Source organism: Kitasatospora sp. NPDC085895, assembly GCF_040702125.1.
GTDB classification, from domain to species: Bacteria; Actinomycetota; Actinomycetes; order Streptomycetales; family Streptomycetaceae; genus Kitasatospora; species Kitasatospora arboriphila.
Window position 1 is genome coordinate 1 of sequence record NZ_JBFBJY010000057.1, and the last position, 56,394, is coordinate 56,394.

Genomic DNA, 56,394 nt, shown 5'->3' on the forward strand with positions numbered 1-56,394 from the left:
GTGCAGGTCGCGCAGCCGAGCCAGTTGGCCGTCCACTTGGCGGAGTCGACCGAGGTGCCGTTGAAGTCGTCGGCGAAGACCTGGCGCCAGCTGCCCGCGATGCCCAGCGGGCCGCCGGTGCCGGACGCGGTGGTCGCGGACGCCGAGGCGCTCGCGCTTGGGGTGGTGGTGCTCGGGGCCGCGCTCGCGGTCGGCGTCTGCGTGGCGCTCGCGGAGGTGCTGGGCGCGGCGGGCGTGGTCGGTGCGGTGCTCGCCGGGGCGGAGCTGCTCGCGGCGGCCGTCGGGGTCGGCGAGGCCGAGGTGGCCGGTGCGGACTGCGTCGGGCTGGGGCTCGTGGTCACCGTGCTGCCGGTGGAGGTGAACGCCTTCTTCGGCGCCAGGTTGTGCCAGACGTTGTTCGCCTTGTAGGCGACGAACACGGTGTAAGCGCCAGCCGGGAACGTCCGGCTCTTGGGTACGAAGGTCTGCTGCGCCGAGGTCAGCGTGGTCGGGATCGCGCCGGCGAAGTCGTAGTTGGCGCCGCTCGAGGAGCGGACCGCGACGGTCAGCGCCTGGACGGCGGTCCGCTGGGTGGCGTGCACCTTGGCGGTGGCCGTCACCGTGGCGCCGGCGGAGGGTGTGGCGGGGGTGAGCGTCAGCGAGTCGACGACGACGGGGTCGGACGAGCCGCCCGGGGCGGCCCAGGCTGCGGCGCCGGTTCCGACGGCGGCGACGGCGAGCCCGAGGGCGGCGGCCCGGCGGGCGGTGAGTCGCGTGGTGCGGCGGTGCTTCGAGTTTCTGGGCATGGGGTGGGGGAACCTTTCGTACCCCCCTGCGGACGTGGCCCGCCCTTCCGAGCGGACGTGGCCCGCCCTTCCGAGACCGGAGAGGCGGACCGCTCAGCGCCAGAGCCTGCGCGACGGCCCGTCGGCGATGCAAGCCCGCTGCACCGGCCGTACGGCGTCTCGATCGCGTGTGCACGCCCAAAATCCCAGGTGGGGCGGCATGGTCGGGCGGTTGCTGTGATCTCGGGCACAGGAGGTTTATGTCCGAATTAATATGAGTTGCTAGGGAATTGGGTGGTATCGGAGGCGCTCGCGGAGCGTCCCTGACGGCGCCTCACCCGTGCCGCGCCCCCGCTGTGCCGGGCCCGCGCTCCCGTGCTCCGCTCCCTGCGCCTGGCCCGCGGGCCGCCGTATGCCGTCCCCTTGAGGGGCGCCCGGGGGCGGTGCGGACCACCCGCCTCCCGGGCGACCAGGCACCGCCCCGGGCGCCGCACGGGACACCCGTCCTGGACGGGCTCACGCCAGCAGGTTCACCCCGGCCTCGAAGACCCGCGGCAGTCGGGCCGCGAGCGGCACGATCCGCGGGGCCAGCACCGGCCGCTGCCGCGCCCACAGCAGCGCACCGGTCAGCATCCGGTAGCTGCGCGAGGCGCGCCGCCACGCCCGTTCGTACGCCTCCGGCCGGCCCGTCCGCACGCAACGCACCAGCTCGTCCGCGCAGGCCAGGGCCACCGACAGGCCCTCCCCGGTGAGCGCGTCCAGGTAGCCCGCCGCGTCGCCCACCAGCAGCGCCCGCCCGGCGACCCGCGCCCGGACCCGCTGGTGCAGCGGCCCCGCGCCGCGCACCGCCGTGCCCGCCCCGGCCGGCAGCCGCGCCGCCAGCAGCGGGAACCGTGCCAACTGCTCGTCGAACGGTGCCCGGTCGCAGGTCAACAGCGCCACACCCACCAGCTCCGGGCCGAGCGGCGTGACGTACGCCTCCGCCCGCGCCGACCAGTGCACCTCCACCGACCCGGACCACGGCGCCACCGGGTAGTGCCGGCGCAGCCCGTACCGGACGGCGCGGCCCGGCGGCGGCGGCCGGTGCAGGCCGAGGGCGCGCCGGACGGGGGAGTGCAGTCCGTCCGCGGCGACCAGGTGCCGGGCCGTCAGTCCGGCCGCCCGCACCGCGTGCGGGCCGACGTCCACCGCGCCGACCCGCAGCGGCAGTACCCGCACGCCGAGCTCCGCGGCCCGCGTTGCCAGCGCCGCGTGCAGCACCGTGCGCCGCACCCCGAGACCGTGCCCCGTGCGGAACCGTGCCTCGGCGGCCCGCGTCCCGGTCGCCTCCAGGTAGCGGATGCCGTGGAAGGCGTGGCCCTCCGGCGCCACGCCGAGCCCGGCCAGCGCCCGGACGGCGGCCGGCATCAGACCCTCCCCGCAGGCCTTGTCCACCGGAGTCCGACGCGGCTCGGCCACCACCACCTCCAAGCCCGCGAGCGCCCCGTGCACGGCGGTGGCCAGCCCGGCCGGGCCGCCGCCCACCACCAGCAGGTCGATCACCGGGCGACCGCCGGCGCCACCCCGCCGAGCGCCGCCTCCTCGCAGCGGATGCGCACCCCGAGCAGCCACAGGTTCAGCGCCGTGAAGGCGCCCGCCGTCAGCCACGCCGAGTGCACCAGCGGCAGCGCCGCCCCCTCCACCACCACCGCCAGGTAGTTCGGGTGCCGCAGCCACCGGTACGGGCCGCGGGTGACCAGCGGCAGGCCCGGCACCACGATCACCCGGGTGTTCCAGCGCGGCCCGAGCGAGGCGATGCACCACCAGCGCAGCCCCTGCGCGGCGAGCACCAGCAGCAGCATCGGCACACCCAGCGCGGGAACGAACGGCCTTGCCAGCAGCGCCGGTTCGAGGAGGCAGCCGGCCAGCAGCGCCTTGTGCAGCAGCACCATCGGCGGGTAGTGGCCGCGGCCGTGCTCGGTGCCGCCGCGGGCGATGCTCCAGGCGGCGTTGCGGCGGGCGACCACGAGTTCGACGAGCCGCTCGGCGGCGACCAGCAGGACGAGCAGGGAGTACCAGGACATCGGACCTCGATCACCAGCGAAGCAGGACGAGTTCGGAGGAGAAGCCGGGCCCCAGGGCTAGCACCAGGCCGGCGGAGCCGGGCGGCGGGGGGTCGTCCGCCTGGACGTCGCGCAGGATGTGCAGCACCGAGGCGGAGGACAGGTTGCCCACCCGGGCCAGCGAGCGGCGGCTCGGCGCGAGCGCGGACTCCGGCAGGCCCAGCGCCTCCCCGAGGGCGTCCAGCACCTTCGGCCCACCCGGGTGGCAGATCCAGGCGGCCACCTCGTCCGGCTTCAGGTCGTGCTCGGCGAGGAACGCCTCGACCTCCTCGGCCACGTGCAGCCCGGCCAGCTCCGGCAGCGCTCCGCCGAGGACGATCCGGAACCCGCGGTCGCCGATGTCCCACCCCAGCAGGTGTCCGGTGCCGGGGTACAGGCGGCTGCGGGTTGCCACCACCCGCGGACCTGGGGAGTCGTGGAAGTGCGGATGTTCCGGCCCGACCGCCAGCAGCGCGCCCGCACCGTCCCCGAACAGCGCCGAGGCCACCAGGTTGGCGGTGGAGGCGTCCGAGCGCTGCAGGGTCAGTGAGCAGAGCTCGGTGGAGAGCAGCAGCGCGGCATGACCGGGCCGGCCCGCCAGGTAGTCGTGCAGCCGGGCCAGTCCGGCCGCGCCCGCCGCACAGCCCAGCCCGAAGACGGGGAGCCGGCGGACGTCCTGCCGCAGCCCGAGCGGGCCGGCCAGTCGGGCTTCCAGCGAAGGTGCCGCGATCCCGGTGACCGAGGTCGACACCACCAGCTCGATCTCCTCGGCGGCCAGCCCGGACTCCGTCAGCACCGTTCGCGCGGCCCGCTCGCCGAGCTCCAGGGCGGCGGCGATGAACGCGTCGTTGGCCTGCCCGAAGCCGTTGATGCCCGCGTACCGCTCCAGCGGCAGCGCCAGATGACGGGTCGCCACCCCGGCCCCGGCGTGCAGCCGCTCCAGCACCGCCCGGTCCGCGTCCGGCGGCAGGCAGAGCGCCGCCAGCGACTCGGTGATCTCCTCCTGCCGGTAGCGGTGGACCGGCAGCACCCCGCTCACCGCCACAATTCGGGTCATCGGCTCAGCATAGGGAGGATTCGGTCTTATGTGGCGAAAGGGGGACTCTTGGGCGCGCCCGATTCGCTGTTCGGAGGTTGTGTCGCGTAGGTGATGCCGTGTCACTGCCGGGAGGGGGCGTTGGGCGGTGTGTGCCACGCTCTGGCGTTCGGGAGTCGCCGTTGCGGGAGCGATGGGGTGTAACCGTTGCTGATGTGATGCTGTGTAACCGGAGCGATGGGGTTCCTGCGGTGCGGCCCGCTGTCACGCCGGGGCGGCCGGTTGCTCTTGTGATGGTGTGTAACCGAGTGGAGAGCCTCTCGACGCGGCGTGCCTCCGGCACCCGTCCACCACCCGTAGCCACCGTGATGGCGTGTAACCGGAGGAACGGCCTGTCCGCCCCGCAAGCCCGATTTCCTCAGGCTACGACCACCGCGGCGCGCCCGGCCCGGCTTGGCCCGGCCCGGCTTGGCCCGACCCCACCCCGCTCCCGTGTGCCGTTGCGGGGCGAACCGTCGGCGAGGCCCTAACCTGACGGCATGTCCAGTGGGATGGACGCGGCGGCGGCCGGGCGGTGGATCCGCCGGCCGGTCCTGTTGCTGGCCGCGTGCCACCCGGCCCCGGCCGCCGCCGTCACCGTCTTCGCCGCGGGGCTCGCCGCCGCCGCGGGCCGTGGCAGGGATGCCGTCCTGCTCACCGCAGCCGCCACGGCGGCCGGCCAGCTGTCCATCGGCTGGTCCAACGACTGCATCGACTCCGCCCGGGACGCCGCCGCCGGACGCGCCGACAAGCCGCTCGCCCGCGGAGCCCTCACCCCCGGTGCCCTCACTCCCAGGACGGTCGGCACCGCGGCGGCCGCCGCCCTCGCCGTCGCCGTTCCGCTCTCGCTCGCCTGCGGCACCCGGGCCGGGGCAGCCCACCTCACCGGCGTCGCCGCCGGCTGGGCCTACAACCTCCGGCTGAAGCGGACCGCCGCCTCCTGGCTGCCGTATGCGGTGGCCTTCGGCGCGCTGCCGGCCTTCGCCACGGCAGACGTCCCGCCCTGGTGGGTGACGGGCGCGGCGGCGCTGCTCGGCTGCGGGGCGCACTTCGCCAACGTCCTCCCCGACATTCCGGCGGACCGTGCCGCCGGCGTCCTCGGACTGCCCCAGCGGCTGGGCCGCCGCCCGTCCGCCGCGGTCGCAGCCGCAGCGACCTCGGCCGCCACCGCCGTCCTCGTCCTCGGCCCGGGACGGCCCGTCCCCCCGGTGGAGGGCGTCGCGCTGGCCGTCGCCGTCGCCGCCGCCCTGCTGGCCCCGGTCGCGCCCGGCCGGATCCCCTTCCTCGCCACCATCGCCGTCGCGGGCCTGGACGTCGCTCTCCTGCTCGCCCGCGGCCCGGCCGCCACCTGACCGCCCGCCTGGCCGTCCACGCGACCGCCCGCCGATCCGCACGCTGCCCTGCTGTGCTGCCCAGCGCCGCCCCGCCCAGCGCCCGCCGCTCCGCGCATCACCCGGGAAACCGTCCGGCCCGCGGTCCGACCGTCCGGCCCGCGGTCCGACCGTCCGGCCCGCGGTCCGACCGTCCGGCCCGCGGTCCGACCGTCCGGTCGCTCGGTACGGTGGACGGTGATCGTGCACCTCCTTCCCGCTGGTCATTGAGAGGCTCCCCATGGAAAAGCGTGTCCTCGGCCGGACCGGCCGTCCCGTCTCCGTCGTCGGCCTCGGTACCTGGCAGTTGGGTGCGGACTGGGGCGACGTCCGCGAGCAGGACGCCCTTGCCGTGCTGGACGCCGCGGTCGAGAGCGGTGTCACCCTGTTCGACACCGCCGACGTCTACGGCGACGGCCGGAGCGAGCAGCTGATCGGACGCCACCTGAAGGAGCGTCCGGACGCGGGGGTGTTCGTCGCCACCAAGTTCGGCCGCCGGGTCGAGCAGCGGCCGGAGCACTACAACCTCGCCAACTTCCGTGCCTGGGCGGACCGTTCCCGGACCAACCTGGGCGTGGACCGGCTCGACCTGGTGCAGCTGCACTGCCCGCCGACCCCGGTGTACTCCTCGGACGAGGTCTTCGACGCCCTGGACACGCTGGTGGCGGAGGAGCGGATCGCCGCGTACGGCGTCAGCGTCGAGACGTGCGCCGAGGCGCTGACGGCGATCGCCCGGCCGGGCGTGGCCAGCGTGCAGATCATCCTCAACGCGTTCCGGCTGAAGCCGCTGGAGCAGGTGCTGCCGGCCGCCACCGAAGCGGGCGTCGGCATCCTCGCCCGGGTGCCGCTCGCCTCCGGTCTGCTCTCCGGCCGTTACACCCGGGACACCGTCTTCCCGGCGGACGACCACCGCACCTACAACCGGCACGGCGAGGCGTTCGACCAGGGCGAGACCTTCTCCGGGGTGGACTTCGCGACGGGCGTCGAGGCGGCCGTCGAGTTCTCGGCGCTCGCCCCGGAGGGTGCCACCCCGGCCGGGACGGCGCTGCGCTGGATCGTCCAGCAGCCGGGCGTGACCACGGTGATCCCGGGTGCCCGCAACCCCGAGCAGGCCCGCGCCAATGCGGCGGCCGCCGCGCTGCCGCCGCTCTCCGACGCCACCCTGACGGCCGTCCGCGACCTCTACGACCGCCGGATCCGCCCGCAGGTCCACGACCGCTGGTGAGCCACCGCGGCCGCCCGGTCGGCACGCTCGCGCGTCAGAGCGCCACGACCGGGCGGCCGAGCAGGTCGTCGCACCAGCCGTCGTCGTCGAGCAGCTCCGCGAGCTCCGGGTCGCGGTACGCGGTCGCCAGCGGCAGCCAGGCCAGGAACGAGCCGTAGCCGCCGCAGGTCGCGGACCCGCCGTCCCCGCCGCACATCACGCCCGGATCCGCGGTGACCTCCGGCCGGTACGGGTCCTGGGCGATGCGCAGCCCGAAGGCGTTCGGCCGGTGTTGCGGGCCGTCCGGGGCGCTGAACGGGTCGTCGGTGTCCGGGTGGGTGGCGCCCCAGCGGAAGAGCGTCGGCGCACCCGCCCCGCAGGCGTACTCCCACTCGTCGGGGGTGGGCAGCCGCCAGCCGTGTTCCTCGAAGTCCACCTCCCCGGCGTCGACCGCCTCGACGCCCACCAGCAGCGTCGGCAGCCGCACCGTCCGGACGGGGCTCAGCACCGCGCCCAGGTGCGTGCGCAGCTCCGCCGGGAAGCCGAAGCCGCGGCAGCTCTCCGCGTACGAGGAGGCCTGCTCCGGCGTCGCCTCGAAGACGGCGGCGTCGAAGCCCAGCCGCGCCTCGCCGCCGGGCACCAGCGCGAATTCCCGCCCGTGCAGCACCACGGTCGCGGTCCCGTCCGGCGTCACCGCCCAGCCGTCCGCCGCCAGCCGTTCCGCGGCCGTCCGAAGCACCCGGCCCCGCCACTCGTCCGTGCCGCCCCGCCACGCCCGCAGAGTCAGGTCCCCGATCTCCGTGCTCTCCACCCCTGCCACCCCCGCCGTGCCTGCCATGCCCGCCATGCCCGGGATCCTGCCATCCGCCCCCGACACCGAGGTGCCCCCGGTACGACCACCGTGCGCCCCGAGGACACCCCTAGGCTGGAGGAAGGACCCGCCACCGTCGGAGGGAGTGGCCGCCATGACCGAGCCGACCGCCGGGCGCCCGCACATGCCCGGGTACGGCATCCGGCCCGCGGACGAGGGCACCGGTCTGCTCCGCTGGGAGTGGGCCGAGAAGCGTCTGACCGGGTCGCACGACTACTGGGTGTGCTCGGTGCGCCCCGACGGCCGTCCGCACACCATGCCGGTCTGGGGCGTGTGGCTGGACGGCGCGTTCTGGTTCTCCAGCAGCGTCTCCTCCCGCAAGATGCGCAATCTCGCGGAGCGGCCGGACTGCGTGGTCACCACCGAGGACCCGCGGGACCCGGTGGTGCTGGAGGGCCGGGCCGAGCCGACCGCCGACCGGGCCGAGATCGCGGGCTTCCTGGCGGCACTGAACGCCAAGTACTCGGTGGCGTACGGCATCGACTTCCTCGACCCGGCGGTCAACGCCACCGTGCGGGTCCGCCCGGCGCAGGCCATCGGCCTGTTGCACACCGACTTTCGCGGCTCGCCGACCCGCTGGCGCTTCACCGACGGCGAGGACTGACCACGACGAGCGCCGACGACGACGAGGAACGACGCTGACGAGCGGTGCCGGGCCTCAGGGCGCGGTGGCCGGGTCCGCCGCCTCCTTGGGCACGTCCGGCCGGTGGAACCAGGTGCCCTGCACGGCCCACTGCACGAGCATCAGGATCACGCCCAGCACCAGCGCGCCGATGCCGATGACCGTCACACCGCCGGTCTTGCCGAAGATCGGCAGGTCGATCGAGGTGGAGCCGTAGTCCGGGTCGGCGTAGACGTCGAAGGCGCCGTAGCAGAAGAAGTACAGCAGCATCAGGCCGCCGAGCAGCGGGGCGACGCCCTTGAGGACGAAGTCCTTGACGCTGCGGGTCAGCACCTTGCGGTAGTACCAGACGCAGGCGAAGCCGGTCAGGCCGTAGTAGAAGGCGATGCCGAGGCCGACGGATGCGATCGAGTCGGCGAGGACGTTGCCGCTGATCGCGGTGAGCAGGACGTAGAAGGCGATCGAGGCGATGCCCATGCCGATGGTCGACCAGGTCGGTGTGAGGTGACGCGGATGCACCCGGCCGAAGTGCGAGGGCAGCGCCTTGTGAGCGGCCATCGAGAAGCTGGTGCGCGCGGTCGGCAGGATGGTCGTCTGGGTGGACGCCGCCGACGAGGTCAGCACCATGAAGATCATCAGCTTGCTGAGGAACCCGCCGAAGCCGGTGGTGCCGAACACGGCGTCACCCAGCCCCGACAGCACGTCCCCCGAGTTGTCCTCGTTGCCGAGCCCGATGCCCTCCGTACCGACGCCCGCGAAGGCCATCGCCGCGGTCGACACCAGGGCGTAGATGAGCAGCAGTAGGACGGTCGAGATGACGGCGGCCCGGCCCGGCGTGCGGGCGGCGTCCGCCGTCTCCTCGTTGACCGACACCGCGGTGTCCCAGCCCCAGTAGATGAAGACCGCGGAGAGGATGCCCGCGGTGAACGCCGTCGACGAGGACACCTCGAACGGGTTGAACCAGGAGGCGTCCACCGTGATGGCGGTGGACGGCGGGTTCGAGCCGTACACCTTGACCAGCGCCGTCACCGAGAGCAGGACCAGCATCACGACCTCGATGCACAGCAGCCATCGTTGCAGCGCCGCGGACAGCTCGATGCCGATGTAGCAGATCCAGGTCATGACGACGATCCAGACGACGCCGGCGACGGTCGTCCAGGTCGTCGAGTTCGCCAGCGAGTCCAGGCCGAACAGTTGGAAGCCGTAAACGCCCGCGATCTGCGCCAGGTTCGCCATCACGATGATGTCGGCGACGATGATGCCCCAGCCGCCCATCCAGCCCGTGCGCGGGCCGAACGCCCGCGCCGCCCAGGTGAACGTCGTCCCGCAGTCCGGGTCGGAGGCGTTCAACTCCTTGTAGGAGAAGGCGATCAGCAGCATGGGGATGAACGCCAGGATGGTGATGATCGGCGCCTGCAGGCCGACCCCGACGACGATGATGCCCAGCGTTGCCGCGAGGCTGTAGGCGGGGGCGGTGGAGGCCAGGCCGATGGCGACGGACGACACCAGGCCGAGCGCGCCGGTCTTCAGACCCTTCTCGCCGGCACCCGAGCCGGTCGAACGGGGTGCGGTGGAAGGAGTCTGATTGCCGGGAGGCATCGACACCGGACCCACCCCCTCTCTCCAGCCCGGAGGCTGTGACGGGGCCGCAAGGGCAGGAACTGGGCACCATCGTACGCCCGTACGCTCCACCGCTCTCGGCGTCCACACCGCCTGTGACCTGCGCAGACGTCAAATTCACCCGGTGGGCCCAGCCTCCGTGGTGCCCTCCCGGGCGATGGCGCGCAGCCGCGCGGGGGCCACCAGGAGGAAGGCGTCGAGCACCAGGTCCTCGACCTGCCGCCAGTCGACCTCGACGTCCAGGTACACCCCGATCCAGCCGCGGCCGCCCACGTACGGCGGGCGGAAGTACCGGTCCGGATCGGCCGCCACCAGGTGCTCCTGCACCCCGGCGGCGGCCGCCGCCCAGAAGCCCGTCCGGTCGTCGTGGTGCCGGTCCGAGGTCATGGCGGACATCGGCCGGCCCGCGAACCAGGCCGCCTCCCCGTGGCTCGGCCGCTCCTCGGCACCGGGCAGCGCCAGGCACAGCCCGCGCAGCCGCTCCAACGCCGCCCGCAGCACCGCCCCGTCCCGGCCCGCAGCCTCGCCCGCCGCCCCGTTCCGGCCCACAGCCCCGTTCCGGCCCGCAGCCTCGCCCGCTGCCTCCCCCTCGCCCGCCGTCTCAGTCGCGGCCGCGCGGCTCGCCGCGGTACGTGCCGAAGTACCAGCGGTTGCCCTCCGGGTCGCGGGCGGCGAAGTCCCGCGAGCCGTAGTCCGTCCCGTGCAGGGCGTCCACGATCCCGGCGCCCGCGGCGACCGCCCGCGCGTGCACCGCGTCCGGGTCCGCCGTCACCACGTACGCCCCGAAGCTGCCCGGCGGGGTCGGACCGCTGCCCTGCGCGCCGTCGACACCGTCAGGGTCCTCGCGGACCGAGCCCAGCATCACCCCGCCGCCCTCCGGCCAGCTCAGCTGCGCGTGGTGCACCACGGAGCCCTCCCCGTACACCACCGTCTCCTCGAAGCCGAACGCCTCCACCAGGAAGGCGATCAGCTTGCGGGCGTCGTGCGACCGCAGCGTCGGCCACACCTGCGGTGCGGGCGCCCCGTCCGGGACCTGTGCCGTACCCATCACTCCACCTCCGTGCCGCGTCGGCCGGTGCCGGTCGCACCCGGGGCCGTCGCGCACCCCGTGCCGTCACACCCCAGCCTGTACCGCGGCCGGCACCCCGGCTTGGACGAATCGGAACTCCTCCGCCAGCCACACGCTCGGCGCGACGCCGGCCAGCGCACGGAACTCCCTGGCCAGGTGCGCCTGGTCGAAGTACCCGCACCGAGCCGCGAGTTCGGCCAACCGGCCACCGTTCGACGCGGCCATCCGGCGGGCCCGGTCGAAGCGCACCACCCGGGCCGCGGCCTTCGGCGACAGCCCCGTCTCCAGCCGGAACCGCGCCGCGAGGTGCCGCTCGCTCCAGCCGACCTCCGCCGCCAGCGCCGACACCGGCAGCCGCCCGCCGCTGCGCCGCAGCAGCGCCCACACCCGCCGCACCTCCGGCGCCGCCTCGCCGTACGGCTCCGCGAGGCGCGGCAGCAGCGCGTCCAGCACCGCGAACCGCTCCGGCCAGCCGGGCGCGGCGAGCAGCCGATCCCGGACCTCCCCGGCGAGCGGGCCCAGCAGGTCCTCGGCGGGCAGGTCCAGACCCGCCAGCTCGCCCGCCGGCAGGCCCAGCAGCGGGCGCGCAGCCAGCGGGTCCAGCGCCACCTGGATGCCGGACTGCCGGCCGGGGTGGGTGATCAGCGCGGGCGTGGTGTGCAGCCCGCCCAGCAGCGCCGTGTAGTCCTGCGGCCCACGGCCGGGTTCGGGATGCACCGCCACCGTCAGCGGGTCGTCCAGCGTGAAGATCAGCGTCAGCCACGGCGAGGGCAGGCCCCGGTGCCGGCCCGGCGGCAGACCGGCCTGTCGGTACCCGGAGTACCGGGCCGCGTACCGCGCCATCGCCCCGGTCGGCCACACCCGGTGACCTTCGTCCACCACCGCCTCGTCCACCCCGCCAGTATCGGCCCGCCGGGCGCCGTGCGGGGTGGCCGGGTGAGACCCGGGTCACATCCGGCGGGGTGGATGTCACACCCGGGCCCCCTGTGCTGCTCTCGATCGGTGACCGCACACGGGAGGCACACCATGACCGGCACCGCAGCGACCGGCAGCACGGACGACGGCGACGGGACGACACAGGACTTCGTCGACCACCGCGACCTGCTCTTCTCGATCGTCTACAGCATGCTCGGCACCGTCGCCGACACCGAGGACGTGCTGCAGGAGACCTGGCTCGCCTGGTCCGGCCGAGGCGCCGAGCGGATCGACAACACCCGCGCCTACCTGGTGCGGATCGCCGTCAACAAGGCGCTCGCCCGCCGCGCCGCGGTCACCCGCCGCCGCGAGACCTACTTCGGCCCCTGGCTGCCCGAACCGCTCGTCGCCCCCGCCGGTGCAGAACCGCCCGCCGGCACCGCCGAGGAGGCCGAACGGGCCGAATCCGTCTCGATGGCCCTGATGGTCGTCCTGGAGACGCTCTCGCCGCTGGAGCGGGCCGTCTTCGTGCTGCACGAGGTCTTCGGCTACCAGCACACCGAGATCGCCGACCTGCTCGGCCGCACCCCCGCCGCCGTCCGCCAGACCGCCCACCGCGCCCGCGAGCACGTGCACGCCCGGCGTCCCCGCTACCGCACCGACGCCGCGCTGCGCCGCCGCGTCACCGAGCGGTTCGCCGCGGCCGTCGGCGGCGGCGACCTGCACGCCCTGCTCGACCTGCTCGCCCCGGACGTCACCCTGTGGGCCGACGGCGGCGGCCGCGCCCCGGCCGCCGGGCGGCTGCCCGTGCACGGCCGCGACCAGGTCGCCCGGACGCTGATGGCCGGCGCGGCCCGGAACGCCGCCACCCTGCACGTCCGCTGGGCGCGCGCCAACGGCGACCCCTCGGCCGTCCTGTTCGCCGGTGAGGAGCCGTTCGCCGTGCTGGTCGTCGAGCCGACGGCCGACGGCGACCACGTCCGCGACATCTACTTCGTGACCAACCCCGAGAAGCTCACCCGCATCCCGTGAGGCCCAGGGCCCCACGGACCCGACCCGACCCGACCGGACCCGACCGGACCAGGGAGACCACCGTGAAGATCACCGTCGTCGCCGCCACCGGCGGCATCGGCCGCCACCTCCTCGACCAGGCGCTGGCCGCCGGCCACCAGGCCACCGTGCTCGTCCGCAACCCCGACCGGCTGACCCCCGAGCAACGGGCGTCCGACCGGATACGGGTCGTCACCACCGACCTCGCCGACCCCGACCCGGCCGCCGTGGAGCGCGCCGTCGCCGGTGCCGACGCCGTGCTCTCCGGACTCGGCGCCCGCTCCAACGCCGAGGCGGGCGTCGCCGAGCGCGGCACCCGCGCCCTCGTCCGCGCGATGCGCAGCACCGGCACCCGGCGGATCGTCGTGGTCAGCGCCGCACCCGTCGGCACCGTGCCCTCGCCCGGCCGCCCCACCCCGCCCCGGTACGACCCCGGCGACGGCTTCCTGATGCGCCACCTCTTCGGACCCGCCGTCAAGGCCGCGCTCCGGCCGCACTACGCCGACCTCGCCCGGATGGAGGACGAACTGCGGAGCAGCGGACTGGACTGGACGGTCGTCCGCCCGCCCCGACTGACCGACGGACCGGCCACCGGCACCTCCCGGACGGCCCTCGGGCAGAACGTGCGCGGCGGCTGGACCGTCCCGCGGGCCGAGGTCGCCCGGCGGATGCTGCGGCTGCTCGACGACCCGCAGACCGTCCGCGAGGTGATCGCGGTGGCCCGCTGAGCCGTCGCTGGCGCTGTCGCCGTCGGCACCCGCCTTCGGCGTGCCGCGTTCAGGCGGCGGCCGGCAGCCGGTCGGCCGTGTGTCGGACACCTTCGACGGGAGCCGCCGGGGCGGGCAGCAGCGGGGTGCCGAACACCGCCGCCTGCGCCGCCGCGGCCAGCTCGCGGCGGCCAGCCGCACCCGCCGGGACCGGCGCACGGAACTCGACCTCCGCCACCAGCCCGCGGGCGGCGATCACCCGGCGCAGCGAGGCGAGCAGCCCGTCCTCGCCGACGAACGCCGCAACGGTCGCCGTCCGCCCGTCCGCGAGCCGGTAGCGCAGCGCCATCGGCTGGACGGTCGCGCCGGCCCGCACGGCCGCCTCGAACAGCGCCGGCCGGAACCGTCCGCCGCGCCGCCCGCACCAGGTGCTGCCCTCGGGGAAGACCGCCACCCGCTCGCCGCGGCGCAGCGCCGCCGCGATCCCGTCCACGGTGGCCGGCAGCGCGCGCAGCCGGTCCCGGTCCAGGAACAGGGTGCCCGCCCAGGCCGCCAGTGGGCCGAGCAGCGGCCAGGCCCGTACCTCCGTCTTCGCCAGCATCCGGGCCGGCCGGACGGCCGCCACCAGCAGGATGTCCAGCCACGACACGTGGTTGGCCACCACCAGCACGCCGCCGTCCGTCCGCGGGGCCGGGCCCGCCCGCAGCTCCACGCCGAACGCGGTGAGCAGCAGCCGTGCCCAGCGCTGCACCAGCCGCTCGCGCAGCGCCGGCCCGCAGCATCCGCGGACCACCGGTGCCAGCGCCACCCCGGCCAGCAGCAGACCCGCGCAGGCCCCGGCGCGCAGCAGCTGCCGCCCCGGGCCGACCACCGGGTCGGGGGCGGCCACGCAGTCCTCCGGCGTGCAGGGCGCCGTCGGCAGCCAGGCGCTCACAAGGCGGGCCCGGCGGACAGGAAGTGCCGCAGGTAGCGCGGGTCGGTCCGCTCCAGCGACAGCAGCACGTACAGGTCGGCGACGCCGAAGTCCGGGTCGTGCGCGGGCTCGCCGCACACCCAGGCGCCCAGCCGCAGGTAGCCGCGGAGCAGCGGCGGGATCGCGGCGCGGGCCGGCCGGGTGACGCCCTCGTGGTCCCAGGGGCGCAGCGGTGACACCCGGTACTCCTCCGGGGCGAGGTGCTTGGCGAGGACGGCGTCCCGGACGCCAGCGGCCTCCGTGCCGCCGTCCGCCAGCGGGACGGAGCAGCAGCCCGCGACCCAGGTGTTGCCGGTCGTCGTCAGGTAGCGGGCGATGCCGCCCCACATCAGGTTGATGACGGCTCCGCTGCCCCGGTGGTCCGGGTGGATGCAGGAGCGGCCGACCTCCACCAGGCCGTCCCGCAACCCGGCCAGCCGGGACAGGTCGAACTCGGTGTCGGAGTACAGCCGGCCGGCCCGGCGCGCCGCCTCCGGGCGCAGCAGCCGGTAGGTGCCGACCACCTCGTTGGTGCCGTTCTCGCGGACCAGCAGGTGGTCGCAGTGGTCGTCGAAGGCGTCGACGTCCAGGCCGGGCAGCGGGCTGTCCAGGACGGCGCCCATCTCCTCGGCGAACACCCGGTGGCGCAGCCGCTGCGCGGCCCGCACGTCGCCCTCGTCCTGGGCCAGCGCGACGCTGTAGCCGACGGGCACGGGAGCCTGCGGGGTCCGGGCGGCGGCCTGGGGAGCGGCGGCCCGGTCGGGGACGGACGGTGTGAGGACGGGGGCGGTGGTCATCTCGGCTCTCCCTGCTCGTGGACGGGACTGGACGCACTGCGCTCCGGACCGGCCCTTGTCCCGTCACGCTCATGACGGGCGGGTCACCCGTATGTCTCCCGTGGCAGGTCGGCATCGAGGTGGCCGCCCGACAGAGCGCAGATGTGGACCGGCTGAACGCCTGGCGCGGCCCTCGCACCGCCCGCCGCCGGGGCCCCGGGAGCCCGTCCCGACCCGTCCGCCCGGGCCGCACCCCGCTCGCACGGGCGCGCCCCACCGGAACGGGTCGGTCCCAGCGGAACGGGTCGGCCCCGTCGGCCCGGGGCATCCCGACTTGGCGGTGCGGCGTGCTGGCCGCACCCGCCGGGGGTCGGCCACACTGGCCCGATCGGGACGGCCGCCCCCGCGGGCGGGGCCGGCCGTGCCCGCCGTCGACGACGAGGTCGAAGGGTCGATGCTGTGCGTGGAGATCTTCGCCGGCGCAGGGCCGCGCTGGAGGACGAGTGGTCCCGCTGGGTGCCCCACCGGGCGGCCAGGCCGCAGCACGCCGCGGACGGCACCGGGGTGCGCCCCGAGGTCGCGGACTCCTGGCTCCGCTCGCTGACCACCGTCGACCCCGCCCGCACCGCCGCCCCGCCCTCCGACCCCGGCGCGCACGGCCCCGACTGGGCGCACTCCCCGCTCCGCGCCCCGGTCGACGCCGTCGCCGACGAACTCCGGGCCATCGCCGACGACGCGGGCTTCATCGCCGCCGTCACCGACGAGGCCGGCACCATCCTGTGGACCTGCGGCGGCCCGGTCATGCAGCGCAAGGCGGAACGGGTCAACTTCGCGCCCGGCGCCCGCTGGGACGAGCAGGCGATGGGCACCAACGCCCTGTCGCTCGCCCTGAGCACCGGCCGCGCCGCCACCGTCTTCTCCGCCGAGCACCTGGTCTCCGTCCTGCACGGCTGGGTCTGCTACTGCGCGCCGATCCGCCGCCCGGACGGCAGCATCGCCGGCACCCTCGACCTCTCCACCACCTGGGACCGCTCGCACCCGCTCGCGCTGTCCACCGTCCGCACCCTCGCCGCCGCCGTCGGCGCAGCCCTGCCCGCGGCCCCCGGCACCACCGCCCGCCCCGAGGGACTGCGCCTCGCCTGCCTCGGCCGCGAACAGGCCACCCGCGACGGCGTCCCGCTGCACCTGCCGCCGCGCCGCCTGGAGATCCTCACCCTGCTCGCCCTGGAGGCCGACGGATTCACCGCCGAACGGCTGCGCACCGCCGTCTACGGCGACCGGCCGGTCACCGCCACCACCGTCAAGGCCGAGATCTCCCACCTGCGCCGCGACCTCGGCGGCGCCGTCTCCGCCCGCCGCTACCGGCTCACCGCGCCCGTCCAGTGCGACGCGGCCGAAGTGCGCCGCGCCCTCGCCGCGGGCGACACCGCCACCGCCGTACGGCTGTACACCGGGCCGCTGCTGCCGCACTCCGACGCCCCCGCCGTCGTCGAGCACCGCACCTACCTGGAGGTCGCCGTCCGCGCCGCCGTCCTCGCCGCGGCCGACCCCGCGCCAGCCCTGCGGTACGGCGAACTCGCCCGGTACGACGCCGAAGTGCACGAACACGCGCTGCGGCTGCTCGCCCCGGGCGACGGGCGGCGTGCGGTGGCGCTCAGCCGGCTGCACGCCGCCCTGCGCGACTGACGACCGTTCCGACCGGGGTCCGCCGGGCGGTGCCAACCTTTCACCAACCCGAAGGGGTGAGAGTGGCCACCGTCCACGGCGGCCGGTCCTGGGACGACGGCCGTCGGACGCCACCCGTACGCGTCTTCCGACGAGGAGAGCCGCCCATGGTCTACGCCCGGCCCGGAACCGAAGGCAGCATCGTCAGCTTCGCCCCCCGCTACGACAACTTCATCGGCGGCAAGTGGGTCGCCCCGGTGGAGGGCCGCTACTTCGACAACCCCTCGCCGATCACCGGGCAGACGTTCTGCCAGGTCGCCCGCTCCTCGGCGGCCGACGTCGAACTCGCCCTGGACGCCGCGCACAACGCCGCCGAGGCCTGGGGCCGCACCTCCGTCACCGAACGCGCCAACGTCCTCAACCGGATCGCCGACCGGATCGAGCAGAACCTCGAGAAGCTCGCCGTCGCCGAGAGCTGGGAGAACGGCAAGCCCGTCCGGGAGACGCTCGCCGCCGACCTCCCGCTCGCCGTCGACCACTTCCGCTACTTCGCGGGCGTGGTGCGCGCCCAGGAGGGCGGCATCGCCGAGATCGACGCCGACACCGTGGCGTACCACTTCCACGAGCCGCTCGGCGTGGTCGGCCAGATCATCCCGTGGAACTTCCCGATCCTGATGGCCACCTGGAAGCTCGCCCCGGCGCTCGCGGCCGGCAACTGCGTCGTCCTCAAGCCGGCCGAGCAGACCCCGGTCTCCATCCTGCTGGTCGTCGAGCTGATCGCCGACCTGCTGCCGCCCGGCGTCCTCAACGTGGTCAACGGCTTCGGGGTGGAGGCCGGCAAGCCGCTCGCCTCCAGCCCCCGGGTCGCCAAGGTCGCCTTCACCGGCGAGACCACCACCGGCCGCCTGATCATGCAGTACGCCAGCGAGAACATCATCCCGGTCACCCTCGAACTCGGCGGCAAGAGCCCGAACATCTTCCTGCCGGACGTCATGGCCGCCGACGACGAGTACCTGGACAAGGCCGTCGAGGGCTTCGTGATGTTCGCCCTCAACCAGGGCGAGGTGTGCACCTGCCCGTCCCGCGCGCTCGTCCACGCCTCCATCTACGATGAGTTCATCGCCCGCTGCATCGCCCGCACCGAGGCGATCACCGCCGGCGACCCGCTCGACCCCGCGACCATGATCGGCGCCCAGGCCGGCAACGACCAGTACGAGAAGATCCTTTCCTACCTGGACATCGGCCGGCAGGAGGGCGCCGAGGTGCTCACCGGCGGCGGCGCCCGCACCGTCCCCGGCCTGGAGGGCGGTTACTACATCGAGCCGACGATCTTCCGCGGCAGCAACGACATGCGGATCTTCCAGGAGGAGATCTTCGGCCCGGTGGTCTCCGTCGCCACCTACGACACCGTCGAGGAGGCCCTGCACATCGCCAACGACACGCTCTACGGCCTCGGCGCCGGCGTCTGGACCCGCGACGGCAACACCGCCTACCGCCTCGGCCGGGCCATCAAGGCGGGCCGGGTGTGGACCAACTGCTACCACGCCTACCCGGCGCACGCGGCCTTCGGCGGCTACAAGAAGTCCGGCATCGGCCGCGAGACCCACCGGATGATGCTCGACCACTACCAGCAGACCAAGAACCTGCTGGTCAGCTACTCCGGCCAGAAGCTCGGCTTCTTCTGATGAAACCGGCTCCCGCCAGGATCGAACTCACCGGCGCAGCCAAGGAGTTGCTGCGGACACTGGTGGTCGTGCACGGGCCGGTGATGTTCCACCAGTCCGGCGGCTGCTGCGACGGCAGCGCGCCGATGTGCTACCCCCGCGGCGAGTTCCGGGTCGGCGCCTCGGACCTGCTGCTCGGCCGCGTCGCCGAGGACACCCCGTTCTGGATCAGCGCCGACCAGTACGCGTACTGGCGGCACACCCACCTCACCGTGGACGTCGTCCCCGGCCGCGGCAGCGGATTCTCCCTGGAGGCACCCGAAGGCGTCCGCTTCCTGCTCCGCTCCCGCCTCTTCACCGAGACCGAGGCCGAACTCCTCGCCATCCAGGGGCCCGCCCCCGACCGGTGCCGACCACCAGCCCTAGGCGTTCGTCCGACGGCGGATCAGTGCGCGGCATCCAGCCGTGCCCGCTGGTCCGCCGTCAGCTCCAACTCCACGGCCGCCAGGCTCTCGTCCAGCTGCGCCACCGAGGACGCCCCCACCAGCGGGATCACCGGCACCTCGCCGCCGATCAGCCAGGCCAGCACCACCTGGTTCGCCGTCGCACCGGTCTCCGCCGCGACCTCCCGCAGCACCGCCAGCCGCTTCGCCGTCCCCGCGTGGTCGAAACCCTCGCCCAGCGGCTTGTCCGACCGCACGTAACTCCCGCCCAGCAGCGGCGAGTACGCCACCATGGCCAGCCCCGGCTCCGACCGCAGGTAGCTCAGCACCTCGCCGCCCGCCACCCCGACCGAACCGTCCGCGGACCGCAACGTCGGCAGATCGGTGCGGTGCCGCAGATAACTGTGGTGGTACTGCAGCACCTCCCACCCCGGCAGCCCGGCCGCGGCCGCCAGCGCGCGGCCGCGCTCCACCCGCCACACCCAGTGGTTGCTCACCCCGAGCAGGCCGACCGCGCCCTGCGCCGCCAGCGACCCGAACGCCTCGACCGTCTCGGCGAGTTCGGTCCGCGGGTCCTCGATGTGCGCGTACAGCAGGTCGATCCGGTCCGTGCCGAGTCGTTCCATGCTGCGCTCCGCCGACTCCCCGACCGTCTTCGCCGACAGGCCCTCGACGTCCAGGGTGAATCCCCGCGACGGCGCGAGCGGCCGGGCCCCGAGCTTGGTGGCGATCACCACCTCGTCACCGATCCCGCGGCTGCGCCGCCACCGGCCGAGCAGCGCCTCGCTCTCGCCGCCCTGCGAACCCTCCACCCAGAACGCGTAGTTGTTCGAGGTGTCGACGAAGGTGCCGCCCGCTTCGACGAACCGGTCCAGCAGCGCGAAGGACGTCCGCTCGTCCACTGCCGTGCCGAACAGCATCGCGCCCAGGCTCAGCACGCTCACCTCGCGGCGGGTCGACGGGTCGGTGCCGATCGTGCGGTACTCCATCGCTGCTCCTCGGTTCTCGCCTGCCCCTTGCGGGAACGAACGGTTCGGAGTCTGGTGGTTGGAGTGCACGCGAAGTCAAGGCCGGCAGGCGGACGGTGGAGGGAACCCGCAGGTGCGCTACCGTCGTCCGACCCATCGGGCCGGCCGCCACCGCGGCCGCCCGACCCGCACCCGGACGGAAGGCAGGCCCGCAGCCGTGTCCCAGCACCACCCGCACCACGTGCAGCAGCAGAGCGGCCCGCCGCCGCGCCCCGGCCGGGCCTGGTGGTGGCTGCCCGAGCACGAGCGGCGCCGCCGCCGGGAGCAGCGCCGCGCCCGCGAGGAGTGGAAGCGCCGCAACAAGCGGACGAAGGGCGACAACGACTGCTGCGACGCCTGCGACTGCCTCGGTGAGATCGCCGACCCCTGCATGATCGCCCTGATCCCGATCATGTTCGCCTCGGTGTTCAAAGCCGCCGTCGGCCGCGGCCACGGCCAAAGTGCCGCCGACCCGGCCGCCCCCGTCCCCGCAGGGCCGTTCGCCGCCGGCCTCTACGACGCCGTCCGCTTCTACCGCAGCCGGATCAGCCCCACCCGGGAGGCGTGCTGCCCCTACACCCCGTCCTGCTCCACCTATGCCGTCCAGGCCCTGCACCGGCACGGGGCGGTGCGCGGCAGCCGCCTCACCGCGGGCCGCCTCCTGCGCTGCCGCCCGGGCACGCACGGCGGCCACGACCCCGTTCCCGGGCGCTGAGCCCCGCGGACCGGCAGGCCGGTCGGATGGTCACCGTCGACGACGTGCGCCGTCTGGCGCTCTCCCTGCCCCGGACGGAAGAGGCGCTGGTCCGCGACCGGGTCAAGTTCCGGGTCGGGCGGATCGTCTACCTCGCCTTCAACCGCGACGAGTCCGTCCTCGGCTTCGCCTTCCCCAAGGAGGAACGGGCCGCCCTGATCGCCTCCGCCCCGGACACCTTCCTGCCGCCCGACCCGACCGACGAACGCTTCAACCGGTCCAGGTCAGGACGGCGGCCGTCGACACCGACGAGATGCGCGAACTCGTCCTGGATGCCTGGCGCATGGTCGTCCCCCGCCGCCTCGCCGAGGCCCACCTCGGCGGGGGCGGCGGCGGCCGTTGACGTGGATGCCCGGCCCCGGGGCTGTCGTGGGTGTGCGGTACAACTGAGCGCACCATCCCGACCACCCCTTGGAGCGGCATGTCCGACAGCGGCGCGGAGCCCGGCCTGCCTGCGGTGTCCGGCCTGTACGAGCAGGTGGTGACCGACACGCTGGCGGCCCGGCTGACCTCGCTCGGCGAGGCCGGATGGCAGGTGATCGACCGCCCGGTCCCCGAGGGTTCGTCGCCGTTCGTGCTGGCCCGCCACATCGGCTCGGCAGTCGAGCGGGCGCTGCTGGACCTGAGCCCGGCGGATCAGGTCACGACGGCGAACCGCCTCCTGGCCGCCCTGGCCGAGTCCGGTGCCGGCGCCGTCGACCAGGTACTGCCGGGCCCGCGCGAGCTTGTCGCGCTCGCCGACAAGGAGGCCGACGGCGTCTACCGCATGCGGCCGGTGACCCCGCTCTCCGAGACGGCACTGCTCACCAACGCACCGGAGGAGCAGAGCCTCGGCCATGAACTCCGCGCCGAACTCGCCTCGGCCGACCGGGTGGACCTGCTCTGCGCCTTCGTGAAGTGGCACGGACTGCGGGTGATGGAGGAGCCGCTGCGCGAACTGAAGCGCCGGGGCGTCCGCCTGCGGGTCCTCACCACCACCTACCTGGGAGCCACCGAGCGCGCCGCCCTGGACCGCCTGGTCCGCGAGTTCGACGCAGAGGTCAAGGTCAACCACGAGCTGCGCTCCACCAGGCTGCACGCCAAGGCCTGGCTGTTCCGCCGGGCGAGCGGCTTCGACACCGCGTACGTCGGCAGCTCCAACCTGTCCCGGGCGGCCCTGCTCGACGGCCTGGAGTGGAACGTCCGGCTGTCCGGCGTCGCCACACCGGCCGTGCTGCGCAAGTTCGAGGCGACCTTCGACTCCTACTGGTCGAACCCCGAGTTCCGGCCGTACCACCCGGACACCGACGCCGAGGAGCTCGACGAGGCGCTCCGGGCCGCCGGCGGATGGTCCCGCGATGGCTCCACCACGCAGCTCTCGGGGCTCGAAGTCCGGCCCCACCCGCACCAGCAGGCGATGCTGGAGAGCCTGGACGCCGAACGCAAGGCTCGCGGACACCACCGCAACCTGCTGGTCGCCGCCACCGGCACCGGCAAGACCATCACGGCCGCGCTCGACTACCGGAGGCTACGCGCCGAACAAGGTGGCGAGCTGTCGCTGCTCTTCATCGCGCACCGCCAGGAGATACTCCAGCAGTCACAGCGGGCCTACCGCGAGGTCCTGACGGACGCCACCTTCGGTGAGCTCCTGGTCGGCGGCGCCCGACCGCAGCACCAGCGACACCTCTTCGCCAGCGTCCAGTCCCTGCACGCCGGCAGGCTCGCCGAGTTCGCGCCGGACGCCTTCGACGTCATCGTCATCGACGAGTTCCACCACGCCGAGGCCCCCACCTACCGCCGGATCATCGACCACTTCCAGCCCCGGGAACTGCTCGGCCTCACCGCCACCCCCGAGCGTGCCGACGGCAAGCGCGTCCAGGACGAGTTCTTCGAGGGCCGGATCGCTGCCGAACTCCGTCTTTGGCAGGCCCTTGAGGACGACCTGCTCTGCCCCTTCCACTACTTCGGCGTGCACGACAACGCCGACCTGCGGGCCGTCAGCTGGCGGCAAGGCGCCTACGACGTCGCTGAGTTGACCGAGTTGCTGACTGCCGGACACAGCCAGGCCCGGCAGGTCGTCCAGGCCGTCCGTGACAAGGTCGCCGACCCGGGCCGGATGCGGGCACTCGGCTTCTGCGTGTCCGTCCGCCACGCCGAGCACATGGCCGAGGCCTTCCGGCAGGCCGGCCTGCACGCCCTCGCCCTCTCGGCGAACACCCCCACCGAGCAGCGCCGCGAGGCCCTCGACGGGCTCCGCACCGGCCGCATCCAGGCCCTCTTCAGCGTCGACCTGTTCAACGAGGGGCTCGACGTCCCCGACGTGGACACCGTCCTGCTGCTCCGTCCGACCTCCAGCGCCACGATCTTCCTCCAGCAGCTCGGCCGTGGCCTGCGCCGCTCGCCCCAGAAGGCCGTGCTCACCGTGCTGGACTTCATCGGGTACCAGCGCAAGGAGTTCCGCTTCGACGAGCGGTTCCGCGCACTCACCGGCCACACCCGCCGGGGCGTCCAAGAGGCCGTCACCGAGGACTTCCCGCAGCTGCCGTCCGGATGCCAGATCGTGCTCGACCGGGTCGCCAAGGACATCGTCCTCGAGAACATCAAGACCCAGCTCAAGGCCGACGCCAGGCAACTGGCTGCCGAGATCGGCGCCTACGGCGTCCCGACGATCACCGGGTACCTGGCCGAGAGCCGCCGCGACATTGACGACCTCTACCGCGGCAAGAACTCCTGGACCAGCCTGCTCAGGCGCGCCGGCCTCATCACCGAGCCCGCACCCGACGGCGAGGAGATGCTGCTGCGCCGGGTGCCCGCCCTGCTGCACGTCGACGACCCCGCGCGGGTCGCGGCCTACTCCGCGCTGCTGGCGGACGACGCACCCGACTTCGACCACCTGGCCGAGCCGCTCCGGACATACGCGGCGATGCTCTTCTTCTCGCTCTGGCCGGGCGGCGGCTTCCCGACCGCCGCCGAGGGCCTGCGTTCGCTCCACCAACAGCACCGCCTCCGTGCGGAGCTGCGTCAGGTCCTCGCCCACGGCCTGGAGCACGCCACCCACGCCCCCGCGAGGCTCGGCCCCGACCTCGGACCGCTGACGAACCGGCCGCTCGCCGTGCACGCCCACTACAACACCCCGGAGTTGCTGGCCGCGCTCGGCCGGGCCTCGATCGACGGCTTCAAGCCGGCGACGTTCCAGTCCGGCGTGGTGTGGTGCGAGACGTCCCGGACGGACGCCCTGCTGGTCACCATCAACAAGGACGAGAAGAACTTCTCGGCCAGCGTCCGCTACCGAGACTTCGCACTCAACGCCGACCACTTCCACTGGGAATCGCAGAACAGCACCTCGGCGGCCACCCCCACCGGCCAGCGCTACATCGGGCACCGGAAGGCCGGTTCCCACGTGCTCCTCTTCGTCCGCCGCTCCAAGACCGTCGAGGGCCGCACCGCGCCGTACATGCTGCTCGGGCCCGCCGAGTACGTCTCCCACGAGGGCGACCGACCCATGGCCATCACCTGGCGCCTGCACCACCCCCTGCCCTCGGACGTCCACCACTTCACGGCGGTGACCGCGGGCTGAGGCCACCTACGGCTGCGGCGGGAGCCAGCGGGCGGCCCGGGCCCGCTGGTCCGGGCTGGTCCACCAGAGACGGGCCGCCCCGTCCCAGCGGGCCCGGACGTCGCGTTTGGCGTCGTCCTTCTCGGCGAACGGGACGGCGAGGTACAGCCGGCCGTTGAGCTCGGTGCCGGGAGCGGGGGAGTCAGCAGCGGCGACCGGTGGCTGAGCGTTGGTGCCGGGCTCCGGCTGCGGACGGGCGGAGTTGCGACGCTCGGGCCGGGCGCGTTCCATGATGCGGCGGACGCGCTGACAGGCGAGGCTGTCGGTGATCCGCATCATCAGGTCGGTCGGCCCGCTGGTGCAGAGCAGGTTGAGGGAGCCGTGCCAAAGAATCGTCTCGTCGACGATGAGCACCTTCTCGTGCATGCGATCACGCTGCTCGACCTGGCAGCCGGCCCGGCGGAGTTCCTCCACCAGCGGTGCCTTCCGCGGGTCAGCGGTGTGGTCCCTCATGATCACGGTGACCTGGACGCCGCGTGCGGTCAGCTCTGCGAAGGGACCGACCCAGTACCGCACCGGCCCCGGGTCGAGGAAGGCGCAGTAGACCTCGATGGTCTTGGTGGCCTGCCGCATGTCCCACGCCACCGCGCGCTTCACCTCGTCGGCGGGGAAGAACGCGGGACGGCTGAGTTCGTCCTCCGACAGGGTGCCGAGGTCGGCAGCGCTGCGGATGGGCACCAACTGGTCGACGGGTAGGCGCAGAGCCCGCTGTTCGAGGTGGTCGAGCATCCGTACGGCCTCGCTGTGCGGGGCGAGGTGAGCACGGAGGTGCTCGACGTCGGCGATGACGATGAGGTGGTCCTGTGCGCGGCTGAGCGCGACGTTGAGCAGTCGGCACGTCTGCGAGGACAGTCCGGTTCCGGCGTAGAACTGGCCGGGGCTCTTGCCGGCACCGGCCACCGTGTCGATCACGACCAGCGGGCGCTGGCTGCCCTGGAAGCGGTGCACGGTGTCGACCAGACCCTCGTACTCGGTACCGAAGCGGTAGGAGAGGCTGGCATTGATCGCCTTGACCTGGTCGCGGTACGGGGCGATGACGGCCATCCGGTCGGTGGGCCGCTGGCCCTCCGCCGCCTCCGACCAGTTCCGCCCGGGCAGCACGCCGTCGTACTGCAGACCGCGCACCAGCTGGTGAATCACGGCTTCATGGACGGCGTTCGACTTGTGATCCCGTCCGGGAATGCGCCGCGCCGAGGTGTCCACGAGCATGACCGGCGCCTCCAGCAAGGGCGAGGCGGGCAGCCGGGAGCGGTCGGGACGGCCGGTGCGCAGCGGTGCGTCCGGATAGGCCACGGTGTTCACCACGGCGCAGATCTCCGAATGCATCCGGTACTGGGTGTCCAAGCCGACCAGCCGCCGGTCGTCCCGGCGGGCGGACCCGCTGCCCGTGACCAACCCGGCAGCGTGGAAGGCGTCCCGCTCGGCCCAGTGCTGCGAGTGCTGCCGCTGCGGGGCGGTGGCCATGCGGTCCTGGGCCCCCTTGGTGATGGCGGGGAGTTGGCGGAAGTCCCCGGCAACGATGAGTCGTTTGCCCGCCAGCCCGGCCGCGTACCAGGCGGAGGGCAGGTTGACCATGGCTGCCTCATCGATGATGACCACGTCCACCCGGTCGAGCAGTTTGCGGGACTGCACGGCCTTGGTGACGGTCGCTCCCTTGATCCGGCAGCGGCTCCGGACGGTGTCGTCCAGACCGCGACGCTGTCGGTCCAACTCGTCGAGAACGCGCTGCAGGCCGTCCGCCTGTTCGGTCAGTTGCGGGTACGGCGCGACCCCGGCGAGCCTCGGGCTCAATGCGGCGAGCCGGCCGCTGAGGTCACTGATCGAGGCGCCGGCTGAGGCCCGGTCGGATTGGGCTGCGACCTCCTGCTGGCGGGCGCCCGCGAGAGCCTGACCGGTGGTGTACAGCTGGTCGTTCAGGTCGTTGAGCTTGGCCAGCTTCCGGTTGGCGAGGAGCCCGGTCGGCGCCCCGAGTTCGGCGATCCTCACACGCAGCGCGGCGGAGGCGGCTTCCAGAGTCAGCGCTGACATCCCCGCCTGTTGGGCGGTGGCCGATGCCGTGGTGTGTCGGTTCCGGGCATCGGTGAGGTCCTCGGCGAGGCTCCGTGCCTCATCGTGCAGAGCGAGTGCGGCCCGGGCGGCCGCCAACTGCGTCTGTGTCTGGGCGATCTGCTCGTCCAAACGGCTACCGAGCCGGCCGGCAATGCGGACCGGGTCGACCTGGGCGCCGTAGCGCTGCTCCAGACTGGCGACCGAGATCTCACCGGCTCGCTGGACAAGGCCGTCCTCGAAGCCGGGCTCGCGTACGAGCAGTTCACACATGCGTTCCAAGGCCTGGTCGACGGCGACGTTGGTGGGAGCGAGGAACAGCAGGTTGAGACCTTGCCGGAAGCACCCTTCCGCGATGTGGGAGACGACGTCCGTCTTTCCCGTCCCGGGTGGTCCCCAGAGGAAGAGCACCTGGCTGCCGAGCGCCTGCTCGACGGCCGTGCGCTGCTTCGGGTTGAGGGGCAGGTCGTGCCAGCCGGCGACCCACCGATGGGGGTCGGCCACCCGGGTCAGTGCAGGTGCGCCCAGTCCGAGGAGGAACCCGGCCATGCCGAGGTCAACCGGGCTGTCCGTACTGCCCACCGCCTCCAGCCGATCGGCGAGCGCCGACCAGGTGGAGGCGTCGTCCTCCCGGACGACCACCGATGACGGGGAGCTGCCGAGGTCGGTCGGTGTCACGACCCGCACCGTGCCGTCGGGTAGCCGGGAAACCTCCGCCGCGGCCCACGGCTCCCGGGACTGGTCTGGCCGGATGACCAGCGCCTTGCCGTCCAGCGACTCGGGCCAGGACCGGCAGGCGAAGACGTAGTCGTACCGGTCCGAACCTGCACCCATCCGGCGGCCGTTGCTGAGGACCACCTTCTCCGCGCCGTCAGCGGCGTCCCGCCGGCAGGCGGTGATTTCCGCACGTACTGCGGTGAGTAGGTCGTCAACCGGCACCGGACGCTGTTGCCCCACCATCGGCTTCCCCCCAAGACACTGCCACGGTGCATCCCCGCCGTGATCCTATCGTTCGTACCAGGCCGGTGGGGCAGTCGAACTGAAAGGACGTCAGTGTCAGACATCGATGAGGCGATCCATGACTTCCTGGTGGACGCGGCGGCCCTGCGGTCCGGCGGGCGCGTCATCGATCTGGGGTGCGGCAAGGGCCCGACGCTGGCGGCGTTCGCTCGTCGACACCCGCAGGCGCGGCTCATCGGCCTCGATCGGTCGGCCGCGAGCCTCATGGCCGGGAAGGGGCTGCTGTCCGGTCATCAGGGTGGTGTCGCACTCGCGGTAGCGGACTTGGCCGGGCGACTCCCACTCCCCGATCGCTGTGTCGATGCCGCGGTCACCTACAACGTCATGGAGTGTCTCGCTGATCCCGTGGCACTGCTCGGGGAGATCGCTCGTGTGCTGAGGCCGGGCGGCCGGGCGGTGCTGGCCCACGTGGACTTCGACTCCCTGGTGATCGCGGGGGCGGGCCGCGACCTCGACAGGCGGGTCTGCCACGCCTTCACGGACGATCGGCAGCCCTGGATGGACCACGCGGACGGAAGGATCGGGCGGAAGCTTCCCGGGCTGGTGAGCGCCTCGCCGCTGATCCTCGAACGAGCCGTCCCCTGGGTGGTGAGTTCCACCGAGCTGACAGGCCATGCGGCCCGCCGCGTGGAGTCCATCCGCCAAGCGCTGAACAGTGCTGCCGACAAGGGCCGGGGACGGGTGTCACGACCGGAGACCGAGGCCTGGTACCAGGCGCTGCAGCTCGCTGCGGAGCAGGAGCGTTTCTTCCTCGCGGAGACGGCCGTGGTGGTGACGGCTCGGGCCTGACCCAAGCCCGGACCACTCGGCTTCACCACGGAGCGCCTCACCATGCGAAAAGGCGGATCGCGATCCGAAGATCGTGATCCGCCTCTGCTGGTGTCCGAGGGGGGACTTGAACCCCCACGCCCGATAAAGGGCACTAGCACCTCAAGCTAGCGCGTCTGCCATTCCGCCACCCGGACGGGGTGTGTTGCCTCGGGGTTTCCGTTTCCTTCGCCCCCTGGCGACAGAGAGAACATTACCAGGCCGCAGGAGTGCTTCTCACCTGCGTTTCTGTCGCTCGGGGGCGGAGGGCACAGAGCGAATCGGGCATAGGGGTATGGATCGCCTTCAAAGGGGCATCGGCGGTCGTCGATCCGGAGGGGCTCACTCGGGTCGCCGCGCTCCTCCTCCCGGGCGCCGGCACCTCCGGCCCGCGGGCGGGCGGCGGCCGTCGGGCCCACCCGTCGGCATGTGCGGCTGCCCGGCGTCCTCGGCCCCGTGATCGGGCCGGCGGCGCCGGTCGGCCGGCCGGGCGGCCCGCACCCCGCGCCGGGCCGCAGCTGTGCACCGCCCCGTGTTCGGAGGTCCGGCCCGGTCGGCATCGGTGCGGGCCGCCGGCCGGTGCCCGGTGGCCGGTCGGCGGCAGCGGGGGAGCCGTGCGGCGGTGAACCGGCGCCGCCGGCGGGTGCGGGCGGTCCGGTCGCGGGGCGGGGTCGTGCCGGAGCGTACGCGGCGGCCGCCGGGCGCCCCGGCGGATGCCCCGGCGGGCGTGGAGAGCCCGGTGTCCGCCCGTGCTGATCTGGGAAAACCTCCCACGGCGTGACCGATCCGCTGGTACAACGAATCGTGACCGGGCCGAAGTGGTCCGATCGCGTTCGCATGTGGTCTGAACAGTTCACCCGCCGCCAGTTTCCAGTCCCTGGGCCAGTGGCCGACGGGTGCTCTCCTAGCCTCTGTGGACCAAGGGAGCCTTGAGCGGAACGCCCGATTCCCGAGAGGCCGCCGGCCCGCGCCGCCGTGCGTACGGCTCGCGGCAGAGCCTCCCGTCACGATGCGAAGGGTGGCTTGACGTGGAACAGATCAGCGGGGCGGCCTCGAGCACTTCGACGGACCCCGGCTCCCCGGACGGGGCCGCGGCCAGACGGCCGGGCGTCGGCCCGGAACCGGGCGTCTGGCGGTTCGTCGCCGATGCGCAGGAGGCCGCCGTCCCGCAGACCCGCCACGCGGTCCGTGACCGCCTCCTCGCCCAGGGCATGGCCGGCGAGCGCTACCAGGAGCTGATCGACGACCTGCTGCTGATCGTCTCCGAGCTGGTGAGCAACGCGGTGACGCACGCCGCCGTCGTCTCGCCCCGCCTCAGCACCGAGCTCGCCATCGGCGAGGGCTGGGTGCGCATCGCGGTGGAGGACCTCCACCCGTACCGGCCGAAGGCGCTGGAGAGCGACCTGGGCAACCTCGGCGGCCGCGGCCTGCTCCTGGTGAAGAGCGTGACCCTGCAGGCGGGCGGCACCTGCGACGTGGAGCGGACCGAGGGCGGTGGCAAGGTCATCTGGGCCTCGCTGCCGCTGCCGGCCCCGCGCGCGGGGGATCCGGACGGCCACCTCTGGTGACGTGCGGCAGGCCCGGAGCGGTGGAGACCGTCCGAGCCCGCTGCGGGAGGACTACCAGCCGCGTCCGGTGATCTCCCGGATGCCCGGCCGCGCGGCCTCGAAGACCGTCCGGAACCAGGCGGAGAACGGCTTCTCCGCCTCCAGCTCCTTCAGCTCCTCCTCGGTGACGAAGCGGGTCTCGGCGATCTCGTCCGGGTCCGGCGCGAGGTCGGCGGTGACCAGGCCGACGAAGAGGTGGTTCCACTCGCGCTCGATCAGGCCGGAGGCCTCGTCCGGCAGGTCGTAGCGGACGGTGCCGGCCTCGCAGAGCAGGGCGGGGGCGGTGCCGAGCTCCTCCGCCGTGCGGCGGGCGGCCGCGACGAAGGGCTGCTCGCCCGGGTAGGGGTGGCCGCAGCAGGTGTTGGACCACACGCCGGGGGAGTGGTACTTGCCGAGGGCGCGGCGCTGGAGCAGCAGCCGTCCCTGCTGGTCGAAGAGGAAGACCGAGAACGCGCGGTGCAGCCGGCCCGGCTGCTGGTGGGCGGAGAGCTTCTCCGCGGTGCCGATGGTGAAGCCGTCGTCGTCGACCAGTTCCAGCAGGATCTCGGTGGCGGGCTGCGCGGCACCGCCGGCGCCCGCACCGGGGCCTCTGTCGAGATCCGTGTCGATCTCCGGGAGGAGGTGCGTCCGGCTGGTCGACGAGATGTCGGACATGGGGTCCCCTTCGCAAGTGGCGTCGGGCCCCAAGTCTGCCGCATGCTCCGGGGTCCGACGGCCGCGACGCACGTGGGGCCCGGGAAGGGGCGAATGACCGGACGACGTGTTCGCACCCTGACCGAATTCGTTGCGCCGCCTTCACCTTGTGTCCGTTCGAAGGTCGTGCGTACGCCCGATGTTCCGCCCCTCCACGGCTTGAATGCCGGGCTCACCGTCCGGAATGATGACCCGCACGACCGGGCGGTCGAACCGGCCGCCGACCGTGGTGCCACGCCGCCCGCCCGCACTACCGGGTGCCCGCGCGCGGCGCCCCGTGGGGCCGGGGATGCCCCGTTTCGGGGGCAAACGGGCCGTCCGGTAGCCTCAACCGGTGCGCCGGGCCCGCAGGGCAGCGCCGCCACCACACCCCGTCCCACCGCTCGCCGTTGCGGCCGGAACCCCGTCCGTACCGTCGAACGTTCGCACCGTCAGGGAGTGAGTCCCGCTGTCCACTGTGATCGTGACCGGCTCCGAGCCGTCGGCCGTCCCGGGAGCCGGCGACCCGCTCCCGTTCAGCAGCACCGGTGGGTACGGGACGGTCGCCACCGCCACCGTGACCACGGTGCCCATCCCGGCCCAGGCCGACCGCAGCCCCGACCGCGCCGCCCAGGCCGACCCGGCCGCCGGCCGCACCGCCGTCACCGCCCCCGGTCCGCTCGCCGCCGACCTCGCGGCGATCGGCTTCGGCCGGATCCTGCACGCCCGGGACGCCGTTGAACTCGCCGACCTGCTCGCGGCCGCCGACCCGGCCGAGCGGATCGCCGTCATAGACGCCGGCTTCGTCGGCCACCGGCACGCCCTGCGCCTGGCCCTCACCGACCCCCGCTTCCCGGCCGGCGCCGTCCCCGGCGCCGTCGCGGTCAACGGCAGCGCCGCCCGCGAGGCCCTGGTCACCGCCGCCCACGGCCTCACCGGCCACGAGCCGAACCTCCCGGACGCCCTGGCCGGCGCCGTCCAGCGCGGCGGCATCCCCGTCCAGCGCCCGGAACTCGGCACCCTGGTCGCGACCGTCCCCGCCACCGCCGACGAGCTGGCCGCCGCCCGCGCCGCCGTCGCCGAGGTCGACGAGGAGGCGGTGCGGCTGCGCCGCGCGGTGAAGGCCCGCGACGGCTTCTTCACCACCTACTGCGTCAGCCCGTACTCGCGCTACATCGCCCGCTGGTGCGCCCGCCGCGGCCTCACCCCGAACCAGGTCACCACGGCCTCGCTGGTCACCGCGCTCGCCGCGGCCGCCAGCGCCGCCACCGCGACCCGGCCCGGGTTCGTCGCCGCCGGCCTGCTGCTGATCCTCTCCTTCGTGCTGGACTGCACCGACGGGCAGCTCGCCCGCTACTCCCTGCAGTACTCGACGGTCGGCGCCTGGCTGGACGCCACCTTCGACCGGGCCAAGGAGTACTCCTTCTACGCGGGCCTCGCGATCGCGGCCACCCGCACCGGCGACCACGTGTGGGCGCTCGCCCTGGCCGCGATGGTGCTGATGACCTTCCGGCACAGCGTCGACTTCGCCTTCATGGCCGCCGACCAGGAGACCGCCCGCAACCCCGCCACCGCCGGCAGCAAGGCGCAGGCGGCGAACTCCAGCCCCACCGCCCAGCTCTCCAACCGGCTCGACCGGGTCGGCTGGACGGTCTGGGCCCGCCGCATCGTCGTGCTGCCGATCGGCGAGCGCTGGGCCCTGATAGCCCTGCTCACCGCCGTCACCACCCCCCGCACCACGCTCACCGTGCTGCTGATCGGCTGCGCCCTGGCCTGCTGCTACACCACCGCGGGCCGGGTGCTGCGCTCGATCAACCGGCGCCGTCCGCGCGCCGACCAGGCCGCCCGCGAGGTCGCCGTCCTCGCCGACGGCGGACCGCTCGCCGAGCTGCTCGCCCCGCTGCTGCGCCCCGTCGCCCGCCGGCTGCCGGGCCTCGCCGTCCCGGTGGTCGCCGCGCTCGCCTCGGCCGGCCTGCCCGTCGCCGTCCACCTGCTCGGCGGCACCTGGGCCTCGGTCGGCGCCGCCGCCGGCTACGTGCTGCTCAGCTCGCTCGTCCTGGCCAGGAAGCTCAACGGCGCCCTGGACTGGCTGGCCCCCGCGTTCTTCCGCGCCGGCGAGTACCTGACCGTCCTCGCGCTCGCGCTGCGCCTGGACACCGCCGCCCTCCCGGCCGCGTTCGGGCTGGTCGCGGCCGTCGCCTACCATCACTACGACACGGTGTACCGCCTCCGCGGCGGCACCGGCGCGCCGGCCCGCTGGCTGGTTCGCGCGACCGGCGGCCAGGAGGGGCGGGCCCTGCTCGTCACCCTCTTCGCCGCTCTCGTGTACGGCGGCGCCCCCACCGGGGCGGTCGGGCACGAGGGGCCCGGAGCTGCCGCCCTGCAGGGCGGTCTGGTGGCCCTGGCCGCCGTCCTGGCCCTGGTCGTCGTCGCCGAGTCCATCCACTTCTGGGTGTTCGGCGACGCCACGGCAGAACACGACGAATCAGGAGACACCGCATGATCGGCCTCGTCCTGGCCGCCGGCGCAGGCCGCCGGCTCCGCCCGTACACCGACACCCTGCCCAAGGCGCTGGTGCCGGTCGACGGGGACCGGACCGTCCTGGACCTCACCCTCGGCAACTTCGCCGAGGTGGGGCTGCGCGAGGCCGCCGTCGTGGTCGGCTACCGCAAGGAGGCCGTGTACGACCGCAAGGACGCGCTGGAGCAGAAGTACGGCGTCAAGCTCACCCTGGTCGAGAACGACAAGGCCGAGGAGTGGAACAACGCCTACTCCCTGTGGTGCGCCCGCGAGCTGTTCGGCGAGGGCCTGCTGCTCGCCAACGGCGACACCGTGCACCCGGCGTCCGTCCAGCGCACCATGCTCGACGGCAACGACCGGATGGCCAAGGAGGGCGGCGCCCCCGGCATCCTGCTCGCCCTGGACACCGTGAAGAAGCTCGCCGACGAGGAGATGAAGGTCGTCGTCGACCCCGCCCTCGGCATGCGCCGCATCACCAAGCTGATGGACCCGGCCGAGGCGACCGGCGAGTACATCGGCGTCACGATCATCAACCCGTCCGCCAAGGACGCCCTCGCAGACGCCCTGCAGGCCACCTTCGAGCGCGACCCGCAGCTCTACTACGAGGACGGCTACCAGGAGATGGTGAACCGCGGCCTGCGGATCGACGTGCAGCCGATCGGCGAGGTCTCCTGGGTCGAGGTCGACAACCACGACGACCTGGCCCGCGCGCGGGAGATCGCGTGCCAGTACTGACCCGGCTGCTGCCCTCGCCGGTCTTCGTGGAGATCCGCGCGGGCGCCCTCGACGCGCTCGGCGGGATCCTCGCGGACCAGCGGCTGTCCGCCTCCGGGCGGATAGCGGTGGCGATCAGCAACGGCTCCGGCGCGGTGCTCCGGGAGCGGCTCGAACCGCTGCTCCCGGGCGCCGCCTGGTTCGAGGTCGCCGACGGCACCCTCGACGCGGCCGTCCGGCTCGCCGACGAGATGCGCGGCGGCCACTTCGACGCGCTGGTCGGCCTCGGCGGCGGCAAGATCATCGACGCGGCCAAGTACGCCGCGGCCCGGGTCGGCCTGCCGCTCGTCGCGGTGGCCACCAACCTCGCGCACGACGGCATCTGCTCACCGGTCTCGACCCTCGACAACGACGCCGGGCGCGGCTCCTACGGCGTGCCCAGCCCGATCGGGATCGTCGTCGACCTCGACGTCATCCGCAGGGCGCCGCAGCGCTTCGTCGCGGCCGGCATCGGCGACGTCATCTCCAACATCTCGGCCTGCGCCGACTGGGAGCTGTCGAACCGGGTCACCGGCGAGCCGGTCGACGGCCTGGCCGTCGCGATGGCCCGCTCGGCCGGCGAGAACCTGCTGCGCCACCCCGGCGGCCTGGAGGACGAGGACCTCCTGCTGGCCCTCGCGGAAGCCCTGGTACTGTCCGGCATCGCGATGAACATCGCGGGCAGCACCCGGCCCTCGTCGGGCGCCTGCCACGAGATCTCGCACGCCCTGGACGTGCTGTACCCCAAGCGGTCCGCCCAGCACGGCGAGCAGGTCGGCCTCGGCGCCGCCTTCGCCAGCCACCTGCGGGGCGAGCACGAGCTGACCGGTCTGATCGTGGAGCGCCTGGCGAGCCACGGACTGCCGGTGACCGCGGACCGGATCGGCTTCACCGAGGCGGAGTTCACCGAGGCGGTGCACTACGCCCCGAACACCCGCCCGGGCCGCTTCACCATCCTGGAACACCTCGACCTCTCCCCATCGGACATCAGGGACGCGTACGCCGACTATGTCAAAGCAGTCCACCGCTGACTCCCCCTCGGCCGCCCCGGTCGACCTGACCCGCCGCCCCTCCGTCGAGGAGCTGCGGGCCGTCATCCACCCCGAGGGGATGCTGCAGCGCCGCAGCGCCGAGCACTGGGCCGGCCGGCTCTACATGCGGAAGATCTCGCTGCGGATCACCCGCGTCCTCAGCACCGTCACGGTGATCACGCCCAACGGGCTGACCTACCTGATGATGTTCACCGGCATCCTGGCCGGCGCCGCCCTGGTGATCCCGGGCATCACCGGCGCCGTCCTGGGCGCCCTGCTGATCCAGGTCTACCTGCTGCTCGACTGCGTGGACGGCGAGGTCGCCCGCTGGCGCCGGCAGACCTCGCTGACCGGTGTCTACCTGGACCGGGTCGGCCACTACATGTCCGAGGCCGCGCTGCTCACCGGCCTCGGCCTGCGGGCCGCCGACCTGTTCCACCAGGACGGCACCGCCACCGCCTGGCAGTGGGCCTTCCTCGGCACCCTCGCCGCGCTCGGCGCGATCCTGATCAAGTCGGAGACCGACCTGGTCGACGTGGCCCGCGCCCGCAGCGGCATGACCGCCGTCGAGGACAGCGCCTCGGTGCCGCGTTCCTCCGGCGTCGCCAAGGCCCGCCGGGCCGCCTCGCTGCTGAAGTTCCACCGCCTGATCGGCGCGGTCGAGGCCTCGCTGTTCATCCTCGCCGCGGGCATCGCGGACCAGGTGCACGGCGGCATCTTCTTCACCCGCCTGGCCGTGGTGGTGCTCGCCGCGATCGCCATGCTGCAGACCGTGCTGCACCTGCTGAGCATCGTCCTGTCGAGCAGGCTGCGATGAGCGACGCCCTGCGGCTCGGAGCCGTCATCATCACCCAGGGCAACCGCCCGGCGGAGCTGAACGCCCTGATCGAGTCCGTCCGGGCCCAGGACGGCCCGCCGGTCGAGCTGGCCGTGGTCGCCAACGGCGCCCCGCTGCCGCCGCTGCCCGCGGACGTCCGCACCGCCGAGTCGCCGGAGAACCTCGGGATCCCCGGCGGCCGCAACGTCGGCATCGAGCTGTTCGGCCCGGACGGCCGGGACGTCGACGTGGTGCTCTTCCTCGACGACGACGGCCTGCTGCCCAACCGCGACTCCGCGGAGCTGCTGCGCCGGGCCTTCGCGGAGGACCCGCGGCTCGGCATCGTCTCCTTCCGGATCGCGGACCCGGACACCGGCGTCACCCAGCGCCGGCACGTCCCCCGGCTGCGCGCCAGCGACCCGCTGCGCTCCTCCCGGGTGACGACCTTCCTGGGCGGCGCCAGCGCCGTCCGCACGGCGGTCTTCCCCCAGGCCGGACAGCTCCCCGGCGAGTTCTTCTACGCGCACGAGGAGACCGACCTGGCCTGGCGCGCGCAGGACGCCGGCTGGGCCATCGACTACCGGGCCGACGTGGTGCTGCACCATCCCGCCACTTCGCCGGCCCGGCACGCCTCGTACTTCCACAACGTGGCCCGCAACCGGGTGTGGCTGGCCCGGCGGAACCTTCCGGTCCCGCTGGTGCCTCTCTACTTGGGAACCTGGTTCCTGCTCACCCTGGCCCGCCGCCCGTCCGGTGACGCGCTCAAGGCCTGGCTGGGCGGATTCCGGGCCGGCTGGGCGGAACCCTGCGGTCCGCGACGGCCGATGCGATGGCGTACTGTATGGCGACTGACCCGCCTGGGCCGACCGCCGATCATCTGATCGCTGCCACCGGCAAGCCCCCCTGCCGGTCGAATCAAACTCCGTGATCAAGGACGAATGTGTCGACATTGAGTGACCCGCTCAGCCTCTCGGCCCCGAGGGGCGCCGACGCGGGCCTGACCCCCCAGCAGCTCGTGGCCAAGTACGGCCTGACGGTGAGCGGGGCGCGGCCACCGCTGCCCAAGTACGTGCAGCAGCTGTGGTCCCGGCGCCACTTCATCATGTCCTTCGCGACCGCCCGGCTGGTCGCGCAGTACAGCACGGCGAAGCTCGGCCAGGTCTGGCAGGTCGTGACCCCGCTGCTGAACTGCGTGGTCTACTTCCTGGTCTTCGGCCTGATCCTCTCGGGCAGCAAGTCGATCGGCAACTACGTTCCGTGGCTGTGCATCGGCGTCTTCATCTTCCAGTTCATCCAGACCGCGGTGCAGAGCGGAACCCGCTCGATCTCCGACAGCCTGGGCCTGATCCGGGCGCTGCACTTCCCCCGTGCGTGCCTGCCGATCGCCTTCACCATCATCCAGCTGCAGCAGCTGCTGATCTCGATGGTGGTGCTGATCGGCATCGTGCTGGCCAGCGGGATCGCACCCGGTCTGAGCTGGCTGCTGGTGATCCCCGCGATCGCCCTGCTGTGCCTGTTCAACACCGGCATCGCGTTGGCGATGGCCCGGGTCGGCGCCAAGACCACCGACATGGCGCAGCTGATGCCGTTCATCCTGCGCACCTGGATGTACCTCTCGGGCGTGTTCTACAGCATCGAGAACAACATCAAGAGCTGGCCGCACTGGATCCAGCTGGCCGCCGACGTGAACCCGGCCGCCGTCTACATGGACCTGGTCCGGTTCGCGTTCGACCCGAGCATCGACAACCGTCACTCGCTGCCGCCGCACGTCTGGGCCGTGGCGGTCGCCTGGGCGCTGGTCGCCTTCGTGCTCGGTTTCGTGTTCTTCTGGAAGGCGGAGGAGGAGTACGGCCGTGGCTGACACCGCAACGACCAACGTTCAGGAGGCGGCTCCGGTGGACGCCCAGCACGCCCGCGTGCCCACCGTCGTCGTGGACGACGTCCACATCGTCTACAAGGTGCACGGCGCCGGCTCCGGCCGCGGCAGCGCCACTTCGGCGCTGAGCCGGATCATCTCGCGCAAGCGCTCGCCCGCCATCCGCGAGGTGCACGCCGTCCGCGGCGTCAGCTTCGTGGCGTACAAGGGCGAGGCGATCGGCCTGATCGGCTCCAACGGCTCCGGCAAGTCGACCATGCTGGCCGCCATCGCGGGCCTGCTGCCGACCGAGGCGGGCGGCATCTACACCAACGGGCAGCCCTCGCTGCTCGGTGTGAACGCCGCGCTGATGAACGACCTGACCGGCGACCGCAACGTGGTGCTGGGCTGCCTGGCGATGGGCATGTCCCCCGCCGAGGTGCGGTCCCGCTACCAGGACATCGTCGACTTCTCGGGCATCAACGAGAAGGGCGACTTCATCACCCTGCCGATGCGCACCTACTCGTCCGGCATGGCGGCCCGCCTGCGGTTCTCCATCGCCGCGGCGAAGACGCACGACGTGCTGCTGATCGACGAGGCGCTGGCCACCGGTGACCAGAAGTTCCAGAAGCGCTCCGAGGCCCGCATCCGCGAGCTGCGCAAGGAGGCCGGCACGGTCTTCCTGGTGAGCCACAACAACAACGCGATCCGCGACACCTGCGAGCGCACCATCTGGATCGAGAAGGGCGAGCTCGTCATGGACGGGCCGACCGACGTCGTGGTGAAGGCGTACGAGCGCGGCGAGCGCCCCTGAGGGGTCCGCGGCGATCTCGCCGAGGCCGGTGCCGGGACTCTCCCGGCACCGGCCTCGGCGTGATCGGACGCGGTGCCCGGTACGCGTGTCCGAAGGGGACCGCCGGGCGGAGCGGTGTAGAACGGGGGAGTGACGGCAGTGGTGGCTTCGGCCAAATCAGACAATCAGACAGACGGCGCCACGTTGCAGAAGGCGGACCTGGAGAACTTCCCGGTCGCGCCGTCCTTCCTGCCCGCCGCCTGGCGCACCGACCTGATGGCGGTCTACGGCTTCGCCCGGCTGGTCGACGACGCCGGCGACGGCGACCTCGCCGAGCCGGAGCGGGTGGCCGCGCTGCTGGACGTCCCGGTCGTGGCCGACCGCACCGCCTTCCGGCTCGGCCTGCTGGACGGCCTGGAGCGCGACCTCGACCGCGCCTTCGAGACCGCCCTCGGCCAGGGCGGCGAGCCGCCCCGCCACCCGCTGATGAAGGCGCTCGTCCCGCTCGCCGACCGTCACCCCGTCACCCCCGAGCCCTTCCGCCGCCTGATCGAGGCCAACCGCGTCGACCAGACCACCACCCGCTACGCCACCTACCGCGACCTGATCGGCTACTGCACCCTCTCCGCCGACCCGGTCGGCCGGCTGGTGCTCGCCCTCGCCGGCGTCGCCACCCCCGAGCGGATCGTCCTCTCCGACGCGATCTGCAGCGGCCTGCAGGTCGTCGAGCACATCCAGGACGTCGCCGAGGACCTCGGCCGCGGCCGGATCTACCTGCCCGCCGACTCCCTCGAACGGTTCGGCGTCACCGAGGACGACCTCGCCGCGCCGACCGCGGGTCCGCGGGTGCGCGAGCTGATCGCCTTCGAGGCCGAGCGGGCCCGGACCCTGCTCGACCGCGGCGCACCGCTGGTGGGTACGGTTCACGGGAGGCTACGGCTGCTGCTCGCGGGATTCACCGCGGGCGGGTACGCGGCCCTGGCGGCCGTCGAGGCCGCCGGGTACGACGTGCTCGCCCAGCAGCCCAAGCCGGACAAGCGCCGCCTGGCACTGCGGGCGGCGGCACTCTTCGCGAAGGGAAGGTGAACGCCCGAGTGGCGGCATCCCCATTGGCGTCGGCGCCGGTCATGGCGGCCTACCGGTACTGCGAGGCGGTCACCGCGCTGCAGGCCCGCAACTTCAGCTACGGCATCCGGCTGCTGCCGGAGCCCAAGCGCCTCGCCATGTCCGCGCTCTACGCCCTGGCCCGCCGGGTGGACGACATCGGCGACGGCGACCTGCCCGAGGACCGCAAGGCCGAGCAGCTGCTGCGCACCCGCGAGCTGCTGGACGAGGTGCGGGCCGGCGCGGTCGGCGAGGACGACACCGACCCGGTCAAGGTCGCCCTCGCGGACGCCGCCCGGCGCTTCCCGATCCCGCTCGGCGGCTTCGACGAGCTGATCGACGGCGTCGAGATGGACCTCAAGGGCGTCGAGTACCGGACGTACGAGGACCTCAAGGTCTACTGCCGCTGCGTCGCCGGCGCCATCGGTCGGTTGTCGCTCGGCGTGTACGGCTGCGAGGACCCGGAGCTCGGCGCGCACTACGCCGACACCCTCGGCCTCGCGCTGCAGCTCACCAACATCCTGCGCGACCTGCGCGAGGACGCCGCCAACGGCCGCACCTACCTGCCCACCGAGGACCTCGTCCGGTTCGGCTGCCAGGAGGGCTTCGCCCTGCCCGAGCCGCCGGTCGGCGCGGACTTCACCGGGCTGATCGCCTTCGAGGCGCAGCGGGCCCAGCAGGCCTTCGAGGAGGGCCTGCGGCTGCTGCCGATGCTGGACCGCCGCAGCCGCGCCTGCACCGCCGCGATGGCCGGCATCTACCACCGCCTGCTCGGCCGGATCGCGGCCGAACCCGGGTCCGTCCTGCGCGGCCGGGTCTCCCTGCCGGGCTGGGAGAAGGCGTACGTGGCGCTGTCCGGGCTCGCCGGAGGGCGTTCTTGATTCTTCCGCCAGTTATGTCACGCTGTGTCAACAGGGAATCACGGGCATATGCGGTGATGTTGTCCACGGAACGACGGCGAGACCAGGGCAGGGGGTGGCACCGATGACCGCACGGACGACGGCCGAGCGGCCCACCGCCGTCGTGGTCGGCGGCGGGCTCGCCGGCATCACCGCGGCCCTGCGCCTCGCCGAGGCCGACCACCGGGTCACCCTGCTGGAGACCAGACCCCGGCTCGGCGGCCTCGCCTTCTCCTTCCGCCGCGGCGACCTGGTCGTCGACAACGGCCAGCACGTCTTCCTGCGCTGCTGCACCGCCTACCGCGGCCTGCTGGACCGACTGGGCGCGGGCCGTCTGGTGGATCTCCAGCCGCGCCTGGACGTCCCGGTGCTCTCCGTCGCCCCCGACGGCCGGCGCACCTTCGGCCGGCTGCGCCGCGCGGGCCTGCCGGTGCCGCTGCACCTGGCCGCCAGCCTCGCCGGGTACCCGCACCTCGGCCCGGCCGACCGGCTGCGCGTGGTGCGCGCCGCCCTCGCGCTGCAGGCGCTCGACCTCGCCGACCCGGCACTGGACGGGATCTCCTTCGGCGCCTGGCTGCGGCAGCACGGCCAGACCCCGGCCACCGTCGCGGCCCTGTGGGACCTGGTCGGCGTCGCCACGCTGAACGCCACCGCCGAGCAGACCTCGCTGGCGCTGGCCGCCATGGTCTTCAAGACCGGCCTGCTCTCCGACCCGGGCGCCTCCGACATCGGCATGGCCAACGTGCCGCTCGGCCGGATCCACCACGACGCCGCCCTGGCCGAGCTGGAGCACCTCGGCGTGCAGGTCCGGCTGCGCACCCGGGCGGCCGAGATCAAGCCCGCCGACCGGCACGGCGTCCGGCTGGAGGACGGCGAGCTGCTCTCCGCCGACACCGTGGTGCTGGCCGGCGCCCAGGAGTCCGCGGCGGCCCTGCTGCCGCCGGGCGCGATCCGCGACCAGCAGCGGATCGCCGGGCTCGGCCACGCGCCGATCCTGAACGTGCACGTGGTGTACGACCGCACCCTGCTGCGCCGCCCGTTCTTCGCCGCTTTGGGCTCGCCCGTGCAGTGGGTGTTCGACCGGACGGCCCATTCGGGCCTCGACGTTCCCGGCGCCCAGTACCTGGCGCTGTCGCAGTCCGCGGTGCAGGCCGAGATCGACCTGCCGGTGGCCGAGCTGCGCGAGCGCTACCTGCCGGAACTGGCCCGGCTGGTGCCCGGTGCCCGCGAGGCGGAGGTGCTGGACTTCTTCGTCACCCGCGAGCGGACGGCCACCTTCGACCCGGCCCCCGGAACCGCCCCGCTGCGGCCCGCCGCGGCCACCGACGTGCCCGGCCTGCTGCTGGCCGGTTCGTGGACGGCCACCGGCTGGCCCGCCACCATGGAGAGTGCGGTGCGCAGCGGCCACGCCGCCGCGGACGCCGCGCTCGCCCGCACCGGCCGGCGGCTGCCCGCCGACCGCGGCGACGGACGGTGGCCGCGATGACGCCGCCCCGCCGGACGACCATTGACACCGCACCACGCCTGGCGCCCACGGCGGCCGGGCATCCGCACGGAGAGGGAACGTACGTGGAGGCTCGCACCCAGGGCGTCGGCTCGGTGAAGGACACCCCGTCGGTGCTGGACCTGCTGGCACGCGGCCGGACCATGTGCACCCCGTCGCTGCGGTCCGCCGTCGCCCGTTTGGCCGCACCGATGGACACCGTCGGCGCCTACCACTTCGGCTGGATCGACCGGGACGGCCGGCCCGCCGCCGGGGACGGCGGCAAGGCCGTGCGGCCCGCGCTGGCGCTGCTGTCGGCCGAGGCGGCCGGTGCTCCGGCCGAGGTCGGCGTGCCCGGAGGCGTCTCGGTCGAGCTGGTGCACAACTTTTCGCTGCTCCATGATGATCTGATGGACGGTGACGAGACCCGGCGGCACCGGGCCACCGCGTGGACGGTCTTCGGACCGGCCCAGGCGATCCTGGTCGGCGACGCGCTCGCCACGCTGGGTACCGAGGTGCTGCTCGACGCGGCGGTCACGGGCGGTGCGACCGCCGCGGACGCCGCACGCGCCGTCCGGCTGATCACGACCGCCACCCGCAAGCTCATCGACGGCCAGGCCATGGACGTCGCCTTCGAGCAGCGCGACGTGGTGACGGTGGAGGAGTGCCTGGAGATGGAGGGCGGCAAGACCGGCGCCCTGCTCGCCGCCTCCGCCGCGATCGGCGCCGTGCTCGCGGGCGCCGACGACCGGGTCTCCGACGCGCTGCAGCGCTACGGGCACCACCTCGGCCTGGCCTTCCAGGCGGTGGACGACCTGCTCGGCATCTGGGGAGCGACGGAGGTGACCGGCAAGCCGCACTGGGGCGACCTGCGCCAGCGCAAGAAGTCGCTGCCGGTGTGCGCCGCGCTCGCCGAGGGCGGCGCCGCCTCCCGCAAGCTCGCCGACCAGCTGGCCGACCCGCAGGGCCGCGGCGAGGAGAGCGAGCAGGTGCTCGCCGCCCGCGCCGGGCTGATCGAGGAGGCCGGCGGCCGGGCCTGGACGCAGGACGAGGCCCGCCGCCGGCACCAGACCGCCCTCGCCGCACTGGACGAGGTGCCGATGACCGACGAGGTGCGCGAGCACTTCGTCGCACTCGCCGAATTCGTGGTGGTACGAGAGAGGTGACGTGAATTGACAGCAACCGCGGGCGGCCGGCTCGACCCCGAGTACGATTCCGAGCCGGTCGCGGTGGGTGACCGCCCTCCCGACCGGGTGGCCGATCGCCAGGTGCCGCTGCCGGACGGCCTCGTCCCGCCCCCCGAGGAGGAGCGGGCGGCCGACGGCCGGACTCCGGTAGGACGATCGGACGATGTGCCCGTCGAGGCGTCACTGGCCCGGGCCACCGCCCACCTGCTGTCACTGCAGAACCCCGACGGCTGGTGGAAGGGCGACCTGGAGACCAACGTCACCATGGACGCCGAGGACCTGTTACTGCGTGAGTTCCTGGGCATCCGCACCGCGGACCAGACCCGGGCCACGGCAGCCTGGATCCGCTCGCAGCAGCGCGCGGACGGCACCTGGGCGACCTTCCACGGCGGGCCTCCCGAACTGTCCACCACCGTCGAGGCGTACGTCGCCCTGAGACTCGCCGGGGACGACCCCGGCGAGGAGCACATGCGGTCCGCCGCCCGCCACGTCCGCGAGCACGGCGGCATCGCGGCCACCCGGGTCTTCACCCGCATCTGGCTCGCCCTGTTCGGCTGGTGGCCCTGGCAGCGCCTCCCCGAACTACCGCCGGAGATCCTCTTCCTGCCGAGCTGGGCCCCGCTCAACATCTACGCCTTCGGCCAGTGGGCCCGGCAGACCATCGTCCCGCTGACCGTGGTCTCGGCCCACCGCCCGGTACGCCGGGCCCCGTTCGACCTCACCGAACTGCACACCGACCCGGCCGACCCGTACCCGGCCCCGCCGCTGGCCCCGGCCGCCAGCTGGGAGGGCCTCTTCCAACGCCTCGACCGGCTGATGCACCACTACCACCGGTACGCCGTGCGGCCGCTGCGCCGCAGCGCGCTCGCCCGGGCCGGCCGCTGGATCGTCGACCGCCAGGAGGCCGACGGCTGCTGGGGCGGCATCCAACCGCCCGCCGTCTACTCCCTGATCGCCCTGCACCTGCTCGGCTACAAGCTCGACCACCCGGTGATGAAGGCCGGACTGGCCGCCTTCGACGGCTTCACCGTGCACACCGAGGACGGCAGACGCTGGCTTGAGGCCTGCCAGTCCCCGGTCTGGGACACCTGCCTGGCCACCATCGCGCTGCGCGACGCCGGGCTGCCCGCCGACGACCCGGCCGTCGTCCGGGCCGCCGACTGGATGCTCGACGAGGAGATCACCACCCGCGGCGACTGGTCGGTCAAGCGGCCGCGGCTGGCGCCCGGCGGCTGGGCCTTCGAGTTCCACAACGACACCTACCCCGACATCGACGACACCGCCGAGGTGGTGCTGGCGCTGCGCCGGGTCGCCCACCCGGAGCCCCCGCGGCTGAACGGCGCCGTGGAACGCGCCGTCCGCTGGTGCCTCGGCATGCAGTCCCGCGACGGCGCCTGGGGAGCCTTCGACGTCGACAACACCAGCCCGCTCCCCAACAAGCTGCCGTTCTGCGACTTCGGCGAGGTCATCGACCCGCCCTCGGCCGACGTCACCGCCCACGTGGTGGAGATGCTGGCCGAGGTCGGCTGCGCCGCCGACCCGCGGGCCCTGCGCGGCATCGCCTGGCTGCTCGACCACCAGGAGGAGGACGGCTCCTGGTTCGGCCGCTGGGGCACCAACTACATCTACGGCACCGGCTCGGTGCTGCCCGCGCTGGTCGCCGCCGGGATCCGCGGCGACCACCCGGCCGTCCGCCGGGCAGTGCACTGGCTGGAGAGCCGGCAGAACCCGGACGGCGGCTGGGGCGAGGACATGCGCTCCTACGACGATCCGGCCACCTGGGCCGGGCGCGGCGACTCCACCGCCTCGCAGACCGCCTGGGCGCTGATGGCGCTGCTCGCCGCCGGCGAGGCACCGGACGGCCCGGGCAGCGGCAGCGAGGCCGTGGAACGCGGCGTCGCCTGGCTGGCCCGCACCCAGCGCGCCGACGGCACCTGGGACGAACCGCAGTTCACCGGGACGGGCTTCCCGTGGGACTTCTCGATCAACTACCACCTGTACCGCCTGGTGTTCCCGGTGACGGCGCTCGGCAGGTACGTGACCGGGCGGCCGCTCGGGGCAGGAGGCGGTGACCGGTGAGAAAACGTCACTTCACCGAGACGGCCGGAGGTGTGCGATGACGGGTGAGCCCCTGCTGGTGCTGTGCGCGCTCGGGCCGGAGGCCTGGGCCCTGCGCGGCGGCGACTGGGCCGGTGCGATCGGCGGCTCGCCCGTCCTGGTCCGCACCGGGATCGGCCGCGGCCGGGCCGGGCAGGTCGTCCGGACCCTGCTCTCCACCGGCGACTACGGCGCCCTGGTGGTCGCCGGGTTCGGCGCCTCCGTCGCCCCCGGCACCGCCCCCGGCGAGGTCATCGTCGCGGACGCCGTCCGCGACTCGGAGGGCGGGCGCTTCGCGCTCGACAGCGCCCCGTCCCTCGCCAAGGCCCTGCAGGCCTGCGGTCTGACCACGCACACCGGACTGCACCACACCGCGGACCACGTGGTGCGGGGCTCCCAGCGCCGGGCGCTGCACGCCCGCGGCGCCCTCGCCGTCGACATGGAGGCCGCCGCCGTCCTCGCCGCCCGCGCCGAGACCCGGCCCGAGCTGCCGGCCGCGGTGCTCCGGGTGGTCGTCGACACCCCCGAGCGCGAGCTGATCCGGCCCGGCACCCTGCCGGCCGGCGTGCGCGCCTGGCGCGCCCTGCGGGCCGCCGTACCGGCCCTCACCGAGTGGCACCGCCTGGTCGCCACCGCAGCACCCCGTCCACCACAGCCCTCGACACTCCCGCAGGAGGCGAGTTAGCCATGGCCATGCCGCTGCGTCAGTCCGTCCGCGTGTCCACCTACCTGTTGCAGCAGAAGCTCCGGCGCCGTGAGAAGTTCCCCCTGATCGTCGAGCTGGAGCCGCTGTACGCCTGCAACCTGGCCTGCGAGGGCTGCGGCAAGATCCAGCATCCGGCCGGGGTGCTCAAGCAGCGGATGCCGGTCGCCCAGGCGGTCGGCGCCGTCCTGGAGTCGGGGGCGCCGATGGTCTCCATCGCCGGCGGCGAGCCGCTGATGCACCCGCAGATCGACGAGATCGTCCGCCAGCTGGTCGCCCGCCGCAAGTACGTCTTCCTCTGCACCAACGCCTTGCTGATGCGCAAGAAGCTCGACAGATTCACTCCTTCGCCGTACTTCACCTTCACCGTCCACATCGACGGCCTGCGCGAGCGGCACGACGCCTCGGTGGCCAAGGAGGGCACCTTCGACGAGGCGGTGGAGGCGATCCGGGAGGCCAAGCGGCGCGGCTTCCGGGTCACCACCAACTCCACCTTCTTCAACACCGACACCCCGCAGACCATCATCGAGGTGCTCGACTACCTCAACGACGAGCTCAAGGTCGACGAGATGATGATCTCCCCGGCCTACGCCTACGAGAAGGCGCCCGACCAGGACCACTTCCTCGGCGTCGAACAGACCAGGGAGCTCTTCCGCAAGGCCTTCTCCGGCGGCAACCGGCGCCGCTGGCGGCTCAACCACAGCCCGCTCTTCCTGGACTTCCTGGAAGGGAAGGTCGACTTCGACTGCACCGCCTGGGGCATCCCCAACTACTCCCTCTTCGGCTGGCAGCGCCCCTGCTACCTGATGGCCGACGGCTACGTCCCCACCTACCGCGAACTCATCGAGAAGACGGACTGGGACAAGTACGGCCGCGGCAGGGACCCGCGCTGCGACAACTGCATGGCGCACTGCGGCTACGAACCCACCGCCGTCCTCGCCACCATGGGCTCGCTCAAGGAATCCCTGCGCGCTGCCCGGGAGACCCTGGGGTCCGGCCGGATCAACTGACGTCCCGGGGGCCCGCGGCGTGCGCCCGGCGCACGCCGCGGGCCCCGGACAACAGGCGAGCCGACCGCACCGGCCGCACCCTGGACACAGACGGTCATCGCTCTCCACCGAGTCGCGAGGTGAAGCCATGTCACTCCTGTCCACCATCAAGGGGCCCGCCGACCTGAGACGCCTGCCCGCCGGCGACCTCCCCCTGCTCGCCGACGAGATCCGCGACTTCCTGATCGACGCCGTCACCCGCACCGGAGGGCATCTCGGACCCAACCTCGGCGTGGTCGAACTGACCATCGCCGTCCACCGCGTCTTCGACTCCCCGCGCGACCGCATCCTCTGGGACACCGGCCACCAGGCCTACGTCCACAAGCTCCTCACCGGCCGGCAGGACTTCAGCCGCCTGCGCGGCCGCGGCGGCCTCTCCGGCTACCCCTCGCGCGCCGAGTCCGACCACGACCTCATCGAGAACTCGCACGCCTCCACCGCGCTCGGCTACGCCGACGGCATCGCCAAGGCCAACCAACTGCTCGGCCGCACCGACCGGCACACCGTCGCCGTCGTCGGCGACGGCGCGCTCACCGGCGGCATGGCCTGGGAGGCCCTCAACAACATCGCCGAGGCCGACGACCGACCCCTGGTCATCGTGGTCAACGACAACGAACGCTCCTACGCCCGCACCATCGGCGGCCTCGCCCACCACCTCGCCACCCTGCGCACCACCCGCGGCTACGAACGCTTCCTCGCCTGGGGCAAGGAGGCCCTGCAGCGCACCCCGATCGTCGGCCAGCCCATCTTCGGCGCCCTGCACGGCGCCAAGAAGGGCTTCAAGGACGCCTTCGCCCCGCAGGGCATGTTCGAGGACCTCGGCCTCAAGTACGTCGGCCCGATCGACGGCCACGACATCGGCGCCGTCGAACAGGCACTGCGCCGCGCCAAGCGCTTCGGCGGCCCCGTCATCGTGCACTGCATCACCGAGAAGGGCCGCGGCTACCGCCCCGCCGAACAGGACGAGGCCGACCGCTTCCACGCCGTCGGCGCCATGGACCCGTACACCTGCCTGCCGGTCTCGCCCTCCCGCGGGACCTCCTGGACCTCCGTCTTCGGCACCGAGATGGTCGAACTCGGCAGGGAACGGGCCGACGTCGTCGCCGTCACCGCCGCCATGCTCCAGCCGGTCGGGCTCGCCGACTTCGCCGCCGCCCACCCCGACCGCACCTTCGACGTCGGCATCGCCGAACAGCACGCCGTCGCCAGCGCCGCCGGCCTCGCCACCGCCGGACTGCACCCGGTCGTCGCCGTCTACGCGACCTTCCTCAACCGGGCCTTCGACCAGGTGCTGATGGACGTCGCCCTGCACAGGCTGGGCGTCACCTTCGTCCTCGACCGGGCCGGCGTCACCGGCAACGACGGAGCCTCCCACAACGGCATGTGGGACATGTCGATCCTCCAGGTCGTCCCCGGCCTGCGGCTCGCCGCCCCGCGCGACGCCGAACAGCTGCGCACCCAGCTCCGCGAGGCCGTCGAGGTTCCCGACGCACCCACCGTGCTGCGCTTCCCCAAGGGCGACCTCGGCCCCGGCGTGCCCGCCCTGGAACGGGTCGGCGGCGTCGACGTGCTGCACCGCACCGGGCCCGCGCCCGAGATCCTGCTGGTCGCCGTCGGCGCGATGGCCCCCGCCTGCCTCGACGCCGCCGCCCTGCTGCTCGCCGAGGGCTTCACCGCCACCGTCGTCGACCCCCGCTGGGTGAAGCCGGTCGACCCCGCCCTGGTCGACCTGGCCGCCGCCCACCGGCTCGTCGTCACCGTCGAGGACAACGGCCGCACCGGAGGCGTCGGCGCCGCCGTCGCCCAGGCCATGCGCGACGCCGGTGTCGACACCCCGCTGCGCGACCTCGGCGTCCCGCAGGAGTTCCTGGCGCACGCCGGCCGCGGTGAGATCCTCGAGGAGATCGGACTCACCGGCACCGGCGTCGCCGCCCAGACCGCCGCCCACGCCAAGCAGCTGCTACCGATCCGAGGAGCGAACCAGCACCATGCCGGCTGACCGTCCCACCGGGGGCCTCGACCTCGCCGCCCTGCTCGCCGACCGCGCCACCGAGCGCTACGAGCTGCACGCCAAGTACCTCAACCCGCAGCTGCCCCGGATGCTGCACACCATCGGCTTCGACAAGTACTACGAGCGCGCCGAGGGCCCGTACTTCTACGACGCCGACGGCAACGAGTACCTGGACATGCTGGCCGGGTTCGGGATCTTCGCGCTCGGCCGGCACCACCCGGTGGTGCGCGCCGCCGTGCAGCAGGTGATGGACCTCGGACTGCCCGACCTCACCCGCTTCGACTGCGCCCCGCTGCCCGGCCTGCTCGCCGAGCGGCTGCTCGCCGAAGCCCCCGGCCTGGACCGGGTGTTCTTCGGCAACAGCGGCACCGAGGCGGTCGAGACCGCGCTCAAGTTCGCCCGCTGCGCCACCGGCCGGCGGCGGATCCTCTACTGCGACCACGCCTTCCACGGCCTGACGGCGGGCTCGCTCTCGGTCAACGGCGAGAGCGGCTTCCGCAAGGGCTTCGAGCCGCTGCTGCCGGACACCGCGGTGCCGCTCGGCGACCTCGGCGCGCTGGAGAAGGAGTTGAAGAAGGGCGACGTCGCCGCACTGATCGTCGAACCGATCCAGGGCAAGGGCGTGCACGCCGCCCCGCCCGGCTGGCTGTACGCCGCGCAGGAGCTGCTGCACGCCCACAAGGCGCTGCTGATCTGCGACGAGGTGCAGACCGGCATCGGCCGCACCGGCGACTTCTTCGCCTACCAGCACGAGGAGGGCGTGCGGCCCGACCTCGTCTGCGCGGCCAAGGCGCTCTCCGGCGGCTACGTGCCGATCGGCGCGACCCTCGGCAAGGACTGGATCTTCGACAAGGTGTACTCGTCGATGGACCGGGTGCTGGTGCACTCCGCCAGCTTCGGCTCCAACGCGCAGGCGATGGCGGCCGGCCTCGCCACGCTCCACGTGATGCGCGACGAGCAGGTGGTGGCCAACGCCCGGAAGGTCGGCGACCTGTTCCGCGGCCGGCTCGCGGAACTGGTCGACCGGTACGAGCTGCTGGCCGACGTGCGGGGCCGCGGGCTGATGATCGGCATCGAGTTCGGCCGGCCCAAGTCGCTGAAGCTGCGCACCGGGTGGACGGCGCTGCAGGCCGCCCGCAAGGGGCTGTTCGCGCAGATGGTGGTCGTGCCGCTGCTGCAGCGGCACCGGATCCTCACCCAGGTGTCCGGCGACCACCTGGAGGTGATCAAGCTGATCCCGCCGCTGATCATCACCGAGAAGGAGGTCGACCGCTTCGTCGACGCCTTCACCGAGGTGATGGACGAGGCGCACCGCGGCAGCGGCCTGATGTGGGACTTCGGCCGCACCCTGGTCAAGCAGGCGGTCGGCGGGCGGTGAACTCCGCGCCCTGACCCGACCGCTCAGCGTGGTGGTTCGATCTCGGTGAAGGCGCCGCCAAGGAAGCGGGCGTCGACGCCGTCCGGCTCCGGTTCGCCGTGTTCGGCGATCACCTCGGCGGCGTACGCCTCGGCGTCGTCCTGCGGTTCGTAGCCGAGCGCCCGGGCCGGGCCCAGGTCCCACCAGGCGCGGGTGTTGGCGCTGATGCCGTTGACCACCACGTGGCCCTCGACGGGGGCGGTGAGGGCGGCGTGCACCAGCCGGGCGCAGTCGGCGGGGCTGAGCCAGGTGGAGAGCATCCGGGTGGAGCGCGGCTTCGGGAAGCAGGAGCCGATCCGGATCGAGACGGTGTCGATGCCGTACTTGTCGGCGTAGAGCTGGGCCAGGCCCTCGCCGAACACCTTGGACAGGCCGTAGTAGGTGTCGGGCCGGGGCGGCACGTCGGTGCCGATCAGGCCCCGGCCGCCCGGGCCGAGGCCGTGCAGCGGGGTGAAGCCGACGGCGTGGTTGGAGCTGGCGAAGACCACCCGCCGCACCCCCTCCAGCCGGGCGGCCTCGTAGAGGTGGTAGGTGCCTTCGACGTTGGCGCCGAGGATGCGGGCGAAGGTGTCCTCCCGCGAGATGCCGCCGAGGTGCACGACCGCCTCCACGCCGCGGACGGCCGCGCGGACGGCCCCGGCGTCCCGCAGGTCGAAGGCGAGGGCGTCCGGGGCGTCCGGGACCGGTGCGAGGTCGGCGAGCCGGAGGCGGTGGCCGTACGCGGGCAGCAGCTCGCGCAGCATGCTGCCGACGCCGCCGGCCGCGCCGGTGAGCAGGACGGTCCGTGGCATCGTCAGTCCGTGGTGATCGTGTGGCGCTTGACGTGGTCGAGGTCGAGGTGGTCGCCGAGGCCCGGCCGGTCGGGGAGCCGGACGGTGCCATGCTCGTCCATCGCGTCCACGATCGTGCGGAGGTGCGGCGGCGCGGCGTCGAAGTCGGTGTGCGGGTGGAGCAGCCCGCGTTCGTACCGGCGGTTGTCGGTGGTGGCGCCGGGCAGCGAGAGGGCGGCGGAACCGTTGCCGTGCACCTCGCAGTCCATGCCGAAGGCCTCGGCGGGGTGCGGGGTGAGGACGGCCGGGGTGATGCCGCCGACGTCGGCCCGGGTGCTGGAGTTCGCCGACGGGCCGGTGCTGCCCGACCCGGCCCGCACCCTGCCGCTCGCCGCGCCCCAACGGCGGCCCGGCACCGTGCCCGCGGCCGACCCGCCGGTGGTCGCCGGGCTGGGCGGGCCCCGCCGCGGGCCGTCCCGGGCGCCGACGAACTACGGCTCCACCACGCGGGCCCGGCCTCCGACGCGGACCTGGCGGCGGTGCGGCTGCTGCGGCCGGCGGGCTGACACGCACGCGGGCCCCGACCGGAGGACGATCGGGGCCCGCGGCTGTCGACGGGTCAGATGCGGGTGCACAGGCCCGAGGCCTGCACGGCGGCGAGGATCTTCTCCGAGACCTCCGGGCCGAAGCCCTTCGGGTGCGCGGCGGAGGTGAAGGTGCTGCCCGCCACCTCGACCAGCCTGGCGTGGTCCTTCGGGTAGTTGTAGACGGCCTGGCACTGCTTGCGGGCCGCCTCCACCGTCTTCGCCGGCCCCGCCGAGACGATGTCCGGGTCCAGCGCCTTCAGCGCCGCGACCAGCTTGGCGGCGGTCGCGGAGTCCGGCTCGGCGGGCAGCCCGGCGTTCGACGGCGGCGCGGGCTTGGCGCCGGCCGGCGTGCCGGCCGCGGCGTCGCCGGAGGCTGCGGCCCCGGACGCGGCGGGGGCGGCGGAGACCGCCGGGGCGGCGGAGGCGGGTGCGGCGGGGTCGGCCTTCGACGCGGAGCCGGTGGAGCCGGAGCATCCGGCCAGCCCGATCACGGCGGCGGCCGCGACGGCCACGGTGAGGGAACGTGTGCGCATGGCGGACAGACTGTCATGCCCGCTGCGATCGGGGGAGGGGTGGACCGGGATCGGGCCGTCGGACGGGCCCGCCCCGCGCCGGCCGATCCCTCCACGGCGAGCTCGGCAGCCTCAATCCCGTCGTCGTCACCGAGCGGGCCGCCGCCACCCGCGCCGAGGAGATCGGCGCCGGACTCGCCGGATCGTTCACCCCCGACAACGACAGCTCTGCGTCAAGCCCGGCCCGGTCCGCGTCCCGGCCGCCGATCCCGGCGCCGAGAAGGCCGTGGTGGTCGCCGCCGCGCAGGCCCCGGCCGCCCCGATGCGCGATCCGCGGATGCGCGCGGCCTTCCTGGAGGGCGTGCGCGAGCACGCCGCACTCCCCGAGGTGGAGGCGCTGCTCGCCGCCGGGGCGGCGCCCGCCGACGGTGCACCGCTCGCCGTCCGGCCGGGCGTGCTCGCGGTCGCCGCCGCCCGGCTCGCCGACCTGCTGCTGGAGGAGTGCTTCGGCGAGCCCTGACGCCCCGCGGCGAGCGCCGGGCCGGGCGTCACAGCTCGGTGCGGCGGCGCCGGACCACCACGTACAGGTCCACGGCGGCGAACACCGTCAGCACCCCGGAGAGCACCGCGAAGCCCGTCAGCGCACCGCTGCTCGGCAGGTCGGAGCCGGTGCTGCGGGAGGCCCAGAGCGCGAACCCGGCCGTCATCGCCACGAACACCGGCAGGAACATCACCGACAGCAGGAAGCGCAGCTTCAGATCGCTGCGGGCGGTCGCCGGCTCGGTGCCGCTGCGCCAGTACCGGGGTGTCCTCGCCGGACGCATGGCGCTCACCTCCAGCCCCCCTTCCAGGGTAGGCCTGGGGTCAGCGCCCGGTGCGGCGGGCCGGGCCGTGGTACAGCGCGGTGATCCGGCGGTCCGCGGCGTCCACCAGCGGCTCGGCGAGCGGCAGGGCGAGCAGCACCAGCAGGCCGGCCGTCCAGCCGGCCACCACGTCCGAGATCCAGTGGGTGCCGAGGTAGACGGTGGTGAGGCCGATCGACGCCGCCGTCAGCCCGGCCAGCACCGCCCCGGTGCGCCGCCACCGCACCGCCAGGTAGGCGAGGACGCCCCAGGTCACCACCGCGTTGGCGGTGTGCCCGGACGGGAAGATCGTTCCTCCGGCGAACAGCTCGGGGGAGTCGATGACGTGCGCGTAGTGCGGGCCGAGCCGACCGGTGACGATCTTGACGCCGCCCACGGTGATGTTGAGGAGCAGCAGGGCCGCGCCCATCACCAGCAGCGGCCGCACGGTCCGGCTGCGCCAGGAGCGCCAGCCGAGCCAGAGGCAGGCGGCGATCGCGGAGGGGCCGCGCTGGCCCGCCACGATCCACACGTCGAGCAGCGGCCGCACCTCGGGCCACCGCTTGTACGGCTTGAGCAGCTCCAGCCACCAGTCGAAGCGGACCAGGGCGGTGTCGGCGAGCACCCCGACCACGACCGCCGCGTACACCAGCGCGGTGGCGGCGATCAGCAGCACGCGCCCGCGGCCGATCGGCGCCCGGGCCGGCTCCGCCGGCGGGACGGCCGCGGACCGCCGGTCGAGGGGGGATTCGGTCAGGACTCGCACCCCAGAGACCCTACCCGCTGCACCGCGGCGGTCCGGGCCGGGCCGGGACCGCCGGTTCCCCCGCCGGAGCCGCGGCGGCGGAACGCGAGGGGCCCCGCGGACGCGGGGCCCCTCGGCGGCGGCGGTACGGACTCCAGGTCAGGGGAGCAGGCGCTCCACGGCGACCCGGCCGTACTTCTGGAGGTCCTGCCGGGCCTTCTCGATGAGCTCCGGCGTGGGGGTGCGGCCGGAGGCCATCACCAGGTCCTCGGGGTCGACGGGGTGCTCCGCCCCGGTGTGGAGCAGGTGGTCCGGGGTGGGCATCGATCGGCTGTCAGTGGACTCGGACATGGAGGCCTCCAGTGGTACGAGTGCCGGCCGTGCCGTCGGCGACCGGCCGGCTGCGGCTCCGCGGCCCTCCTCGGGCAGCGGACGTCTGCTACCGAGTGTGGACCATCGGAGGGCCTGTGCGCACTGCGACGCTCGGGCTTCTTCCGTACCTGCGGCGACCGGGACGTCCGCGCCGGTCGCCGCGGTGCGGTCCGCAGCACCCGTCCGCGGGTCAGTCGAGCGGGCCGCCGGCCACGTACACGACCTGGCCGGAGACGAAGCCGGCGCCCTCGCTCGCCAGGAAGGAGATGGTGTGGGCGACGTCCTCGGGGGTGCCGACCCGGTTCACCGGGATCTGGGTCGCGGCGGCCTGCTTGAACGCCTCGAACTCCATGCCCACCCGGGCGGCGGTGGCCGCGGTCATGTCGGTGGCGATGAAGCCGGGGGCGACCGCGTTGGCGGTGATGCCGAACTTGCCGAGCTCGATCGCCAGGGTCTTGGTGAAGCCCTGCAGACCGGCCTTCGCGGACGAGTAGTTGGCCTGGCCGCGGTTGCCCTGGGCGGACGAGGAGGAGAGGTTGACGATCCGTCCGAAGCCGGCGTCCACCATGTGCTTCTGCACCGCACGGGTCATCAGGAAGGCGCCCTTGAGGTGCACGTTCATGACGGTGTCCCAGTCGGACTCGGACATCTTGAAGAGCAGGTTGTCGCGGAGCACGCCGGCGTTGTTCACCAGCACCACGGGGGCGCCGAGTTCGGCGGCGATCCGGTCGACGGCGGCCTGCACCTGCTCGGCGTTCGAGACGTCGGCGCCGACGGCGAGCGCACGGCCGCCCGCGGCCACGACGGCGTCCACGGTCTGCTTGCCCGCGGACTCCTCCAGGTCGACCACGGCGACGGCGTAGCCGTCGGCGGCCAGGCGCAGGGCGGTGGCGGCGCCGATGCCGCGGGCGCCACCGGTGACGACGGCGACCCGGGTGGCGGGGGACTGCTCGGTCATGCTCGTACTCGTCTCTCTCGGAGGGGAGGGAGGCCGGCACCGGGGGCGGCGGCCTCCCCGCGCGCCCCGGCCGGTGAGCCCGGGGCGAAAGGTGGTACACAGCGCGCTGCGGCGACACCCTACCGGCGGGTAGTCTCGTGGGCCAGGGTGTAGAGCCGCAGGTGACGGAGGGTGAGGGCGGGCAGCGGCCGGACGGGCGAAACCCGACCTGTCGTGGGCCCGACAGATGGCGGAAATATGCCAACTTTGCCGAACATGCGACTACTATCAGCCCCTGCCTGCCAGGGCGGCTGAACCGTTTGTATAGTGTGCGCCAGCAGCCACCGGCTGCACGGCTGACGCGCCCTCCCACACAGCGGGACGCTTACTCGCCGTTACTGCCCCGCTCGGGTGTCCCACACACACCGAGCGTGACACCGGGACGGATTTCATGGTGCTGGGGGAGATCCCGACAACCCGAGTGGCTGGTCGACTGCAGCAGTCGCCCGGCCACCTCATCCGAGTGGCCCAACAGGTGCACACCCGCTTGTGGTCCGAGCACGTCGGAGCCGATCTGACGGCTCCGCAGTTCGCCGTGCTCCTCGCGCTCGCCCTCGAGCCCGGTGCCGATCAGCGCACCGTGGGCGAACGGGCCTCGCTGGACAAGGCGACGATGGCCGAGATGGTGGCCCGACTCGTCCGACGCGGCCTGGTGCTGCGCCGGCGCGACCCGGCCGACGGCCGGCGCAAGCTGCTGGCCCTGTCTCAGAACGGCGCCCAGGCGGTCCGCGAGGCCACCGGCGGAGTCGTCCGCGTGCAGCGGACGCTCTTCGAGCCGCTCACCCCCGACGAGCAGATCGAGATCGTCCGGGTCATGGCCAAGATAGCCCGGCTGGAACCGGCCGCGGTCGCGGCGCTGACCGACGCGCGCCCGCTGCTCGACGCCCAGCGGGCGATCGGCTACCTCATCCGGGTGGCCCAGCAGGTGCACACCAAGCTCTGGTCCGACAAGGTCGGCGCCGAGCTGACCGCGCCCCAGTATGCGGTGCTGGAGGCGTTGGAGACGGAGCCGGGTGCGGACCAGCGCACCGTCGGCGAACTCGCTTCGCTCGACAAGGCGACGATGGCCGAGATGGTCAGCCGGCTCGTCCGGCGCGGCCTGGTGCTCCGCCGCCGCGACCCCTCGGACGGGCGGCGCAACCTGCTGTCGCTCTCGCCCGCCGGGCAGGACCTCCTGCACCGGTCGGCGGCCGGCGTGCGCGAGGTGCAGGAACTGCTCCTCGCCCCGCTGGAGCCCGAGGAGCACGAGCAGGCACTGGCCCTGCTCGCCAAGACCGCTCGGCTGTAGCCGGCGGAACGATTCGGCAGTTGCGCGGCCCGGCCGCGCAATCGCCCGAGGGCCGTCACCTGTGCGGAGTGACGGCCCTCGGGCGTACCGTACGGCGGCCGGCCCCCCCCCCCGGGGGGGGGGGGCCCCCGTAGGGCCCGGCCCCGCGCACGTACAAGAGAAACCCAGGGAAAGGGAAAAGGGAGGGGAGGGAGAGGTTTTTGGTA

49 protein-coding genes, 1 tRNA gene and 2 pseudogenes are annotated in these 56,394 nt (G+C 73.7%); 30 read left to right on the forward strand and 22 right to left on the reverse strand.

The features are described 5' to 3' along the window. The 4 genes and pseudogenes from AB0442_RS28680 to AB0442_RS28695 all read right to left on the reverse strand — a co-directional run. Positions 1 to 785 (reverse strand): annotated as a pseudogene (locus AB0442_RS28680) (hypothetical protein); the annotation flags it as partial. Positions 786 to 1,280: 495 nt separating this feature from the next. Next, positions 1,281 to 2,306, reverse strand: coding sequence for an NAD(P)/FAD-dependent oxidoreductase (locus AB0442_RS28685; RefSeq protein ID WP_366166407.1), 1,026 nt, complete (start codon positions 2,304 to 2,306; stop codon positions 1,281 to 1,283). Continuing rightward, on the reverse strand, positions 2,303 to 2,827 hold the full coding sequence (locus tag AB0442_RS28690; protein WP_366166409.1) for an isoprenylcysteine carboxyl methyltransferase family protein: 525 nt from the start codon (positions 2,825 to 2,827) through the stop codon (positions 2,303 to 2,305). Before AB0442_RS28690 ends, AB0442_RS28685 begins: the two co-directional genes overlap by 4 nt. Positions 2,828 to 2,837: 10 nt before the next feature. Further along, positions 2,838 to 3,902, reverse strand: coding sequence for a 3-oxoacyl-[acyl-carrier-protein] synthase III C-terminal domain-containing protein (locus AB0442_RS28695; RefSeq protein ID WP_366166411.1), 1,065 nt, complete (start codon positions 3,900 to 3,902; stop codon positions 2,838 to 2,840). A 518-nt stretch (positions 3,903 to 4,420) separates the two neighbouring features. Here AB0442_RS28695 and AB0442_RS28700 point away from each other — a divergent pair. Both AB0442_RS28700 and AB0442_RS28705 read left to right on the forward strand, forming a co-directional pair. Next, on the forward strand, positions 4,421 to 5,272 hold the full coding sequence (locus tag AB0442_RS28700) for a UbiA family prenyltransferase (RefSeq protein ID WP_366166413.1): 852 nt from the start codon (positions 4,421 to 4,423) through the stop codon (positions 5,270 to 5,272). Positions 5,273 to 5,531: 259 nt separating this feature from the next. Continuing rightward, positions 5,532 to 6,515, forward strand: a complete 984-nt coding sequence (locus AB0442_RS28705; RefSeq protein ID WP_366166414.1) for an aldo/keto reductase — start codon at positions 5,532 to 5,534, stop codon at positions 6,513 to 6,515. Between the two features lie 34 nt (positions 6,516 to 6,549). Here AB0442_RS28705 and AB0442_RS28710 read toward each other — a convergent pair whose 3' ends face one another. Continuing rightward, entirely contained in the window at positions 6,550 to 7,341 is a 792-nt protein-coding gene (locus tag AB0442_RS28710; RefSeq protein WP_366166415.1) for a hypothetical protein, read from the reverse strand. Between the two features lie 118 nt (positions 7,342 to 7,459). Here AB0442_RS28710 and AB0442_RS28715 point away from each other — a divergent pair, with 118 nt between their 5' ends. Beyond that, positions 7,460 to 7,969: a pyridoxamine 5'-phosphate oxidase family protein gene (locus tag AB0442_RS28715; protein WP_366166416.1), complete on the forward strand. Its 510-nt coding sequence runs from the start codon at positions 7,460 to 7,462 to the stop codon at positions 7,967 to 7,969. A 54-nt stretch (positions 7,970 to 8,023) separates the two neighbouring features. Here AB0442_RS28715 and AB0442_RS28720 read toward each other — a convergent pair whose 3' ends face one another. The 4 genes from AB0442_RS28720 to AB0442_RS28735 form a co-directional block, all read right to left on the reverse strand. Then, positions 8,024 to 9,586 (reverse strand): APC family permease, encoded by a 1,563-nt coding sequence (locus AB0442_RS28720; RefSeq protein ID WP_366166470.1) that lies wholly within the window; start codon positions 9,584 to 9,586, stop codon positions 8,024 to 8,026. 138 nt (positions 9,587 to 9,724) lie between these two features. Continuing rightward, positions 9,725 to 10,156: an MmcQ/YjbR family DNA-binding protein gene (locus AB0442_RS28725; protein ID WP_366166418.1), complete on the reverse strand. Its 432-nt coding sequence runs from the start codon at positions 10,154 to 10,156 to the stop codon at positions 9,725 to 9,727. 52 nt (positions 10,157 to 10,208) lie between these two features. Further along, on the reverse strand, positions 10,209 to 10,655 hold the full coding sequence (locus AB0442_RS28730; protein ID WP_366166420.1) for a VOC family protein: 447 nt from the start codon (positions 10,653 to 10,655) through the stop codon (positions 10,209 to 10,211). A 66-nt stretch (positions 10,656 to 10,721) separates the two neighbouring features. Continuing rightward, positions 10,722 to 11,570, reverse strand: a complete 849-nt coding sequence (locus tag AB0442_RS28735) for an AraC family transcriptional regulator (RefSeq protein WP_366166422.1) — start codon at positions 11,568 to 11,570, stop codon at positions 10,722 to 10,724. A gap of 132 nt (positions 11,571 to 11,702) precedes the next feature. Here AB0442_RS28735 and sigJ point away from each other — a divergent pair, with 132 nt between their 5' ends. Together sigJ and AB0442_RS28745 are read left to right on the forward strand one after the other, a co-directional pair. Continuing rightward, positions 11,703 to 12,623 carry an RNA polymerase sigma factor SigJ gene (sigJ, locus tag AB0442_RS28740; RefSeq protein WP_366166424.1) on the forward strand — a complete coding sequence of 307 codons (921 nt, stop codon included), beginning with the start codon at positions 11,703 to 11,705 and terminating at the stop codon, positions 12,621 to 12,623. Positions 12,624 to 12,685: 62 nt separating this feature from the next. Beyond that, positions 12,686 to 13,369 carry an NAD(P)-binding oxidoreductase gene (locus AB0442_RS28745; protein WP_366166426.1) on the forward strand — a complete coding sequence of 228 codons (684 nt, stop codon included), beginning with the start codon at positions 12,686 to 12,688 and terminating at the stop codon, positions 13,367 to 13,369. 49 nt (positions 13,370 to 13,418) lie between these two features. Here AB0442_RS28745 and AB0442_RS28750 read toward each other — a convergent pair whose 3' ends face one another. Together AB0442_RS28750 and AB0442_RS28755 are read right to left on the reverse strand one after the other, a co-directional pair. Beyond that, a complete protein-coding gene (locus tag AB0442_RS28750) occupies positions 13,419 to 14,237 on the reverse strand; it encodes a lysophospholipid acyltransferase family protein (RefSeq protein ID WP_366166428.1) in 819 nt (272 codons plus the stop codon). A 41-nt stretch (positions 14,238 to 14,278) separates the two neighbouring features. Continuing rightward, a complete protein-coding gene (locus AB0442_RS28755) occupies positions 14,279 to 15,097 on the reverse strand; it encodes a GNAT family N-acyltransferase (protein ID WP_366166430.1) in 819 nt (272 codons plus the stop codon). A 438-nt stretch (positions 15,098 to 15,535) separates the two neighbouring features. Between AB0442_RS28755 and AB0442_RS28760 the strand changes: the two genes are divergently transcribed. The 3 genes and pseudogenes from AB0442_RS28760 to AB0442_RS28770 form a co-directional block, all read left to right on the forward strand. Then, entirely contained in the window at positions 15,536 to 16,762 is a 1,227-nt protein-coding gene (locus tag AB0442_RS28760; RefSeq protein ID WP_366166432.1) for a GAF domain-containing protein, read from the forward strand. Positions 16,763 to 16,908: 146 nt separating this feature from the next. Further along, positions 16,909 to 18,426 (forward strand): aldehyde dehydrogenase, encoded by a 1,518-nt coding sequence (adh, locus tag AB0442_RS28765; RefSeq protein WP_366166434.1) that lies wholly within the window; start codon positions 16,909 to 16,911, stop codon positions 18,424 to 18,426. Then, positions 18,426 to 18,767 (forward strand): annotated as a pseudogene (locus tag AB0442_RS28770) (DUF779 domain-containing protein); the annotation flags it as partial. The gene adh and the pseudogene AB0442_RS28770, both read left to right, overlap by 1 nt. Before the next feature lie 83 nt (positions 18,768 to 18,850). Here the strand turns inward: AB0442_RS28770 and AB0442_RS28775 are convergent. Further along, a complete protein-coding gene (locus AB0442_RS28775) occupies positions 18,851 to 19,837 on the reverse strand; it encodes an aldo/keto reductase (RefSeq protein WP_366166436.1) in 987 nt (328 codons plus the stop codon). Positions 19,838 to 20,033: 196 nt separating this feature from the next. On the opposite strand from AB0442_RS28775, the gene yidD reads away from it, so the two are divergent. After that, complete coding sequence (yidD, locus tag AB0442_RS28780) at positions 20,034 to 20,570, forward strand: membrane protein insertion efficiency factor YidD (protein ID WP_366166438.1); 537 nt, start codon at positions 20,034 to 20,036, stop codon at positions 20,568 to 20,570. A gap of 460 nt (positions 20,571 to 21,030) precedes the next feature. After that, on the forward strand, positions 21,031 to 24,165 hold the full coding sequence (locus tag AB0442_RS28785; RefSeq protein WP_366166440.1) for a DUF3427 domain-containing protein: 3,135 nt from the start codon (positions 21,031 to 21,033) through the stop codon (positions 24,163 to 24,165). A gap of 6 nt (positions 24,166 to 24,171) precedes the next feature. On the opposite strand, the gene AB0442_RS28790 is transcribed toward AB0442_RS28785, so the two are convergent. Then, the gene (locus tag AB0442_RS28790; protein ID WP_366166442.1) at positions 24,172 to 27,108 is read right to left on the reverse strand and encodes an AAA domain-containing protein; all 2,937 of its coding nucleotides are present in this window, start codon (positions 27,106 to 27,108) and stop codon (positions 24,172 to 24,174) included. A 195-nt stretch (positions 27,109 to 27,303) separates the two neighbouring features. Here AB0442_RS28790 and AB0442_RS28795 point away from each other — a divergent pair, with 195 nt between their 5' ends. Further along, positions 27,304 to 28,059, forward strand: coding sequence for a methyltransferase domain-containing protein (locus AB0442_RS28795; protein ID WP_366166444.1), 756 nt, complete (start codon positions 27,304 to 27,306; stop codon positions 28,057 to 28,059). An 88-nt stretch (positions 28,060 to 28,147) separates the two neighbouring features. Here AB0442_RS28795 and AB0442_RS28800 read toward each other — a convergent pair. Beyond that, positions 28,148 to 28,235: transfer RNA gene (locus tag AB0442_RS28800), tRNA-Leu, on the reverse strand. 870 nt (positions 28,236 to 29,105) lie between these two features. Between AB0442_RS28800 and AB0442_RS28805 the strand changes: the two genes are divergently transcribed. Continuing rightward, positions 29,106 to 29,645 carry an ATP-binding protein gene (locus tag AB0442_RS28805; protein WP_366166446.1) on the forward strand — a complete coding sequence of 180 codons (540 nt, stop codon included), beginning with the start codon at positions 29,106 to 29,108 and terminating at the stop codon, positions 29,643 to 29,645. 51 nt (positions 29,646 to 29,696) lie between these two features. Here the strand turns inward: AB0442_RS28805 and idi are convergent, their stop codons facing one another. After that, entirely contained in the window at positions 29,697 to 30,338 is a 642-nt protein-coding gene (idi, locus tag AB0442_RS28810) for an isopentenyl-diphosphate Delta-isomerase (protein ID WP_366166448.1), read from the reverse strand. Between the two features lie 736 nt (positions 30,339 to 31,074). Here idi and AB0442_RS28815 point away from each other — a divergent pair. From AB0442_RS28815 to AB0442_RS28890, 16 genes are all read left to right on the forward strand, one after another. Continuing rightward, on the forward strand, positions 31,075 to 32,859 hold the full coding sequence (locus tag AB0442_RS28815) for a DUF5941 domain-containing protein (RefSeq protein WP_366166471.1): 1,785 nt from the start codon (positions 31,075 to 31,077) through the stop codon (positions 32,857 to 32,859). Then, the gene (locus tag AB0442_RS28820; protein ID WP_363549797.1) at positions 32,856 to 33,611 is read left to right on the forward strand and encodes a phosphocholine cytidylyltransferase family protein; all 756 of its coding nucleotides are present in this window, start codon (positions 32,856 to 32,858) and stop codon (positions 33,609 to 33,611) included. Before AB0442_RS28815 ends, AB0442_RS28820 begins: the two co-directional genes overlap by 4 nt. After that, a complete protein-coding gene (locus AB0442_RS28825; RefSeq protein WP_366166450.1) occupies positions 33,599 to 34,660 on the forward strand; it encodes an iron-containing alcohol dehydrogenase family protein in 1,062 nt (353 codons plus the stop codon). The genes AB0442_RS28820 and AB0442_RS28825 overlap by 13 nt, the downstream gene beginning before the upstream one ends. Before the next feature lie 79 nt (positions 34,661 to 34,739). After that, on the forward strand, positions 34,740 to 35,477 hold the full coding sequence (locus AB0442_RS28830; protein ID WP_344621880.1) for a CDP-alcohol phosphatidyltransferase family protein: 738 nt from the start codon (positions 34,740 to 34,742) through the stop codon (positions 35,475 to 35,477). After that, on the forward strand, positions 35,474 to 36,358 hold the full coding sequence (locus tag AB0442_RS28835) for a glycosyltransferase (RefSeq protein ID WP_366166452.1): 885 nt from the start codon (positions 35,474 to 35,476) through the stop codon (positions 36,356 to 36,358). The genes AB0442_RS28830 and AB0442_RS28835 overlap by 4 nt, the downstream gene beginning before the upstream one ends. Before the next feature lie 59 nt (positions 36,359 to 36,417). Next, on the forward strand, positions 36,418 to 37,338 hold the full coding sequence (locus AB0442_RS28840; RefSeq protein ID WP_366166454.1) for an ABC transporter permease: 921 nt from the start codon (positions 36,418 to 36,420) through the stop codon (positions 37,336 to 37,338). After that, complete coding sequence (locus AB0442_RS28845) at positions 37,331 to 38,146, forward strand: ABC transporter ATP-binding protein (RefSeq protein ID WP_344621813.1); 816 nt, start codon at positions 37,331 to 37,333, stop codon at positions 38,144 to 38,146. Before AB0442_RS28840 ends, AB0442_RS28845 begins: the two co-directional genes overlap by 8 nt. A 141-nt stretch (positions 38,147 to 38,287) precedes the next feature. Then, positions 38,288 to 39,211: a squalene synthase HpnC gene (hpnC, locus tag AB0442_RS28850; protein ID WP_366166473.1), complete on the forward strand. Its 924-nt coding sequence runs from the start codon at positions 38,288 to 38,290 to the stop codon at positions 39,209 to 39,211. Positions 39,212 to 39,252: 41 nt separating this feature from the next. Next, the gene (hpnD, locus tag AB0442_RS28855; protein ID WP_366166475.1) at positions 39,253 to 40,110 is read left to right on the forward strand and encodes a presqualene diphosphate synthase HpnD; all 858 of its coding nucleotides are present in this window, start codon (positions 39,253 to 39,255) and stop codon (positions 40,108 to 40,110) included. A 103-nt stretch (positions 40,111 to 40,213) separates the two neighbouring features. Next, on the forward strand, positions 40,214 to 41,614 hold the full coding sequence (gene hpnE, locus AB0442_RS28860) for a hydroxysqualene dehydroxylase HpnE (protein ID WP_366166456.1): 1,401 nt from the start codon (positions 40,214 to 40,216) through the stop codon (positions 41,612 to 41,614). Positions 41,615 to 41,775: 161 nt separating this feature from the next. Then, positions 41,776 to 42,777, forward strand: a complete 1,002-nt coding sequence (locus AB0442_RS28865) for a polyprenyl synthetase family protein (protein WP_366166476.1) — start codon at positions 41,776 to 41,778, stop codon at positions 42,775 to 42,777. Between the two features lie 186 nt (positions 42,778 to 42,963). After that, positions 42,964 to 44,877, forward strand: a complete 1,914-nt coding sequence (shc, locus tag AB0442_RS28870) for a squalene--hopene cyclase (RefSeq protein ID WP_366166478.1) — start codon at positions 42,964 to 42,966, stop codon at positions 44,875 to 44,877. A 37-nt stretch (positions 44,878 to 44,914) separates the two neighbouring features. Further along, on the forward strand, positions 44,915 to 45,580 hold the full coding sequence (locus AB0442_RS28875) for a 1-hydroxy-2-methyl-2-butenyl 4-diphosphate reductase (protein WP_366166458.1): 666 nt from the start codon (positions 44,915 to 44,917) through the stop codon (positions 45,578 to 45,580). Between the two features lie 2 nt (positions 45,581 to 45,582). After that, complete coding sequence (gene hpnH, locus AB0442_RS28880) at positions 45,583 to 46,608, forward strand: adenosyl-hopene transferase HpnH (RefSeq protein WP_263106172.1); 1,026 nt, start codon at positions 45,583 to 45,585, stop codon at positions 46,606 to 46,608. 127 nt (positions 46,609 to 46,735) lie between these two features. Then, positions 46,736 to 48,646 carry a 1-deoxy-D-xylulose-5-phosphate synthase gene (dxs, locus tag AB0442_RS28885; protein WP_363550362.1) on the forward strand — a complete coding sequence of 637 codons (1,911 nt, stop codon included), beginning with the start codon at positions 46,736 to 46,738 and terminating at the stop codon, positions 48,644 to 48,646. Beyond that, positions 48,636 to 50,036 carry an aspartate aminotransferase family protein gene (locus tag AB0442_RS28890; protein ID WP_366166460.1) on the forward strand — a complete coding sequence of 467 codons (1,401 nt, stop codon included), beginning with the start codon at positions 48,636 to 48,638 and terminating at the stop codon, positions 50,034 to 50,036. The genes dxs and AB0442_RS28890 overlap by 11 nt, the downstream gene beginning before the upstream one ends. Positions 50,037 to 50,059: 23 nt before the next feature. On the opposite strand, the gene AB0442_RS28895 is transcribed toward AB0442_RS28890, so the two are convergent. From AB0442_RS28895 to AB0442_RS28905, 3 genes are all read right to left on the reverse strand, one after another. Beyond that, positions 50,060 to 50,872: an NAD(P)-dependent oxidoreductase gene (locus tag AB0442_RS28895; protein ID WP_366166480.1), complete on the reverse strand. Its 813-nt coding sequence runs from the start codon at positions 50,870 to 50,872 to the stop codon at positions 50,060 to 50,062. Then, complete coding sequence (locus AB0442_RS28900) at positions 50,869 to 51,225, reverse strand: enolase C-terminal domain-like protein (protein ID WP_366166482.1); 357 nt, start codon at positions 51,223 to 51,225, stop codon at positions 50,869 to 50,871. The genes AB0442_RS28895 and AB0442_RS28900 overlap by 4 nt, the downstream gene beginning before the upstream one ends. A gap of 239 nt (positions 51,226 to 51,464) precedes the next feature. Beyond that, complete coding sequence (locus tag AB0442_RS28905; RefSeq protein ID WP_366166462.1) at positions 51,465 to 51,965, reverse strand: hypothetical protein; 501 nt, start codon at positions 51,963 to 51,965, stop codon at positions 51,465 to 51,467. A 265-nt stretch (positions 51,966 to 52,230) separates the two neighbouring features. Here AB0442_RS28905 and AB0442_RS28910 point away from each other — a divergent pair, with 265 nt between their 5' ends. Then, positions 52,231 to 52,464: a hypothetical protein gene (locus AB0442_RS28910; protein ID WP_366166464.1), complete on the forward strand. Its 234-nt coding sequence runs from the start codon at positions 52,231 to 52,233 to the stop codon at positions 52,462 to 52,464. Between the two features lie 28 nt (positions 52,465 to 52,492). On the opposite strand, the gene AB0442_RS28915 is transcribed toward AB0442_RS28910, so the two are convergent. The 4 genes from AB0442_RS28915 to fabG form a co-directional block, all read right to left on the reverse strand. Beyond that, positions 52,493 to 52,768: a DUF6343 family protein gene (locus AB0442_RS28915; RefSeq protein ID WP_359984347.1), complete on the reverse strand. Its 276-nt coding sequence runs from the start codon at positions 52,766 to 52,768 to the stop codon at positions 52,493 to 52,495. Between the two features lie 40 nt (positions 52,769 to 52,808). After that, complete coding sequence (locus tag AB0442_RS28920; RefSeq protein ID WP_366166466.1) at positions 52,809 to 53,552, reverse strand: phosphatase PAP2 family protein; 744 nt, start codon at positions 53,550 to 53,552, stop codon at positions 52,809 to 52,811. Positions 53,553 to 53,690: 138 nt separating this feature from the next. Next, a complete protein-coding gene (locus AB0442_RS28925; RefSeq protein ID WP_030272071.1) occupies positions 53,691 to 53,882 on the reverse strand; it encodes a hypothetical protein in 192 nt (63 codons plus the stop codon). A gap of 211 nt (positions 53,883 to 54,093) precedes the next feature. Then, on the reverse strand, positions 54,094 to 54,861 hold the full coding sequence (gene fabG / locus AB0442_RS28930) for a 3-oxoacyl-ACP reductase FabG (RefSeq protein ID WP_366166468.1): 768 nt from the start codon (positions 54,859 to 54,861) through the stop codon (positions 54,094 to 54,096). 526 nt (positions 54,862 to 55,387) lie between these two features. Here fabG and AB0442_RS28935 point away from each other — a divergent pair. Next, positions 55,388 to 56,188, forward strand: coding sequence for a MarR family winged helix-turn-helix transcriptional regulator (locus tag AB0442_RS28935; protein WP_344621827.1), 801 nt, complete (start codon positions 55,388 to 55,390; stop codon positions 56,186 to 56,188). The last annotated feature ends 206 nt before the right edge of the window (positions 56,189 to 56,394 follow it).

Excerpts from the sequence above, each read along its gene's own strand:
- AB0442_RS28830 (WP_344621880.1), top strand. The coding sequence starts at position 34,740 with ATGCTGCAGCGCCGCAGCGCCGAGCACTGGGCCGGCCGGCTCTACATG.
- AB0442_RS28875 (WP_366166458.1), top strand. The coding sequence starts at position 44,915 with ATGACGGGTGAGCCCCTGCTGGTGCTGTGCGCGCTCGGGCCGGAGGCC.
- AB0442_RS28785 (WP_366166440.1), top strand. The coding sequence starts at position 21,031 with ATGTCCGACAGCGGCGCGGAGCCCGGCCTGCCTGCGGTGTCCGGCCTG.
- hpnH (WP_263106172.1), top strand. The coding sequence starts at position 45,583 with ATGGCCATGCCGCTGCGTCAGTCCGTCCGCGTGTCCACCTACCTGTTG.
- AB0442_RS28925 (WP_030272071.1), bottom strand. The coding sequence starts at position 53,882 with ATGTCCGAGTCCACTGACAGCCGATCGATGCCCACCCCGGACCACCTG.
- AB0442_RS28890 (WP_366166460.1), top strand. The coding sequence starts at position 48,636 with ATGCCGGCTGACCGTCCCACCGGGGGCCTCGACCTCGCCGCCCTGCTC.
- AB0442_RS28835 (WP_366166452.1), top strand. The coding sequence starts at position 35,474 with ATGAGCGACGCCCTGCGGCTCGGAGCCGTCATCATCACCCAGGGCAAC.
- AB0442_RS28705 (WP_366166414.1), top strand. The coding sequence starts at position 5,532 with ATGGAAAAGCGTGTCCTCGGCCGGACCGGCCGTCCCGTCTCCGTCGTC.
- AB0442_RS28700 (WP_366166413.1), top strand. The coding sequence starts at position 4,421 with ATGTCCAGTGGGATGGACGCGGCGGCGGCCGGGCGGTGGATCCGCCGG.
- dxs (WP_363550362.1), top strand. The coding sequence starts at position 46,736 with ATGTCACTCCTGTCCACCATCAAGGGGCCCGCCGACCTGAGACGCCTG.
- fabG (WP_366166468.1), bottom strand. The coding sequence starts at position 54,861 with ATGACCGAGCAGTCCCCCGCCACCCGGGTCGCCGTCGTCACCGGTGGC.
- AB0442_RS28915 (WP_359984347.1), bottom strand. The coding sequence starts at position 52,768 with ATGCGTCCGGCGAGGACACCCCGGTACTGGCGCAGCGGCACCGAGCCG.
- idi (WP_366166448.1), bottom strand. The coding sequence starts at position 30,338 with ATGTCCGACATCTCGTCGACCAGCCGGACGCACCTCCTCCCGGAGATC.
- AB0442_RS28905 (WP_366166462.1), bottom strand. The coding sequence starts at position 51,965 with ATGCGCACACGTTCCCTCACCGTGGCCGTCGCGGCCGCCGCCGTGATC.
- AB0442_RS28695 (WP_366166411.1), bottom strand. The coding sequence starts at position 3,902 with ATGACCCGAATTGTGGCGGTGAGCGGGGTGCTGCCGGTCCACCGCTAC.
- AB0442_RS28865 (WP_366166476.1), top strand. The coding sequence starts at position 41,776 with ATGTGCACCCCGTCGCTGCGGTCCGCCGTCGCCCGTTTGGCCGCACCG.
- sigJ (WP_366166424.1), top strand. The coding sequence starts at position 11,703 with ATGACCGGCACCGCAGCGACCGGCAGCACGGACGACGGCGACGGGACG.
- AB0442_RS28710 (WP_366166415.1), bottom strand. The coding sequence starts at position 7,341 with ATGGCGGGCATGGCAGGCACGGCGGGGGTGGCAGGGGTGGAGAGCACG.
- AB0442_RS28755 (WP_366166430.1), bottom strand. The coding sequence starts at position 15,097 with ATGACCACCGCCCCCGTCCTCACACCGTCCGTCCCCGACCGGGCCGCC.
- adh (WP_366166434.1), top strand. The coding sequence starts at position 16,909 with ATGGTCTACGCCCGGCCCGGAACCGAAGGCAGCATCGTCAGCTTCGCC.
- AB0442_RS28775 (WP_366166436.1), bottom strand. The coding sequence starts at position 19,837 with ATGGAGTACCGCACGATCGGCACCGACCCGTCGACCCGCCGCGAGGTG.
- AB0442_RS28730 (WP_366166420.1), bottom strand. The coding sequence starts at position 10,655 with ATGGGTACGGCACAGGTCCCGGACGGGGCGCCCGCACCGCAGGTGTGG.
- AB0442_RS28820 (WP_363549797.1), top strand. The coding sequence starts at position 32,856 with ATGATCGGCCTCGTCCTGGCCGCCGGCGCAGGCCGCCGGCTCCGCCCG.
- AB0442_RS28715 (WP_366166416.1), top strand. The coding sequence starts at position 7,460 with ATGACCGAGCCGACCGCCGGGCGCCCGCACATGCCCGGGTACGGCATC.
- AB0442_RS28720 (WP_366166470.1), bottom strand. The coding sequence starts at position 9,586 with ATGCCTCCCGGCAATCAGACTCCTTCCACCGCACCCCGTTCGACCGGC.
- AB0442_RS28690 (WP_366166409.1), bottom strand. The coding sequence starts at position 2,827 with ATGTCCTGGTACTCCCTGCTCGTCCTGCTGGTCGCCGCCGAGCGGCTC.
- hpnE (WP_366166456.1), top strand. The coding sequence starts at position 40,214 with ATGACCGCACGGACGACGGCCGAGCGGCCCACCGCCGTCGTGGTCGGC.
- hpnD (WP_366166475.1), top strand. The coding sequence starts at position 39,253 with ATGGCGGCCTACCGGTACTGCGAGGCGGTCACCGCGCTGCAGGCCCGC.